General features: G+C 62.9%; 51 protein-coding genes, 1 tRNA gene and 1 pseudogene (2 of these 53 only partly in view). 27 read left to right on the top strand and 26 right to left on the bottom strand.

Going from position 1 to position 57207, the window contains the following annotated elements:
• Together queC and POS17_RS23310 are read left to right on the top strand one after the other, a co-directional pair.
• On the top strand, positions 1-77 hold the 3' end of the coding sequence (queC, locus tag POS17_RS23315; protein ID WP_060840719.1) for a 7-cyano-7-deazaguanine synthase QueC. The gene continues 625 nt to the left of window position 1, outside the view; 77 of the gene's 702 nt are visible here — the last part of the coding sequence; its start codon lies beyond the left edge, outside the window; its stop codon occupies positions 75-77.
• Positions 78-140: 63 nt separating this feature from the next.
• Positions 141-216: transfer RNA gene (locus tag POS17_RS23310), tRNA-Lys, on the top strand.
• A 90-nt stretch (positions 217-306) separates the two neighbouring features.
• Here the strand turns inward: POS17_RS23310 and POS17_RS23305 are convergent.
• Positions 307-1179: a response regulator transcription factor gene (locus POS17_RS23305; protein WP_060840718.1), complete on the bottom strand. Its 873-nt coding sequence runs from the start codon at positions 1177-1179 to the stop codon at positions 307-309.
• Positions 1180-1510: 331 nt separating this feature from the next.
• Here POS17_RS23305 and POS17_RS23300 point away from each other — a divergent pair, with 331 nt between their 5' ends.
• From POS17_RS23300 to POS17_RS23245, 12 genes are all read left to right on the top strand, one after another.
• Positions 1511-1702, top strand: a complete 192-nt coding sequence (locus tag POS17_RS23300) for a Flp family type IVb pilin (protein WP_060840717.1) — start codon at positions 1511-1513, stop codon at positions 1700-1702.
• A gap of 626 nt (positions 1703-2328) precedes the next feature.
• The gene (locus POS17_RS23295; protein ID WP_016967360.1) at positions 2329-2520 is read left to right on the top strand and encodes a Flp family type IVb pilin; all 192 of its coding nucleotides are present in this window, start codon (positions 2329-2331) and stop codon (positions 2518-2520) included.
• A gap of 29 nt (positions 2521-2549) precedes the next feature.
• Positions 2550-3068: an A24 family peptidase gene (locus POS17_RS23290; protein ID WP_060840716.1), complete on the top strand. Its 519-nt coding sequence runs from the start codon at positions 2550-2552 to the stop codon at positions 3066-3068.
• A gap of 14 nt (positions 3069-3082) precedes the next feature.
• Positions 3083-4405: an AAA family ATPase gene (locus POS17_RS23285; protein ID WP_060840715.1), complete on the top strand. Its 1323-nt coding sequence runs from the start codon at positions 3083-3085 to the stop codon at positions 4403-4405.
• A 12-nt stretch (positions 4406-4417) separates the two neighbouring features.
• The gene (cpaB, locus tag POS17_RS23280; protein WP_060840714.1) at positions 4418-5224 is read left to right on the top strand and encodes a Flp pilus assembly protein CpaB; all 807 of its coding nucleotides are present in this window, start codon (positions 4418-4420) and stop codon (positions 5222-5224) included.
• Between the two features lie 47 nt (positions 5225-5271).
• A complete protein-coding gene (locus tag POS17_RS23275) occupies positions 5272-6603 on the top strand; it encodes a TadE/TadG family type IV pilus assembly protein (RefSeq protein ID WP_060840713.1) in 1332 nt (443 codons plus the stop codon).
• 9 nt (positions 6604-6612) lie between these two features.
• Entirely contained in the window at positions 6613-7083 is a 471-nt protein-coding gene (locus POS17_RS23270; RefSeq protein ID WP_016967354.1) for a TadE/TadG family type IV pilus assembly protein, read from the top strand.
• Positions 7083-7586 (top strand): TadE/TadG family type IV pilus assembly protein, encoded by a 504-nt coding sequence (locus tag POS17_RS23265; RefSeq protein WP_060840712.1) that lies wholly within the window; start codon positions 7083-7085, stop codon positions 7584-7586. Before POS17_RS23270 ends, POS17_RS23265 begins: the two co-directional genes overlap by 1 nt.
• Positions 7580-8797, top strand: coding sequence for an AAA family ATPase (locus POS17_RS23260; protein WP_060840711.1), 1218 nt, complete (start codon positions 7580-7582; stop codon positions 8795-8797). The genes POS17_RS23265 and POS17_RS23260 overlap by 7 nt, the downstream gene beginning before the upstream one ends.
• Positions 8798-8800: 3 nt before the next feature.
• Positions 8801-10240 carry a CpaF family protein gene (locus POS17_RS23255; RefSeq protein WP_060840710.1) on the top strand — a complete coding sequence of 480 codons (1440 nt, stop codon included), beginning with the start codon at positions 8801-8803 and terminating at the stop codon, positions 10238-10240.
• Complete coding sequence (locus tag POS17_RS23250; protein ID WP_060840709.1) at positions 10237-11223, top strand: type II secretion system F family protein; 987 nt, start codon at positions 10237-10239, stop codon at positions 11221-11223. Before POS17_RS23255 ends, POS17_RS23250 begins: the two co-directional genes overlap by 4 nt.
• A 27-nt stretch (positions 11224-11250) precedes the next feature.
• Complete coding sequence (locus POS17_RS23245; protein WP_060840708.1) at positions 11251-12213, top strand: type II secretion system F family protein; 963 nt, start codon at positions 11251-11253, stop codon at positions 12211-12213.
• 117 nt (positions 12214-12330) lie between these two features.
• On the opposite strand, the gene POS17_RS23240 is transcribed toward POS17_RS23245, so the two are convergent.
• The 3 genes from POS17_RS23240 to POS17_RS23230 all read right to left on the bottom strand — a co-directional run bounded on the left by POS17_RS23240 (position 12331) and on the right by POS17_RS23230 (position 14665).
• Positions 12331-12588, bottom strand: a complete 258-nt coding sequence (locus tag POS17_RS23240) for a DUF3613 domain-containing protein (protein WP_060840707.1) — start codon at positions 12586-12588, stop codon at positions 12331-12333.
• A 2-nt stretch (positions 12589-12590) separates the two neighbouring features.
• Positions 12591-13316 (bottom strand): tetratricopeptide repeat protein, encoded by a 726-nt coding sequence (locus tag POS17_RS23235; RefSeq protein ID WP_060840706.1) that lies wholly within the window; start codon positions 13314-13316, stop codon positions 12591-12593.
• Between the two features lie 107 nt (positions 13317-13423).
• Positions 13424-14665: a type II and III secretion system protein family protein gene (locus POS17_RS23230; RefSeq protein ID WP_060840705.1), complete on the bottom strand. Its 1242-nt coding sequence runs from the start codon at positions 14663-14665 to the stop codon at positions 13424-13426.
• Positions 14666-15454: 789 nt separating this feature from the next.
• Here POS17_RS23230 and nadA point away from each other — a divergent pair.
• A complete protein-coding gene (gene nadA / locus POS17_RS23225; RefSeq protein WP_060840704.1) occupies positions 15455-16513 on the top strand; it encodes a quinolinate synthase NadA in 1059 nt (352 codons plus the stop codon).
• 63 nt (positions 16514-16576) lie between these two features.
• On the opposite strand, the gene POS17_RS23220 is transcribed toward nadA, so the two are convergent.
• From POS17_RS23220 to arcD (POS17_RS23165), 12 genes are all read right to left on the bottom strand, one after another.
• A complete protein-coding gene (locus tag POS17_RS23220; RefSeq protein WP_060840703.1) occupies positions 16577-17065 on the bottom strand; it encodes an RDD family protein in 489 nt (162 codons plus the stop codon).
• 96 nt (positions 17066-17161) lie between these two features.
• Positions 17162-17374: a cold-shock protein gene (locus POS17_RS23215; RefSeq protein ID WP_007977299.1), complete on the bottom strand. Its 213-nt coding sequence runs from the start codon at positions 17372-17374 to the stop codon at positions 17162-17164.
• A 392-nt stretch (positions 17375-17766) separates the two neighbouring features.
• A complete protein-coding gene (gcvT, locus tag POS17_RS23210; protein ID WP_060840702.1) occupies positions 17767-18891 on the bottom strand; it encodes a glycine cleavage system aminomethyltransferase GcvT in 1125 nt (374 codons plus the stop codon).
• A gap of 39 nt (positions 18892-18930) precedes the next feature.
• Positions 18931-20307, bottom strand: coding sequence for an L-serine ammonia-lyase (locus POS17_RS23205; RefSeq protein WP_060840701.1), 1377 nt, complete (start codon positions 20305-20307; stop codon positions 18931-18933).
• A 107-nt stretch (positions 20308-20414) separates the two neighbouring features.
• Entirely contained in the window at positions 20415-23264 is a 2850-nt protein-coding gene (gene gcvP, locus POS17_RS23200) for an aminomethyl-transferring glycine dehydrogenase (RefSeq protein WP_060840700.1), read from the bottom strand.
• Between the two features lie 10 nt (positions 23265-23274).
• Positions 23275-23658, bottom strand: coding sequence for a glycine cleavage system protein GcvH (gene gcvH / locus POS17_RS23195; RefSeq protein ID WP_060840699.1), 384 nt, complete (start codon positions 23656-23658; stop codon positions 23275-23277).
• A gap of 411 nt (positions 23659-24069) precedes the next feature.
• Positions 24070-25578: a sigma-54-dependent transcriptional regulator gene (locus POS17_RS23190; RefSeq protein WP_060840698.1), complete on the bottom strand. Its 1509-nt coding sequence runs from the start codon at positions 25576-25578 to the stop codon at positions 24070-24072.
• Between the two features lie 171 nt (positions 25579-25749).
• Positions 25750-26109: a DUF5064 family protein gene (locus POS17_RS23185; RefSeq protein ID WP_016967335.1), complete on the bottom strand. Its 360-nt coding sequence runs from the start codon at positions 26107-26109 to the stop codon at positions 25750-25752.
• Between the two features lie 72 nt (positions 26110-26181).
• A complete protein-coding gene (gene arcC, locus POS17_RS23180) occupies positions 26182-27111 on the bottom strand; it encodes a carbamate kinase (protein WP_060840697.1) in 930 nt (309 codons plus the stop codon).
• Positions 27112-27199: 88 nt separating this feature from the next.
• Positions 27200-28210 carry an ornithine carbamoyltransferase gene (locus tag POS17_RS23175; protein WP_015636749.1) on the bottom strand — a complete coding sequence of 337 codons (1011 nt, stop codon included), beginning with the start codon at positions 28208-28210 and terminating at the stop codon, positions 27200-27202.
• 84 nt (positions 28211-28294) lie between these two features.
• The gene (gene arcA / locus POS17_RS23170) at positions 28295-29551 is read right to left on the bottom strand and encodes an arginine deiminase (protein WP_060840696.1); all 1257 of its coding nucleotides are present in this window, start codon (positions 29549-29551) and stop codon (positions 28295-28297) included.
• A 52-nt stretch (positions 29552-29603) separates the two neighbouring features.
• Positions 29604-31031 (bottom strand): arginine-ornithine antiporter, encoded by a 1428-nt coding sequence (gene arcD, locus POS17_RS23165; protein WP_060840695.1) that lies wholly within the window; start codon positions 31029-31031, stop codon positions 29604-29606.
• Between the two features lie 450 nt (positions 31032-31481).
• On the opposite strand from arcD (POS17_RS23165), the gene arcD (POS17_RS23160) reads away from it, so the two are divergent.
• Entirely contained in the window at positions 31482-32909 is a 1428-nt protein-coding gene (gene arcD / locus POS17_RS23160) for an arginine-ornithine antiporter (RefSeq protein ID WP_060840694.1), read from the top strand.
• 166 nt (positions 32910-33075) lie between these two features.
• On the opposite strand, the gene POS17_RS23155 is transcribed toward arcD (POS17_RS23160), so the two are convergent.
• The 10 genes and pseudogenes from POS17_RS23155 to gap form a co-directional block, all read right to left on the bottom strand.
• The gene (locus POS17_RS23155; RefSeq protein WP_060840693.1) at positions 33076-34431 is read right to left on the bottom strand and encodes a CoA transferase; all 1356 of its coding nucleotides are present in this window, start codon (positions 34429-34431) and stop codon (positions 33076-33078) included.
• A gap of 104 nt (positions 34432-34535) precedes the next feature.
• Positions 34536-35291 carry a methyl-accepting chemotaxis protein gene (locus POS17_RS32820; RefSeq protein ID WP_375136263.1) on the bottom strand — a complete coding sequence of 252 codons (756 nt, stop codon included), beginning with the start codon at positions 35289-35291 and terminating at the stop codon, positions 34536-34538.
• 102 nt (positions 35292-35393) lie between these two features.
• Positions 35394-36407 (bottom strand): annotated as a pseudogene (locus POS17_RS32815) (PDC sensor domain-containing protein); the annotation flags it as partial.
• 499 nt (positions 36408-36906) lie between these two features.
• Positions 36907-37320, bottom strand: coding sequence for a YbaN family protein (locus POS17_RS23145; RefSeq protein ID WP_060842004.1), 414 nt, complete (start codon positions 37318-37320; stop codon positions 36907-36909).
• 116 nt (positions 37321-37436) lie between these two features.
• Positions 37437-38045 carry a biliverdin-producing heme oxygenase gene (locus tag POS17_RS23140; protein WP_060840691.1) on the bottom strand — a complete coding sequence of 203 codons (609 nt, stop codon included), beginning with the start codon at positions 38043-38045 and terminating at the stop codon, positions 37437-37439.
• A gap of 112 nt (positions 38046-38157) precedes the next feature.
• Entirely contained in the window at positions 38158-40776 is a 2619-nt protein-coding gene (locus tag POS17_RS23135) for a TonB-dependent receptor (protein ID WP_060840690.1), read from the bottom strand.
• A 122-nt stretch (positions 40777-40898) separates the two neighbouring features.
• Complete coding sequence (locus POS17_RS23130) at positions 40899-41867, bottom strand: FecR family protein (protein ID WP_060840689.1); 969 nt, start codon at positions 41865-41867, stop codon at positions 40899-40901.
• A 113-nt stretch (positions 41868-41980) separates the two neighbouring features.
• Positions 41981-42499 (bottom strand): RNA polymerase sigma factor, encoded by a 519-nt coding sequence (locus POS17_RS23125; protein ID WP_060840688.1) that lies wholly within the window; start codon positions 42497-42499, stop codon positions 41981-41983.
• A 73-nt stretch (positions 42500-42572) separates the two neighbouring features.
• Positions 42573-43037, bottom strand: a complete 465-nt coding sequence (locus tag POS17_RS23120) for a methylglyoxal synthase (RefSeq protein ID WP_060840687.1) — start codon at positions 43035-43037, stop codon at positions 42573-42575.
• A gap of 15 nt (positions 43038-43052) precedes the next feature.
• Positions 43053-44057, bottom strand: coding sequence for a type I glyceraldehyde-3-phosphate dehydrogenase (gene gap / locus POS17_RS23115; protein ID WP_060840686.1), 1005 nt, complete (start codon positions 44055-44057; stop codon positions 43053-43055).
• Between the two features lie 223 nt (positions 44058-44280).
• Between gap and edd the strand changes: the two genes are divergently transcribed.
• From edd to POS17_RS23060, 11 genes are all read left to right on the top strand, one after another.
• Positions 44281-46107 (top strand): phosphogluconate dehydratase, encoded by a 1827-nt coding sequence (gene edd / locus POS17_RS23110; RefSeq protein WP_060840685.1) that lies wholly within the window; start codon positions 44281-44283, stop codon positions 46105-46107.
• Complete coding sequence (locus tag POS17_RS23105; RefSeq protein WP_060840684.1) at positions 46104-47060, top strand: glucokinase; 957 nt, start codon at positions 46104-46106, stop codon at positions 47058-47060. The genes edd and POS17_RS23105 overlap by 4 nt, the downstream gene beginning before the upstream one ends.
• Positions 47061-47168: 108 nt before the next feature.
• Entirely contained in the window at positions 47169-47900 is a 732-nt protein-coding gene (locus POS17_RS23100; RefSeq protein ID WP_060840683.1) for a response regulator, read from the top strand.
• Complete coding sequence (locus POS17_RS23095) at positions 47890-49359, top strand: ATP-binding protein (RefSeq protein WP_060840682.1); 1470 nt, start codon at positions 47890-47892, stop codon at positions 49357-49359. Before POS17_RS23100 ends, POS17_RS23095 begins: the two co-directional genes overlap by 11 nt.
• A gap of 226 nt (positions 49360-49585) precedes the next feature.
• The gene (locus POS17_RS23090) at positions 49586-50845 is read left to right on the top strand and encodes a D-mannose isomerase (RefSeq protein ID WP_060840681.1); all 1260 of its coding nucleotides are present in this window, start codon (positions 49586-49588) and stop codon (positions 50843-50845) included.
• Between the two features lie 116 nt (positions 50846-50961).
• Complete coding sequence (locus POS17_RS23085) at positions 50962-52254, top strand: ABC transporter substrate-binding protein (protein ID WP_060840680.1); 1293 nt, start codon at positions 50962-50964, stop codon at positions 52252-52254.
• Between the two features lie 187 nt (positions 52255-52441).
• Positions 52442-53350, top strand: a complete 909-nt coding sequence (locus POS17_RS23080) for a carbohydrate ABC transporter permease (protein WP_060840679.1) — start codon at positions 52442-52444, stop codon at positions 53348-53350.
• Positions 53343-54188, top strand: coding sequence for a carbohydrate ABC transporter permease (locus POS17_RS23075; protein WP_019094567.1), 846 nt, complete (start codon positions 53343-53345; stop codon positions 54186-54188). The genes POS17_RS23080 and POS17_RS23075 overlap by 8 nt, the downstream gene beginning before the upstream one ends.
• A 3-nt stretch (positions 54189-54191) precedes the next feature.
• The gene (locus POS17_RS23070; RefSeq protein ID WP_060840678.1) at positions 54192-55352 is read left to right on the top strand and encodes an ABC transporter ATP-binding protein; all 1161 of its coding nucleotides are present in this window, start codon (positions 54192-54194) and stop codon (positions 55350-55352) included.
• Positions 55353-55440: 88 nt separating this feature from the next.
• A complete protein-coding gene (locus POS17_RS23065) occupies positions 55441-56790 on the top strand; it encodes a carbohydrate porin (RefSeq protein ID WP_060840677.1) in 1350 nt (449 codons plus the stop codon).
• A 130-nt stretch (positions 56791-56920) separates the two neighbouring features.
• A protein-coding gene (locus POS17_RS23060) for a D-hexose-6-phosphate mutarotase (protein WP_060840676.1) crosses the window boundary here: on the top strand, positions 56921-57207 show its 5' portion. Its footprint extends 568 nt past the window's final position; the window shows 287 of its 855 coding nt (coding positions 1-287); the start codon lies at positions 56921-56923; the stop codon falls past the right edge of the window.

Genomic DNA, 57207 nt, shown 5'->3' with positions numbered 1-57207 from the left:
GCAAATGCGACAGCTGCCGTCTGCGTGCAGAAGGTTTCGACGCGGCCGGTGTCAGCGATCCAACGGTTTATTTTTGATTTTTTTCATTTAGGGTGTTGAATTCCCGTTAGAAATCAGTATTATACGCGCCACCACACAGCGGGTCGTTAGCTCAGTTGGTAGAGCAGTTGGCTTTTAACCAATTGGTCGTAGGTTCGAATCCCACACGACCCACCATATTTTGGCGGTTTAGAAAATCCGGAAGGCCCACGAAAGTGAGGATTTCCGGGTTTTTTTTTGCCTGCAATAAACCCGGGCGTTGGGGCATCAAAGCTCGATGCGCTCTGGAAGGCTATCAATGACCTGCGACAGCTGCTCGTCTTGCGGCTCGTCCTGCGGGGGTGTTGTACGGTGTGCCTGGCGGTATTCGCTGGGGGTGCAACCGGTGAACTGCTTGAAGGCCCGGGCGAAATAGGAAGGATCCTTGAAACCGACCTCATAGCCGATGCTGGTGACGGGCATCTGGCTGTTGTCCAGGAGTTCCTTGGCGCAATCCATACGCTTGCTCAGGATGTAGTCCATGAAGCCCAGGCCATTCACTTCCTTGAACAGGCGGCTGAAGCGGAATGTCGTCATGCCGCAGCGCTTGGCCAGTTCCTTTTGATCGATGCTGTCGCGAAAGTGTTGGTCGATATACAGCAGCACGTTGTTCAGGGCCTGATGTTTCTGGTGTTCTGCGGTCAAGCGGATGCTATCCGGCAAGGACGGGCCATGCTCGACCAGCAACGTCTTGTTGCTAGCGCCAGAGTGGCGACGCAGCTCGCAGAGCTGCCTCAGGGCATGCATGAAGCGTTCGGTTTCCGGGCCGGTCAGGGGCAGCACCATGTACTCCCAGACCCGCGAGCGCATCGCCCAGATGGCAAGCTCTTCTGAGTGCTGCACGGTGAACATGGCGATGGGAACGGAGGGGACCTTGCGTTTGATCTCCAGCAGCAGGTTGAGGCCCGGCATGTCGGGGCGGTCATAGTGCATGCAGATCATGTCCGGCGTCGGCAGCGCATCCATCGCGGAAACGTTGGCCCCCTTGGCCAGGCGACAGTCACAGGCTGAACGAAAATGCCCGATCAGCTCTTCAGCGGATCGGTTGCGAGTGAGATCAAACCATAGCAGGCATGGTTTCTTGATCGCCTCAGGTTTCATTGCCTTGTTCCTTTCAGCGGTCACGCCGCCTCTATCTGAGGTCGGGCATCGCGCGCGTCGATGCATGTCGGGAATAGTGCTTCGTCACCACATGACGATGACGGAGACAAGTCTCCGTGTATTGAAGATCAGGTGTGTTCATAGTTGCTCCTTAGCCTTTCGATTCTGTGCCGGGTGTGTGCGTGGGAATATTTTTTCTAATTAATCACCGCAAAAAAGTCCTAGTTATCGACAATAAACTCCTAACCCTCACTGTTGCCCCTGACTAGCATTCCTTCAGGCGGTGGACCAACTAACCGCTTGAAGTACAGTCCTTAAATGAGGTGGCAAGATGAATCTGAAATCAATCAAAACCTCGGTTACGGCGTTCATCAGGGATGAAGATGGCTTGACCATAGTGGAATATGCAGTGGCTGGCGGGTTGATAACCCTTGGAGCCGTTGCTGCGTTTGTAACCCTGGGCGGCAACGTCAGTACCGCCATTACCAGTCTGGGATGCGCAGTACAGGGCAAGACCTGTTGATCCAAGTGGTTGCGCTGGGGGCTCAGTCCTGTACTGGAGCGGTTCATTGGCTCTGTGTCGCCAGCGTAGCTGGGCCAGACGCCGGGGAGCGATCTTCGTCAGGCTGAGGTCCAGCATGTAGTAGGGATCGGTATGCATATGCAGTGTGCCTGGTTCCTGGCTGTAATCCTGATCGATCCCGAGTAACCGTACGGCGCTGGGCAAGCGCTGTTCGAGTCAGACCCGGCCCGCAGTTTTTCTTCCCTGTCCAGCAGTATCGCTGCTGTGCCGCCTGTCCGAAGATCTAATCCTGATATACAAAAGCCAGCTTAGTTCGTTCTGCACCATGCGCCATTCGGTGACCGTGATGCCGAGCGCTGTTTTCGTTCGGCAGGGCCGTACCAGGATCGATTTTTCAACGACTGAGAATGCGTGGTCGTGTTGTTTGTGAATTGTTCCCTACTCAAACTTTTACTGGCTGATCAGGTCGTTGGCCCTGTGCTTAGTTGTTTTTGTTTTAGTTGCAATAAAGTCCTAGCGATCAGCAAAAAACTCCTAACCCCCTCAATCTCCTAATGACTAAGGTTTGCCCAGGTAGTGCGAAAAGTGCTGCTCTTGAAGTCAATCACTTGAGTGAGGCAAACAAAATGAAACTGCAATCGATCAAGACCTCGGTGCTGAAGTTCATCAAAGACGAAGACGGCCTGACCATCGTGGAATATGCGGTGGCGGGCGGGTTGATCACGCTGGGGGCTGTCGCCGCGTTCATCACCCTGGGCACCAACGTGAAAACAGCCATCACCAGCCTGGGCTGCGCCGTCCAAGGCAAGACCTGCTAGTAGCGCCAACTCCACAGAGGATTGCGGTCATGGACAAGGAGCCGTTTGTTGCTGTGGCGCTGCTGCTGGGGCTGTTGAGTGTGGCGGTGGTGGGCGATCTGCGCCGCCACCGCATTCCCAACGTGCTGATCTTGCTCGGAGTCTGCCTGGGGCTGGTTGGACAGGCTTACTCCGAAGGTTTAACCGGGTTGGGACACGGATTGCTAGGCCTGCTGATCGGTTTTGCGGTGTTTCTCCCGATGTATGTCTTTGGGGGGATGGCCGCCGGAGACGTCAAGCTGATGGCCATGGTCGGAACTTTTCTGACTCCGCAGGGGGCCTTGTGGGCTGCGTTCTTCAGCCTGATTGCCGGTGGCTTGTGTGGCGTATTGATCGTGCTGGTACGTGGCCAGGCCCAGCAGACCGTGGGGCGTTACTGGCTGATGCTCCGAGCCAGGGCTTACTTCGCGCCTGCAGCCGATGAAGTGGCAGGCAAGCCATTTCCTTACTCGATTGCAGTACTGCTCGGCACGTTGATCAGCATTTTCTGGTTGCCATTCAGTCACTAGTTCAGGAGAGCACCATGTACGCCATGAGTAATAGCCGTGTGTCCTCCTCTGAACGGGAAGCGGTGCAGCGGCTGGCCCCACAGCCATGCACGATTCTTGAAACCGGGCTGGCGGACAACTTTCTCGGCGATCTGGTGTGCAAACATCTTTACGACGCTGGTGTACTGGACATGTCGCGACTGGTGGAACGCCTGGCGCTGACCGGAGCCGTACTGGAAGAGGTGCTCACCTTCCTGCGCAAGGACCGCCGTGTCGAGATACTCGGCCAGGCGCCTGGCCAGACATTGCGCTACGGGCTGACGGAGCGTGGCCGTGCTGCCGCGCGTGATGCCCTGGCGCGCAGCGGCTACATCGGCGCCGCACCTTTTCCGGTGAGTGCCTATCGCTCCCTGATCAAGATCCAGACCATTCACCATGGCCGCATCAGCGCGCACGACATGCATCGCTCCTTTGGTGCGATGGTGCTCGCTCAGGACATGCTCGACCAACTGGGCGTCGCCTTGAACTCCGGGCGCGCCATCATGATTTACGGGCCGGCGGGCACCGGCAAGACTTATGTCAGCAGCCGACTGATCCGTCTGTTTTCCGAATCCATCTGGGTACCGCACGCCATTGCGATCAATGAGGCGGTGATCGAGATCTTCGATCCCCAGGTGCATCGGCGCCTGGATGACGATGAGCAGCAGAACAGTCTGTTGCTCAATGAAGGGATCGACCGCCGGCTGCTGCACTGCGAGCGCCCGCTGATCATCACGGGCGGCGAGTTGACCATGGAGCAACTGGACGTCCACTACGACCCCTTCACCCGCCTGTACCAGGCGCCCCTGCAGCTCAAGGCCAGCAACGGCTTGTTCATCATCGACGACATGGGGCGCCAGCGCATGGCCCCGGCGGAATTGTTGAACCGCTGGATTGTGCCGATGGAAGAGAAACGTGACTTCCTCAACCTTGGCGGTGGGCGGCACTGTGAATTGCCCTTCGACCTGATCCTGGTGTTTTCCACCAACATCAATCCCCTGGAGCTGGCGGACGAAGCGTTTCTGCGGCGCATCGGCTACAAGCTGCAGTTCGGTTATCTGAAACCCGAGGAATACCGGCGCATCTGGATCCAGGAGACCGAGCGGCTGGGCGTTCCTTACGATCCTCAGGTGCTTGGCTATGTGCTCAAGGAACTCTATGGCGCAGAAAACATGCCCTTGGTGCCTTGCCACCCCCGCGACCTGTTGAACATGGCACTCGACCGCCAGCGCTATCTGGGCGGCTCCGGTCCGCTGTCGACCCGGGAGCTGGAGTGGGCGTGGCGCAACTACTTCGTCCAGCTCGACTTTCTTGGATAAGGAGACACTCCCATGAGCTCTCGCACATTCACCCTCATTGCCTTGTCCCTGATCCTGGGGTTGGGCGCGGCATGGATGGCCAACAACTGGCTCAATGCACGGCTCAATGTCGGTCCCGACGACAACCAGCGCAACGTGGTGGTGGCCACTGTCGAGATCGCCTTCGGGCAGATGGTCGAGGCCCAGCAGGTGGGAGTGGTACGCATGCCCAAGGATGCGGTTCCGGACGATGCCTTTGACTCCACCGACAAGGTGGTGGGCAAGATCGCCACCTTCTCCATGCTGCGTGGCGACATCCTGCGCGCTGCGCGCCTGGCCGAGCACCTGGGGGGCAGCACCCTGGCCTCGCTGATCGAGCCGGACAAACGTGCCATATCGGTCCGGGTGGACGATGTGGTCGGCGTCGGCGGGTTCCTGCTCCCGGGCAATCGGGTCGATGTCCTGGCCACTCGCCAGACCGGCAACGATGGCAATGCCGAATCCAAGACCATTCTGGAGGACCTGCGGGTACTGGCCGTGGACCAGACAGCCAGTACCGACAAGACCCAGCCGGTGGTGGTGCGTGCAGTGACCCTGGAGATGACACCGCTTCAGGCGGAAGTGCTGGTCAAGGGCATGACGGCGGGCAAGCTGCAACTGGCCCTGCGCAATCCACTGGATAACAACAAGCGGCCTTTGCCTGTCGAGCCGGTAGCCATGGCTCAGGAAGCGCCGGCGCCCGTAGTGAGCAAGCCGCTCGTGCATCGGCACGCGAGCCCTGAGGCCGCGGGTATCACGGTAATTCGCGGTGTCGAGGTCAATGTCATCAAGGCTCTGTAGGCGGTTCGGGCTGGACTGGGGCAGAGCGAGAAGGGGAGGGCTTGAAGATGAAATCGTGTATCCGGCAGCCGCTCACCGCGTTTCCGTCCAGTCAGCGCGGGGCAATGATCATCCTGGTGGTGATCGCCATGGCCTCGCTCCTGTTGATGGGCGCCCTGGCACTGGACGGCAGCCATATGCTGCTGAACAAGACGCGGCTGCAAAATGCGGTGGACGCGGCGGCGCTGAGTGGCGCCAAGACCCTGAGCATGGTGCCGGGCGTGACCGGTGCCGCAAGTCTGACCCAGACAGCGGCGTTGGCCACCTTGACCCTCAATGCCAACGCATCCGGCAACCAGGAGCTGGCTAAGGCCATCGGCGGCAACGCCTCGGGGTTCGCCAAGGTCGAACTGGCCTCCAGCGTGTATGGACCTTTCTCTTTCCCCGGGCCGGCCAATGCCAGCTATGTCCGGGTCACGGTAACCAACTATCCCTTGAGCAGTTTTTTCTGGGGCGTGTTCCAGGCCTTGGGCAATGGCGGCAGCAAGTCGGTGGCGGCCGTGGCCACCGCGGGCCCGAGCCCGACCAGCCCGTGCGACCTGACGCCGTTGATGGTGTGCGGCGACCCCAGCAAGAACAACCCGGCCACCGGCATGTTCTGGGGGTTCAAGTTCGGTGATCTGCAGGTGCTGAAAACCGCGGCCAACAACAACTCGGCAATCGGCCCCGGGAATTTTCAACTGCTGGACTTCGGCTCCGGGGGCAATACGGTCAGGCAGGGCTTGGCGGGCGGGATCAATCAGTGCAACAGCGTGGGTTCCACCGTCCTGACCAAGCCGGGCAACACCGTGGGGCCATCCGCCCAGGGGCTCAACACCCGCTTCAACCAATACAGCGGCGGCCTCAGTGCGTCGGACTATCCACCGGACCTGGTGATTGCCGTCAACGCCAAGTCGCTGACCTACACCGGCTCTCCGGCGCAGATCCAGTACAACGGGCAAGCGGTCACTTCGAGCAACGGCAATCTGTCCACGCCCAGTGGCGCTTTGTATGGCTACAACAATTGGGTTCAGGCCTCGGCCGGCTGTGTCGCCGGCACCGGCGGCGGTTGCCAGAGCAACGGCGTGTTCGAGCGGCGGATCCTGAAGGTCGTGATTGGCAACTGTTCGGGCAAGAACGACGGCGCCTCGTCCATCCCGGTGCTCGGTTTCGGTTGCTACTTCGTGCTGCAGCCCGAGGCGCAACAGGGCAATTCGGCGCAGATCTTCGGTCAGTTCGTCAGTCAATGCGAAGGCGATAACGTGCCGGGCCCCAATCCCGCGAACACTTCCGGGCCGCAGATCATCCAGTTGTACAAGACCTACATCGACAACAACCAGACACCGAGTACCGACTCGTAGGAGGTCGTGATGGGACGCAGTGGATACAGACTACCGACTGCCCAGCGCGGCATGGCGATGGTGGAACTGGCGATTACCCTGCCGCTGCTGGCGTTGCTGATGCTGACCTTCGGTGAATTTGGGCGCATGTTGTTCCAGTACAACAGCCTGATGCAGGCCAGCCGTGACGCCGGGCGCTTTGCTGCCGCCCAGGCCTGGAACGCCACCCTTGGCACGGTCAGCCTGAGTTCTTCGCTGATCTCCCAGACCCAGAATGTTGCCGTTTACGGTGTCCCTGCCAATCCCAATGGCTACCCCCCCGTGGTTTCCGGCCTGACCACCGGCAATGTGCAGGTCAGCACGGTCGGGACCGACCATGTCCAGGTCAGCATCAGCTACACCTTCGTGCCGGTGATCGGCAGCGCGCTGCCTGCTCTGTACGGCAGCAGCGTGCCGCTGGGCCTGGCGTTGACCTCGACTATCGTGATGAGGGCCTTGTGATGAACGTCCGGCACATGCGTGGGGTGTATATCGTCGAATTTGCCATTGCCAGCCTGGTGCTGTTCACCCTGCTGTTCGGTGCCCTGGAAGTCGGCCGGCTGTACTTCACCGTCAACACCCTGAATGAAACGGTACGCCGCGGCGCGCGCCTGGCGGCGGTGTGCGACATCAAGGACCCGGTCATTCTGCGGCGGGCGATGTTCAACTCGGCGACCAATAGCGGAGCCAGCAGCCTGATCGCCAGCCTCACCAGTGCCAATCTGAACCTGGTCTACCTGGATGCAAACGGCGCGGTGGTCGCCAACCCCAACGACCTCACCAGCAGCAATGGATTTATCGCCATCCGCTACGTCCGGCTGGAGGTGTCGAATTTCAGTTTCAACTTGCTGATCCCCGGGTTTGGCGGGGCGTTCATTTTGCCGATGTTCAAGTCCACCGTGCCGCGCGAAAGCCTGGGTCGACAGCCTGATGCGACGGTCAACCCGGAGATCACACCATGCTAAGTACCCGAGCAGCCCCCGCCACCCCTGCGGCTGACAGATCCGGCATGCGCCTGCTGATCAGTGGGCGGGATGCGCCGGCCCTGAGTCATCTGAAAGCCCTGTGCTCGAAACTGCCCGGCCTGCAGGTCAGCACGCGCCTGGTGAGCAACGGTCATACCGATCCGTTGTACGGGTTGGAACAGATGCCGGACTTCCTGTTGTTGAGGGTCAGCCACCTGTGGCGCGAGGAACTGGCGGCGCTGTTGCTGCATCCGGTGAAGGAGCGTCCGCCTCTTCTGGTCTGTGGTCCGTTGGACGAGCGTGAAGGCATGCGACTGGCGATGCAGGCTGGAGCCCGTGACTTTCTGCCGGAGCCGGTCGCCGCCGAAGAGTTGCAGGCGGCCCTGGGCCGTATGGTGATGGAGGCCCATGCGGAGCAGGGGGCAGGGGGCAAGTTGATTGCGGTGATGAATGCCAAGGGCGGGTCGGGCGCTTCCATGCTGGCCTGCAATCTGGCTCATCAGCTCAGCGTGCGGGGGGGGCGAACCCTGCTGCTGGACCTGGACCTGCAGTTTGGCAGCGTGACCCACTGTTTCGATGTCATGCCGACACACAGTCATGTGGAGGTGCTGCAGCAGGTCGAGACCCTGGACGGCATTGCCTTGCGCGGCTATTGCAGCCATTTCAGCCCCACCCTGCATGTGCTGGGGGGGCGTACCGGGGAGCTGTTCCTGGCGCAGGACATCCGCATTGAACAGCTCGAAGGTTTGTTGCGCCTGGCGCGCAGCACCTATGACTGGGTGGTGGTGGATCTGCCGCGGCAGATCGACCATCTCACCGGCATCACCCTGGAGCATGCCGATCACGTCTTCATCGTGCTGCAGCAGAGCCTCAGCCACCTGAAGGACGGCACCCACCTGTTGCGCATTCTGCGCGACGACCTGGGGGTGCAGAACAACCGACTGCAGGTGGTGGTGAATCGCTACGACAAGTCCTCGGCCGTCAGCCTCAAGGACATTGCCGAGGCATTGCGCTGCACCGATCTGCACAAACTGCCCAACGACTATGCGGTGGTTGGCGAGAGCCAGAACACCGGCGTGCCACTGGAGCTGCACGCGCCGCGTGCCGGCATCACCACGGCCCTGCGCGAGTTGAGTCAGCGCCTGATCGGTATCCAGGCCGAGGAGCAGGGCCTGCTCAAACGTACTTTCAGCCGTCTGTTCGGAGGGTAAGCCATGCTCAGCGACTTTCGAAATCGCTTGCGTCAGCAATCCAGCAAGCCAGCCCCGGCAGATGGGCCAGCTGCAGCCATCAGCAGCGAGGACTGCGTCAGCGTGCTCATGGCCTGGGAAGCCAGCGTGCCCGATGTGCTCTACGAGACCCGGACCAAACTCAGTTCGATGGAGACCGAGTGGCGGGAGAAGATCTACCAGCAGTTGCTCAAGGTCATGGACCTGTCCCTGCTGGATACGCTGGAGCCGGCCGACGCCGGGCGGCAGATCCGCGAGCTCAGCCTGCGGTTGCTCGATGAACACTCGGCGCCGGTCAGTGCCAGCAGTCGCCAGTTGATCATCAAGCAGATCACCGATGAGGTGCTGGGGCTTGGGCCATTGGAGCCGCTGCTGGCCGACCATACGGTGTCCGACATCCTGGTCAACGGCCATGCCTCGGTATACGTGGAGCGCTTCGGCAAGTTGCAGAGGACCGATGTGCACTTTCGTGACGATCATCATCTGCTGAACATCATCGACCGCATCGTTTCCAGCCTGGGGCGGCGCATTGATGAGTCTTCGCCACTGGTGGACGCGCGCCTGAAGGACGGTTCGCGGGTCAACGCGATCATTCCGCCGCTGGCCATCGACGGGCCGAGCATGTCGATCCGCCGCTTTGCCGTGGACCTGCTCAATACCGAGAGCCTGGTGCAGATGGGCACCCTGACGCCGGCCATCGCCCTGATGCTCAAGGCCATCGTCCGTGGACGGCTCAATGTGCTGATTTCCGGCGGGACCGGCAGTGGCAAGACCACCATGCTCAATGTGCTGTCCAGCTTCATCCCGCATAACGAGCGGATCGTCACCATCGAGGACTCGGCCGAGCTGCAGTTGCAGCAGCCCCATGTGGTGCGCCTGGAGACCCGCCCTTCGAATATCGAAGGCCGTGGCGAGGTGAGCCAGCGGGAGCTGGTGCGCAACAGCCTGCGGATGCGCCCGGACCGCATCGTGATCGGTGAGGTGCGGGGTGCCGAGGCGCTGGACATGTTGACCGCGATGAACACCGGGCACGATGGGTCGCTGACCACCATTCACGCCAACACCGCGCGTGATGCCCTGGGGCGGATCGAGAACATGGTTTCGATGACGGGGGCGACCTTTCCGATCAAGGCCATGCGCCAGCAGATTGCCTCGGCCATTGGCGTGGTGATCCAGCTGGAGCGTCAGGAGGACGGTACGCGGCGCCTGGTCAGCGTGCAGGAGATCAACGGCATGGAGGGTGAAATCATCACCATGACCGAGATCTTCAGCTTTGTGCGCAGTGGCATTGGTGAGAAAGGTGAGGTTGTCGGCGAGTTCCGTCCCACCGGAATGGTGCCGGCGTTTCGCAACGTACTGGCCAAGCGTGGCATTGAATTGCCGTTGAGCCTGTTCCGGCCGGAATGGATGGAGGACCAGCCATGAGCCAGATCCCCAGCGAATTTATCCTGGCATTCCTCGGCATGGTGTTTACCGCCATGTTTCTTCTCAGCCAGGGCTTGGTCATACCGGTGTTCGGTGAGGCCAGCAAGGTGCGCAAGCGTATTCGCGGCCGGCTCAATCTGCTGGAGCGCGCGAGCAACCTGCCGAACATGCAGTCGATACTGCGGCAGAAATACTTACGTCGCCTGTCACCGCTGGAGGCTCGCCTGGAGCAACTGCCCGCAATGGAAAGCCTGGCTCAGATGATCGAGCAGTCCGGTCATGAGTACCGTGCCTATCGGGTGCTGTTGCTGGGGGTGGTGCTGGGGAGTGCCGTGGGTTTGCTGTTGTGGGTGCTTCTGCAAATCTGGTGGGTGGCGCTGCCGGCGGCGATGGCGGTGTTCTGGTTGCCGGTGCTGAAGATCTCCCGCGACCGCGGCAAGCGTTTTGCCGAATTCGAAGAGGGCTTGCCGGATGCGCTGGATGCCGTGTGCCGGGCACTGCGGGCCGGACACCCGTTCAATGAAACCCTGCAACTGGTCGCCGATGAGCACAAGGGCCCGGTCGCTCATGAGTTCGGCCTGACGTTTTCCGACATCAACTACGGCAACGACGTGCGCCGGGCGATGCTTGGCCTGCTGGAGCGCATGCCGAGCATGACGGTGATGATGCTGGTGACCACTGTGCTGATCCACCGTGAAACAGGGGGCAACCTGACGGAAGTGCTGGAGCGCCTGAGCAGCCTGATCCGTGGGCGCTTTCGCTTTCAGCGCAAGGTCCGGACGCTCTCGGCCGAGGGGCGCATGTCGGGCTGGATACTGGTTTCCATGCCCTTCGTACTGGCGGCGGCGATCGTTTTCTCGAGCCCGACTTATCTGCCCTTGCTGTTCCAGGAACCACTGGGCCAGAAGCTGGTCATCGGGGCGTTTGTCGCGATGCTGATCGGCATTTTCTGGATACGCAAAATCATTCGGATTCAGGTTTGAACACCGGCGTTCGCAGGGGGTGAGGTCATGGATTATCTATTGAGTCTGATCAATCGCGTGGTGGGCAACGAAGCGCTCGCGCGCCTGCTGTTCTCCGCGGCCATCGGCCTGAGCGTGGTGTTCGCGGCGGCGACCCTGGTGCTGCTGGTGATGGGGCTGCAAGACCCGGTGCAGCGTCGCCTGTTGCTGATCAAGCGTGGCCATGGCGCGGTGACTCGGGAGGCACCGAGCAACCTGCAGTTGATGCTTGAACAGGTCGGCCAGCGTTTTGTTGCGCAAGAGCAGGACCAGGTCTCAGCGACCCGGACCCTGCTGATACACGCGGGGTATCGCTCGCCTGCGGCGGTGCAGATGTACTGGGCCCTGCGCTTGCTGTCGCCGTTGCTCATGCTGGGCCTGGTGGTCCTGGTGTTGCCGCTGATTCCGAAGCTGTCGCTGCTCCTGGGGATCTTCCTGCTGATTCTGGCGGCCGGTATCGGCTGGCTGGCTCCGGCGATCTATGTCAGTGCGCGGCGGCAGGCGCGCACGACCCGCTTGCTGGTGGCCTTTCCGGATGCGCTTGATCTGATGGTGGTCTGTGTCGAGTCCGGCCTGGCCTTGCCCCAGGCCATCGAGCGGGTGTCCGAGGAAATGGCCGTCAGCCAACCGGACCTGGCTCTGGAGCTGGCGCTGGTCAACTCTGAAATCCGTGCCGGTATTCCCAGTACCGAAGCGCTCAAGCGTTTGGCGGATCGGACCGGGCTGGAGGACATTCGGGGCCTGGTGAGCCTGCTGGCGCAGAGCATCCGCTTTGGTACGAGCGTGGGGACGACCTTGCGGATTTATGCCGAGGAGTTTCGCGACCGGCGTACTCAGCTGGCGGAGGAAAAGGCCGCAAAAGTGGGGACCAAGTTGATCTTTCCATTGATTTTCTGCCTGTGGCCGAGCTTTTTCCTGGTGGCCATAGGTCCGGCAATCATTGGTGTATTCAAGGTCTTCGGGAAGTTATGAAAGACGTGAGCCGCGGCAGATGCCTGCCAGCCTGCTCCATCAGCGGATGGGGCAGGTGCAGGAGGGCGGGTCGAACGATGGCCGCCGGGCTTGAGGCGCGCCGCTGACAGCAACGGCTTATTTCCCCTTGCCCGAGTATTCCTTGTAGTACTCGGGGATCGCGTGTTTGTAGCTCTCCATCCAGCGCTGCAGGCTCAACTCCCGTTCACCGGGAGTCGCCGGCTGCGGCGTGCGCGACGCGACCTGATTGCGGTTTTGCAGTTGCAACCAGGTTTCGGTGACCTGCTGCTGTGGGGAGGACGGACCGGGTTCGATGGCCTGAGCCGCAAGGGGAAGCAGCAAGAGGCCCAGGCAACTGAGCATGTTGTGTTTCATCACTACCTCTGCGTTGTCGAGGGGATGGCGTCGGGTTGCGCCGGATCGCCGGCGGTCGCTACCCGATCATTGGGCGCCGTGGTCCTGAGTTTTTCTGCGCGGGCCTTGGCTTCGGTGACTTGCCCCGGACTCAGGCCGACACGGCTGACCACTTCCGAGGCTTGCTTCCAGTTCCCTTGATAGATCAGCAAGGTCACCAGATTGAGGGCCGCCAATTGATCCGACTGTTTGAGCTCCATGGCGGTGATGAACTCGAATCGGGCTTCTTTCAGGCGTCGTTGATTGAGGTAGACCACGCCCAGATCGTTGCGGATTTTCTCGTCGGTGGGAGAAAGCCGGGCTGCACGTTGCAGGTGCACCAGGGCCTGTTCGTTATCGCCGCGCCCCGCGGCCAGTTGTCCCAGGCCATGTTCGCCTTCCGCGGCCAGGCAACCGCCGAGCAGACTGCGGTATAGCGGGTCGGCTTCGCGTTGTCCCAGCAGGCGGTAGATCTTGGCCTTGCGCAGGCGCACTGCCGGAAGGTCGTCCGGCAGGCGTTGCAGGTTGGCCAGGCCAGCATGCAGTTTGCCGCCGTTGATCATTTCGTCTGCCAGGCTGAGTGACAATTCCTGGTCGGAGTTGATCTTGGCGCAGTTTTCCGGAGCGCTCAGCGACGACCAGGATGCGCCTCCAGGTGAGGCGCAGCCACCGAGTATCGCCAACCCTATCGCCACTATCATGGCTTTCATTTTCCGCTCCCGAAACGCGCTCGATGCTCGGGTCATGACCTCCAGGCGCGGCCTGTCGAGGCCCGGATTACTCAATTTCATCACCAGGGAGGAGCTTAGGTGCTGGTTCATTGCGATAGTCCACTGCGCCGATCAAAGTCGCCGTCTTCCAGGAAGTACATGCGGAACCAGTTCGGATCGTAATTGCGCATCTGCTCACCTGGTAGTGAAGGCAACTGAGCATTGGCGGCCAGTGGTTGCACCAGATGGGGGGTGACCACCATCAGCAGCTCCTTCTCTTCACGATTGATCGTGGAGTCGCGAAAGAACGCACCGATGATGGGAATGTTGCCCAGGCCCGGCAGCTTGCTCACGCTGGAGCTGTTGTTGGTGCTGATCAGGCCACTGATCACGAAGCTCTCGCCGTCAGCCAGGGAAATGCTGGTGTCGGTACGCCGGACAATCAGCGCCGGAACTCGGGTGCTGGAGATTACCACTCCGTTGTTGTAATCGAGTTCGCTGACTTCCGGCGCCACTTTCAGGGCGATGCGGTTGTTGCCGATGACGGTAGGGGTCAGGGTCAGGCGGATACCGAACTCCTTGTACTCGATGGAAATGTTGTCGCTGCCAGAGCTCGGCACCGGGATCGGCACCTCGCCACCGGCCAGGAAACTCGCACTCTGCCCGCTCAGGGCCACCAGGCTGGGACGCGCCAGGGTATAGGCGAAGCCGCTGCCTTCAAGTGCGTTGATAATCCCCAGCACATTGCCGCCGCCAAAGCCGATATTGAAGCTGCCATTATTCAGCGGGATACGGGGTGCCAGGTTGCCGACCTGCCCGGGCGTCACCGTGACGCCGGGAACGGAATTGGGCGAGCCAAACAGAAAGTTGCCGCTCTTGCCGAAGATCGAGGTACTGGCTTCCTTCAGCTTGGTACGGCTGACTTCGACAAAGCGGATGTCGGTCTGCACCTGGCTGGGCAGCAGGGGACTTTCAGAAGGGGGTAGTTGCGAGCCCACCAGCGATTGGGCTGCTTTGCCCTGGACGAAGACCATGCTTTGCCGTGGCGAACTGGAACAGGCGCTCCAGACCATCAGGCTGGTGGCGCCGGGCGCAATGCCAGTCAGCAGGTAGGAGTCATTGCCATTGAGGTGTACGTCGACGATTTTCGGATCACCCACCGCCAGCCGGGTGATGGCCACGGGAGAGCGTATGGCTGTCTGCATGCCCTCGCTGACTTCAAGCACTGCCGGTAGTGGTTCCAGCCCCGCACAATTGTTCGCTGCCGCCAGGGTCACTCCTGTAGGTAAAGCCGCGAAAATGAGTGTCCATGTCACTCGCCTGAGTACCTGCAAGCAATCACTGTTCATTTACTGCTTCCTTGATTGGCTGGGAGGGTCAGCCGGGACAGTCGGGCGCCACGAATCATTCGTCAGAGCACTCTGAAATAGGCTTTTCCTTGCTGATCCCAGATAACTGTTTCGTTATCTGACGTTAGCGTAGAAAGTTCAAAATGCTATTAATTGTAAAAAAAAACTCTCTATGCTCTGAGCGCCCACCGAACCGTGCAAGCATGGGCCTTGCTACAGCCTGCGAAGCGCGTGGGAATGCCGCTGGACGGGCATTTCACGAGGCATGGCTGACGCGTCAAAGCCCGCTCGGTTTCAGCTAAGTTTTCCCTTGTAACCTCTGCCTCGCGCCAATTCAGGCGCAGTCAGGCGTTTGCGCTGCTGTTGGCGATCAACCTGGCTGTCTGGTACGGCGTTGAACGCAGTCTTTCGATCCGACAGGTCGTTACTCTTCGGCACGAATGGTTCTACTAGGCGACAGTGCTGTGCGCCTTGTGATCTGGCGAGCGAGAGGCTGGGGCTGGGGCTTTCCATCGTGAGCGCCACGACGCCGAGATCTATTTCGCTTACTCCGAGGATCAGGCCAGGAGCGGGTTGTGCGTGCGGGTGGTGTTGGCGCGGGGCGACCCGGGTCGCAAGGAGCAGGCGCCGGACAGAATTGGCTTTTGAATGCCCCGGATATTCTGTAGCCTTGCGCGGCTCAAATGCTGTCCGTACCTGATGAACTCACTCTCCCGGCGGGGCCCTAAGCGGTCCGGAGCCGGTGGTATACTCGACTTTCGCGCCCAAGCGCCTGCAGGTCTTGCGAACATGACGCAAATTTCCGAACGCCTTCTGGTTCAAGCCCACCTCGACGCCAAACAGCCCAAACCCTTGAGTGCTGAGCAAGAGGCCCATTTTCGTGCCGCCATCGCTGCAGAGCTCAAGGCTCAGGACGCGGTGCTGGTTGCGCATTTCTATTGTGATCCGGTGATTCAGGCCCTGGCCGAAGAAACCGGCGGCTGTGTTTCCGACTCTCTGGAAATGGCCCGTTTCGGCAACGCTCATCCGGCCAAGACCGTGGTGGTGGCCGGGGTGCGCTTCATGGGGGAGACGGCGAAGATTCTCAACCCTGAAAAACGCGTGCTGATGCCGACGCTGGAGGCCACTTGCTCGCTCGACCTGGGTTGCCCGGTGGACGAGTTCTCGGCCTTCTGCGATCAGCACCCCGAACGCACCGTGGTGGTTTATGCCAACACCTCGGCGGCGGTCAAAGCCCGTGCCGACTGGGTGGTGACTTCCAGCTGTGCGCTGGAGATCGTTGAAAGCCTGATGGATAACGGCGAGAAGATCATCTGGGGCCCGGACAAGCACCTGGGCACCTACATCCAGCGCCAGACCGGGGCCGACATGCTGCTCTGGGACGGTGCCTGCATCGTTCACGAAGAGTTCAAGTCCAAGCAATTGGAAGACATGAAGGCGCTGTACCCGGAGGCTGCCATCCTGGTGCACCCCGAGTCCCCCAGCTCGGTGATCGAACTGGCGGACGCGGTCGGTTCCACCAGCCAGCTGATCGCCGCCGCACAGCGTCTGCCGAACAAGACCTTCATCGTCGCCACCGACCGCGGCATCTTCTACAAGATGCAGCAGCTGTGCCCGGACAAGGTGTTCATCGAGGCGCCTACGGCCGGTAACGGCGCAGCGTGCCGCAGTTGCGCCCATTGCCCGTGGATGGCCATGAACACCCTGGAGCGCACCCTGCAGTGCCTGCAACAGGGCAGCAACGAGATTCAAGTGGACCCGGCGCTGATCCCCAATGCCGTTCGACCGCTCAAGCGCATGCTGGACTTCACCCAGGCGGCACGAATGAAACTGGCGGGCAACGCCTGAGCGGTTTTATTGCGTAGTCATGCAAACGCCCCGACTTGTCGGGGCGTTTTTGTTGGTAGCGGGTTATTTCTTCTGTTTAGGGATGCGTACCAGCTGGGTGTTGGAGTAGATGTCATGCCAGCTGCGTTTCTGCTTGTCCACCAGCACCCAGAAGAAGCCCAGGCCGGCACACAGCCAGGACGCGATCGATACCATGAAGCGCAGCAATGCCTGCCACAGGCTGATGCGGCTGCCATCGGCGTTCTGTACGCGGATGCCCCAGACCTGCATGCCCAGGGTCTGCCCTGAATGGGTCCAGAATTTGGCGAAGAAGCCGAACAGCACAAACAGCAGGACGGTGGAGTACAGCGGGTCGCCATCCAGAGCGCCGGATTCGGTCAAGGCACGCATCCGCGCTTCGCCGATGATCTGCATCTGGATAAATTTGTAGATGCCGCCGGTGACGATCAGCAGGGCGACGCACAGTAGAAAATCATAGAACATCGCTGCCAGGCGACGCCCCAGGCCGACAGTAGGGAAATCGCCTTGGGGGCTTAGCAGATGCTTCGACATGACAGGCTCTCGACTGAAAAAAGAAGCCATTTTACGGAATTGCGCGCACAAAAAAGCCCCTGATGTCAGCATCAGGGGCTTTTTCGTTACAGACGATTAAGCTTCTGCTTGTACTTCGTCAGCTTGCATGCCTTTCTGGCCTTGCACAGCGATGAAGGTCACTTTTTGGCCTTCTTTCAGGCTCTTGAAGCCGTTGCCCTGAATAGCGCGGAAGTGTACGAACAGATCCGGACCGCTTTCTGGAGTGATAAAACCAAAACCTTTCTCGTCGTTAAACCACTTGACGGTACCGCTCTGACGTTGGGACATTTCTTATTTCCTTTGACGCTAAAAAATTAATGACAGTCTCTTCCTCGTGGAAGAGTACTGGGCTGGGTTGCAGGAAAGTAAGAGACGTCGAACGGGTTGTAGCAAACTTGTTGGCTACTGCCCAGGTCACGATTCCAAGCGACCCATGCAAACACAGTGGGGAAACTCTACGCCAACTACGGGAGAAAAAACAAGCCCCGCGAAGCCCCGGTTTTACTCAGCTTTCCGAGGTTTGGCGGAACTAGCGTGCAGGCCTTATTCGATAGAGTTGTTCAATTGTTTTCGGGCGTTATAAGTAGTGTTCAGTAGCGAAAATATGCACTGTTTTATGGCGGTTGCGTTACAGATTAGTGCACTTTTAACGCAACCGCGTTACTTATAGAAACAGTCCCTCAGCCTCGGTAGTAGCGTTGGGGTACGAATGGCATTTTGCTTACAAGCATTGGCACCTTTTTCCCACGTACTATCGCTGCAACTGGCGTATCAAGTGCACAGTGCTGGATATCGAGGTAACCCATCGCCAATGGAGCGCCGAGGGTCGGACCGAAGCCACCGCTGCATACGCTGCCGATGATGTTCCCTTCGGCGTCGACGATTTCCGCACCTTCGCGCACTGGCGTGCGTTCCTGAGGCAGCAGGCCGACACGTTTGCGATCGACGCCGCCCTGTTGTTGGGCAAAGATCACCTCGGCACCAGGGAACCCGCCGGCACGTGCGCCGTCCGCGCGGCGAGCCTTGGAGATGGCCCACAGCAGGCTGGCCTGAATCGGTGTGGTGTCACTGTTCATGTCATGGCCGTACAGGCACAGGCCGGCTTCCAGGCGCAGGGAGTCGCGGGCGCCCAGGCCGATGGCCGCCACTTCCGGTTCGGCAAGCAGGGCACGGGCCAGTTTTTCCGCCTGCTCGGCAGGTACCGAGATTTCGAAACCGTCTTCCCCGGTATAGCCCGAACGGCTGACAAAGCAGTCCACACCCAGCACGGTCACCGGCTTGAACTGCATGAAGGTCATGCTGGCCACTTCTGGCGCCAGGCGCGCCAGTACCTTGACTGCCGCCGGGCCTTGCAGGGCCAGCAGGGCGCGTTCCTCGAACAGCGGCTGAATGTCGCACTGCTCGCCGAGATGGCGGCGCAGGTGGGCCAGGTCCTGTTCCTTGCAGGCGGCGTTGACCACCAGGAACAGCTGGTCGTCGCCGAGATTGGCGACCATCAGGTCGTCGAGGATGCCGCCCTGTTCATTGGTGAACATGGCATAGCGCTGCATACCCACCGGCAGGTCGATGATGTCCACCGGCACCAGGGTTTCCAGGGCCTGGGCGGCATTGGCGCCACGCAGGAGAATCTGCCCCATGTGGGACACATCGAACAGCCCGGCCTGCTCACGGGTGTGCTGGTGTTCCTTCATGACCCCCAGCGGGTACTGCACCGGCATGTCGTAACCGGCGAATGGCACCATGCGGGCGCCGAGCTCCAGGTGCAGGCTGTGCAGTGGGGTTTTCAACAGTGTTTCGGTGGACATGGGCAACTCCTGAAAAAACGTGCGGATACGGGCGGCGTATCAGCACTCGATAATGTTCACGGCCAGACCGCCACGGGCGGTCTCCTTGTATTTGCTTTTCATGTCGGCGCCGGTCTGGCGCATGGTGCGGATGACCTTGTCGAGGGAGACGAAATGTTGCCCGTCGCCGCGCAGGGCCATGCGCACCGCATTGATGGCCTTCACCGAACCCATGGCGTTGCGCTCGATGCAGGGCACCTGCACCAGGCCGCCGATCGGGTCGCAGGTCAGCCCGAGGTTGTGTTCCATGCCGATTTCCGCGGCGTTCTCCACCTGCTGCACACTGCCGCCGAGGACTTCGCACAAGGCCCCGGCGGCCATCGAACAGGCCACGCCCACTTCGCCCTGGCAGCCGACTTCGGCGCCGGAGATCGAGGCGTTTTCCTTGTACAGGATGCCGATGGCCGCGGCCGTGAGGAGAAAACGCACCACCCCGTCTTCGTTGGCCCCGGGAGTGAAGCGCATGTAGTAGTGCAACACCGCCGGGATGATCCCGGCCGCACCATTGGTGGGCGCCGTGACCACGCGTCCGCCGTTGGCGTTTTCCTCGTTGACCGCCAGGGCGTAGAGATTGACCCAGTCCAGCACCGACAGCGCATCACGCAGCGCGGCCTCCGGGTGCAGGCACAACTGGCGGTGCAGGGCGGCGGCGCGCCGCTTGACCTTGAGCCCGCCCGGCAGGATGCCTTCATTGCGGCAACCGGCAGCCACGCAGTCCTGCATCACCTGCCAGATCTTCAGCAGGCCGGCGCGGGTTTCCGCTTCCGGGCGCCAGGCGCTTTCGTTGGTCAGCATCACCTGGCTGATGGACAGGCCATAGGTGCTGCAATGTTGCAGCAGCTCCTTGGCGGTCTTGAAGGGGAAGGTCAGGCGAGTGGTGTCTTCGACGATACGGTCGGCGCCGGCGGCGTCTTCGTCGACCACGAAACCACCGCCCACGGAGTAGTACTCGCGGCTGCGGATCTGCAGGCCGGCGCTATCGAAGGCACGAAAAATCATGCCATTGGGGTGATAGGCCAGGGGTTTGCGGATCATTGCCAGGTGTTCTTTCTCGTTGAACGCAATGCTGTGTTCACCGAGCAGGTTGATTCGCCCGCTGCTGCGTATCGCCTGCAGCCGAGTGGCGATGTTCTCGGTATTCACGGTGTCCGGCTGTTCGCCTTCCAGGCCCAGCAATACCGCCTTGTCGCTGCCGTGGCCCTTGCCGGTGGCGCCCAGTGAGCCGTACAGCTCGACCTTGACGCAGGCGGTAGCCGCCAGCAGGTCATCGCGACGCAGGCCTTCGACAAAACGCGCAGCCGCGCGCATCGGGCCAACGGTGTGGGAGCTGGAGGGGCCGATGCCAATCTTGAACAGGTCGAACACGCTCAGGGACATGTTGGTTCTCCGGTTTCTTGTTATAGAGGCAGCGGCAAGCGACAAGCTGCAAGTCAGACGCCGATCGGCTCTTTCTTGCAGCTTGAGGCTACTAGCTTGTGGCTGCCTTAGGCGTAGCTTTCGATCGACGGGCAGGCACACACCAGGTTGCGGTCGCCGAACACGTTGTCGACCCGGCCAACCGGAGGCCAGTACTTGCCTTCGATCAGCGAGGCCACTGGGTATACGGCCTGCTCACGGCTGTACGGGTGGGACCATTCACCCACCAGTTCTGCTGCCGTGTGCGGAGCGTTCTTCAGTGGGTTGTCGTCCTTGTCCAGGGTGCCGTTTTCCACCGCGCGGATTTCCTCGCGGATGCGGATCATGGCGTCGCAGAAGCGGTCCAGTTCTTCCTTGGATTCGCTTTCGGTCGGCTCGATCATCAGGGTGCCGGCCACCGGGAACGACATGGTCGGGGCGTGGAAGCCGAAATCGATCAGGCGCTTGGCCACGTCATCGACGCTGATGCCGCTGCTGTCTTTCAGCGGACGCAGGTCGAGGATGCATTCGTGGGCCACCAGGCCGTTGCTGCCGGTGTAGAGCACGGGGTAGTGCTCTTCCAGGCGCCGCGAAATGTAGTTGGCGTTGAGGATCGCCAGCTGCGATGCGCGCTTGAGGCCGGCGCCGCCCATCATGCGGATGTACATCCAGGTGATCGGCAGGATGCTGGCGCTGCCGAACGGTGCGGCACACACCGCGCCTTTCTTGTTCTCCAGCGCGGCGTGACCGGGGAGGAAGGGCGCCAGGTGGGACTTGACGCCGATCGGGCCCACGCCCGGGCCGCCACCGCCGTGGGGAATGCAGAAGGTCTTGTGCAGGTTCAGGTGGGACACGTCGCCACCGAATTTGCCCGGCGCGCAGAGGCCGACCATGGCATTCATGTTGGCGCCGTCGATGTACACCTGGCCGCCGTTGTCATTAATGATGCCGCAGATTTCGCGGATGCCTTCCTCGAACACGCCGTGGGTCGACGGGTAGGTGATCATCAGCGCGGCGAGGTGTTCGCGGTGCTCGATGGCCTTGGCCCGCAGGTCTTCGATATCGACGTTGCCGCGGGCGTCGCAGGCCGTGACCACCACGCGCATGCCGGCCATGTTGGCGGTGGCCGGGTTGGTGCCGTGGGCCGATGACGGAATCAGGCAGATGTCGCGACGGTCATCGCCACGGCTCTGGTGATAGGCACGGATGGCCAGCAGGCCGGCGTACTCACCCTGGGACCCGGCGTTGGGTTGCAGGGAGACGGCGTCGTAGCCGGTCGCGGCGCAGAGCATCGCCTCCAGCTCGGTGGTCAGTTGCTGGTAGCCAGCACTCTGCTCGGCCGGGGCGAAGGGGTGCAGCGCACCGAATTCGGCCCAGGTGATCGGAATCATCTCGCTGGCGGCGTTGAGCTTCATGGTGCAGGAGCCCAGGGGGATCATGGTGCGATCCAGGGCCAGGTCCTTGTCCGCCAGCTTGCGCAGGTAGCGCATCAGCTCGGTTTCCGAGTGATAGCGGTTGAACACCGGGTGGCTGAGGATCGCCGACTGACGGACCAGGGCCGCGGGGATGCTGCTGCTCACCGTGGCCGCCAGCGCGGCGAAGTCCGGCGCGGCCTGGCCGTCGCCCAGCAGGCTCCACAGGCCTTCGACGTCGGCCTGGGTGGTGGTTTCGTCCAGGGACAGGCCAAGGCGCTCAGCGTCGATTACCCGCAGGTTGATGCCCTGGGCGCGTGCCTTGTCGTGCAGCGCGGCGGTGCCGGTACCGGTGTGCAGGCTCAGGGTGTCGAAGAAGTTGTCCTGCTCCACGACCAGCCCCAGCGCCTTCAGGCCCTTGGCCAAGATCGCGGTCAACTGGTGGATGCGCTGGGCAATCTGAATCAGGCCCTTGGGACCGTGATAGACGGCATACATGCTGGCAATGTTGGCCAGCAGGACCTGGGCGGTGCAGATGTTGCTGGTGGCCTTTTCGCGACGGATATGCTGCTCGCGGGTCTGCATGGCCAGGCGCAGGGCCGGCTTGCCGAAACGGTCTACGGAGACGCCCACCAGACGGCCCGGCATGTCGCGCTTGAAGGCATCGCGGGTGGAGAAATAGGCCGCATGCGGGCCACCGAAGCCCAGCGGTACACCGAAGCGCTGGGCGCTGCCGATGGCCACGTCGGCGCCGAATTCGCCCGGCGGAGTCAGCAGGGTCAGGGCCAGCAAGTCGGCGGCCACGGCCACCAGGGCGTTGGCGGCGTGGAAGCGCTCGGTCAGTTCGCGGTAGTCGAACAGGTCGCCGTTGCTCGCCGGGTATTGCAGCAGGGCACCGAAGAACGGGCTGACGTCGGTCAGCTTGCGCTCATCGCCCACCACCACGTTGATTCCCAGGGGCTCGGCACGGGTGCGCAGTACGTCCAGGGTTTGCGGGTGGCAATGCACCGAGGCGAAGAAGGCATGGCTGCCCTTGTTCTTGCTCAGGCGCTTGCAGAAGGTCATGGCTTCGGCGGCGGCGGTGCCTTCGTCCAGCAGCGAGGCATTGGCGATCGGCAGGCCGGTCAGGTCGCTGATCAGGGTCTGGAAGTTCAGCAGGGCTTCCAGGCGACCTTGGGAGATTTCCGGCTGGTAGGGGGTGTAGGCGGTGTACCAGGCCGGGTTTTCCAGCAGGTTGCGCAGGATCGGCGAGGGGGTATGGCAGCTGTAGTAACCCTGGCCGATGTAGGTCTTGAACAGCTGGTTCTTGGCGGCGATGGCCTTGATCGAGGCCAGGGCCTCGGCTTCGCTCTGGCCCTGGCCCAGGTCCAGCACGCTGGTGCCCTTGATGCTGTCGGGAATCACGCTGGCGCTCAGAGCTTCCAGGGAGTCGAAGCCCAGGCTGTTGAGCATGGCTTGCTCATCGGCCTGGCGCGGGCCGATGTGGCGCGCGATGAATTCGTTGGCGGTAGTCAGGTTGACGGTCATGACGGGCTCCTCAGGCTTCGGCGCTGGCTTTGATCAGGCGGTCGTAGGCGTCCTGATCCAGCAGTTGGCCGACAGCGGCGGCATCGGCGGGAATGAAGCGGAAGAACCAGCCTTCGCCCAGCGGGTCTTCGTTGACCAGCTCAGGGCTGTCTTCCAGGGCCGGGTTGGTGGCGACCACTTCACCGTCGAGCGGCATGTACACGCCGCTGGCGGCCTTTACCGACTCCACGGTGGCGGCTTCGGCGCCCTTTGCGTAGCTCTGCAGCTCCGGCAGTTGCACAAACACCACATCACCCAGGGCGTTCTGGGCGAAAGCCGTGATGCCGACGGTGACACTGCCATCCGCTTCGCTACGCAGCCATTCGTGATCTTCAGTAAAACGCAACTCGCTCATGGAAACTCCTCAGGGGCCAGACTCGTCTGGTGGACGCGATTGAATGCTCGTGCGGGGCCGAGCCGGATAACAATACCCATAGCAAGAATGCGGCCAATAAATAGTTAGGCCTTTAAAATCAATGAGTTAAGTATTGTGGCTGGGTGCCCGCCGCGTTTTCGTGTAGCGAAATCGCTACAGCTGACGGCGTGGAGAAAAGGCTTTGAGGATCAAAGCCTTGCACGGCAGCGATTACAAGGCCGTGTAGCGAAATCGTTCCGCTGTAGCGCTTTCAGTACAGTTGCAGGTCGCTTCCAGAACGCAAGACGCGGCGCGGGGTTCAGGCTCGGGTCTTGCCAGTGAAGGTGCCCGCAAGGGCCGCGCCAGGCCCAGGCAGCCCTGGCCAGCCGGCTCCTGCCCCAGGGGAGCCGGTCAGGCCTTGTTGGGAATGCCGTACTTGCGCAGGCGATGGGCGATGGCGGTGTGGGAGGTCTGCAGGCGGTTGGCCAGTTGCCGGGTCGAGGGGTAATGCACGTAGAGGTTTTCCAGCAGCTCTTTCTCGAAGCTTTCCACGGCCTGTTCCAGGCTTTCGATTTCGGTGTCGTTCTGCCTAGCCACCGAGGTGCCGGCGATGTCCAGGTCGCCGATGTCCACCAGGTTGCTTTCGCAGATGGCCGCCGCGCGAAAGATCACGTTCTGCAACTGGCGCACGTTGCCCGGCCAGCGGTTGCTCAGCAGCGCCGGATAGGTGCCCGGGGTCAGGCGACACACCGGGCGCTGGATCTGCGCGCAGGCTTGCTGCATGAAGTAGCGGGCCAGCAGCAGGATGTCCTGGCCGCGCTCGCGCAGCGGCGGCACTTCCACGTTGAGGACGTTGAGGCGGTAGAACAGGTCCTCGCGGAAGCTGCCTTCGCCGACCATTTTCTCCAGGTCGCGGTGGGTGGCGCTGAGGATGCGCACATTGACCTTGATCTCGCGATCGCCGCCCACCCGGCGAAAGCTGCCGTCATTGAGAAAGCGCAGCAGCTTGGCTTGCAGATAGGGCGACATCTCGCCGATTTCATCGAGAAACACTGTGCCCTGGTTGGCCAGCTCCATCAGCCCCGGCTTGCCGCCGCGCTGGGCACCGGTAAAGGCGCCGGGGGCATAGCCGAACAGTTCGCTCTCGGCCAGGTTTTCCGGTAGCGCGGCGCAGTTCAGGGCCAGGAACGGCGCGCTGTGCCGGGCGCTGATGGCGTGGCAGGCACGGGCCACCAGCTCCTTGCCGGTGCCGGTTTCGCCCTGGATCAGCAGCGGTGCATCCAGGGCAGCGACCCGTTGTGCCCGGGCCTTGAGGGTGCGAATCGCCGGTGATTCGCCGAGCAGGGCATCGAAGCCCTCGGCGTGATCGTGGTGCAGGGCCGACAGACGCTCGCCGATGCGGTTGGGCTGGTACAGGGTCAGCAGCGCGCCGGCGTCGGTGATGGGCGTGGCGTCCAGCAGCAGGGTCTGGCCATTGACGATGATTTCCCGTAGCGGCAGGCGAAAGCCGTTTTCCAGCAGCGCCTCCAGCAGCGCCGGATCGGCAAACAGTTCGGCGACGCTTTCCCCGGCCGGCTCGCGGCCATACAGGGCGATCAGCGCCGGGTTGGCCAGCAGCACTTTACCGGCGCTGTCCAGGGCCAGCACCGGATCGGTCATGGCCGCCAGCAAGGCGTCCAATTGCAGGTGCCGGCGTTGCCCGGGAAGGATGTCGACCACGGTCACTGCCTGCACGCCGCGCACGTTGAACAGCGCGTCGCGCAATTCCTCCAGGACCTGGGGGCTCAGGGTCGGGGCATCGATATAGACGTTGGGTGGCACCATTTCCACCGCATCCAGGTTGAGATTGCGCCCGCCCAGCAGGGCCAGGACTTCCTGGGTGATGCCGACGCGGTCGATGAAGCTGACGTGGATACGCATGAGGCGACAGAGGCTTCTGGAACACTGAAGGGCGCCAGTATGCCTTGGGCGAGAGCCTTAGTCGAAATCGCTGGAGCTGTCGTAGGAGCCGGCTTGCCGGCGAAGGCGGACCAGGCACCCAGGTATGGCGGTGGTCATTTCGCCGGCAGGCCGGCTCCTACAGAAGAGGGGTTATGCCAGGTGTTCGGGGTTGATCGGGTCGCCGGGCTTGACGTTCAGCTGCTTGCGCACGTCTTCGAACATCTCGTCGTAGTACTTGTGCATGGAGGCAATGCTGGCGCTCTTGGGCAAACCGTACTGCTGGGCGATGCGGGTGGCGTGACGGGCAAAGTCGAAGGCCAGGTCCTTGGCCAGGAAGAACTGCTCTTTCAAGGATTTGCCTTCGATGGTGCCGTGCAGGGTGAACAGCATGCCGTGACCCTCCTTGGGGTCCTGGGCCAGTTCATAGTCGATGCACAGGTTGTAGCTGAAGTCGTCCTTGCTCAGCGCATGGCGCTCGATATGCAGGTGACCGGGCTCAAACATGGCCATAGGCGTCTCTCCTCCAGGGCTTTGACAGGAGGGCAGGCACCGGGCCTGCCCCGAGTTCTTACAGCAAGCGTCTTACAGGTAGCGGATGCCGGGTTGCGCCGTGCTGATGCGGGTACCGGCCTTGCCCTGGACGATCGCTTCGATGTCCGAGAGTGAACCGATCACCGCGACTTTGCCAGTGTGCCGGGCAAATTCGCAGGCGGCCTGGACCTTGGGTCCCATGGAGCCGGCGGCAAAGCCCAGCTTGTCCATTTCATCCGGATGGGCCTGGGCGATGGCCTTCTGGGTCGGCTTGCCGAAGTCGATGAAGGCTGCGTTGACGTCGGTGGCGATCACCAGCAGATCAGCCTCCAGTTGCTCGGCCAGCAGCGCCGAACACAGGTCCTTGTCGATCACCGCCTCGATGCCCCGGAGCTTGCCGTCCTCGCCGTACATGGTCGGAATGCCGCCACCGCCGGCGCAGATCACGATGCTGCTCTTTTCCAGCAGCCACTTGATCGGGCGGATCTCGAAGATGCGCTTGGGTTTCGGGCTGGCCACCACCCGGCGGTACTTGTCGCCGTCCGGGGCGATGGCCCAGCCTTTCTCCTTGGCCAGCTTCTCGGCTTCTTCCTGGCTGTAGACCGGGCCGATGGGCTTGGTCGGGTTCTTGAAGGCCGGGTCCTTGGCGTCCACTTCCACCTGGGTCAGCAAGGTGGCGAAGGGCACCTCGAAGTCCAGCAGGTTGCCCAGTTCCTGTTCGATGATGTAGCCGATCATGCCTTCGGTCTCGGCACCGAGCACGTCCAGCGGGTAGGGCGAAACCTGGGTATAGGCCGCCGCCTGCAGCGACAGCAGGCCCACCTGCGGACCATTGCCGTGAGCGATCACCAGCTGGTTGCCGGGATGGATCTTGGCGATCTGTTCGGTGGCGATGCGGATGTTGGCGCGTTGGTTGTCCGCGGTCATGGGTTCACCACGGCGGAGCAGGGCGTTACCGCCCAGTGCAACGACGATACGCATAATGCAGTCCTTCTAGGGGCTCTGCAGGCGCCGGCTTGCCAACGAACAGCGGTTGGCTGGCAAGCCGGCCCCGGCAGGGGGAGGCGGGTTAGAGGTCGGCCAGGGTCGAAACCAGGATCGCCTTGATGGTGTGCATGCGGTTTTCCGCTTGCTCGAAGGCGATGCAGGCTGGCGATTCGAACACGTCGTCGGTCACTTCAATGCCGTTGGCCAGGTGCGGATACTGTTCGGCGATCTGCTTGCCGACCTTGGTATCGCTGTTGTGGAAGGCCGGCAGGCAGTGCATGAACTTGGTCCGTGGGTTGCCGGTGGCTTTCATCAGCTGGGCATTGACCTGATACGGCAGCAGTTGCTCGATGCGCTCGGCCCAGGCTTCCACCGGCTCGCCCATGGACACCCAGACGTCGGTGTGGATGAAGTCCACGCCCTTGACCGCGGCTTTCGGGTCTTCGGTGAGGGTGATGCGGGCACCGCTTTCCTCGGCGTATTGCTTGCAGCGTTGCACCAGGTCGTCATGGGGCCACAGGGCCTTGGGCGCGCAGATGCGCACGTCCATGCCGAGCTTGGCGCCCACCAGCAGCAGCGAATTGCCCATGTTGTTACGCGCGTCACCCAGGTAGGCGTAGCTGATTTCATGGATCGGCTTGTCGGCGTGTTCACGCATGGTCAGTACGTCGGCGATCATCTGGGTCGGGTGGTATTCGTCGGTCAGGCCGTTGAACACCGGCACCCCGGCGAACTTCGCCAGTTCTTCGACGATTTCCTGCTTGAAGCCGCGGTACTCGATGGCGTCGTACATCCGCCCCAGCACCCGGGCGGTGTCCTTCATGCTTTCCTTGTGGCCGATCTGCGACGAGTTGGGGTCGATGTAGGTGACGTTGGCACCCTGGTCATAGGCCGCCACTTCGAAGGCGCAACGGGTGCGGGTCGAAGTTTTTTCGAAGATCAGGGCGATGTTGTTGCCCTTGAGGTGCTGCTGCTCGGTGCCGGTGTACTTGGCGCGTTTGAGGTCGCGGGACAGGTCCAGCAGGTAGCGCAGCTCGCGTGGAGTGTGGTGTTCCAGGCTCAGCAGGTTACGGTTGTGAATATTGAAAGCCATGATGGATCTCCTTTGATTTCGGTCGTCCACTTGCCGAGGCCCTTTGTGGGGGCAACGGCAAGCTGCTATGTCGGATAGGGGCGCTTAGTAGTCGATCGGGTCGCGGATGATCGGGCAGGTCATGCAGTGGCCGCCGCCACGGCCCCGGCCCAGTTCGCCGGCGCTGATGGTGATGACCTCGACCCCGGCCTTGCGCAGCAGGGTGTTGGTGTAGGTGTTGCGGTCGTAGCCGATGACCACGCCCGGTTCCACGGCCACCACGTTGTTGCCGTCGTCCCATTGCTCGCGTTCGGCGGCGAAGCTGTTGCCACCGGTTTCCACCACGCGCAGGGCCTTGAGGTTGAGGGCCTTGGCCACGGTGTCGAGGAAGCTGGTTTCCTCGCGGCGCACGTCGATGCCGCCCGGCTTGCTTTCGTCAGGGCGCAGGCTGAAGGCGACGATCTGGCTCACCACTTCCGGGAAGACCGTGACCAGGTCGCGGTCGCAGAAGCTGAACACGGTGTCCAGGTGCATCGCTGCGCGGGATTTCGGCAGGCCGGCGACGATCACCCGCTCCACGGCCTTGTGCTTGAACAGGTTCAGCGCCAGTTGGCCGATCGCCTGGCGCGAGGAGCGCTCGCCCATGCCGATCAGGACCACGCCATTGCCGATGGGCATCACGTCGCCGCCTTCCAGGGTGGCGTTGCCGTGTTCCTGGTCCGGGTCGCCGTACCAGATCTGGAAATCGGCGTGGGTGAACTCGGGGTGGAACTTGTAGATGGCGGTGGTCAGCAGGGTTTCCTGGCGTCGCGCCGGCCAGTACATCGGGTTCAGGGTCACGCCGCCGTAGATCCAGCAGGTGGTGTCGCGGGTGAACTGGGTGTTGGGCAGCGGCGGCAGGATGAAGCTGGAGTGGCCGAGGAAGTCGCGGAACATCTCGATGGTCTTGCCACCGAAGCTGGTGGGCAGGTCATCGGCGGACACGCCGCCGATCAGGAACTCGGCGACCTTGCGCGGCTCCAGGCTGCGCAGCCACGAACCGACCTCATTGACCAGGCCCAGGCCGACCTGGTTGGCGGTGATCTTGCGCTCCAGAATCCAGTCCAGGGCTTCGGGCATGGCGACGATGTCGGTCAGCAGATTGTGCATTTCCAGCACATCAATGTCCCGCTCGCGCATCTTGGTGACGAAGTCGAAGTGGTCGCGTTTGGCCTGGGCCACCCACAGCACATCATCGAACAGCAGTTCATCGCAGTTGTTCGGGGTCAGCCGCTGATGGGCCAGGCCTGGGGAGCAAACCATGACTTTGCGCAGTTTGCCGGCTTCGGAATGGACGCCGTACTTAACTTTTTCCGTGGTCATTACTGTGATCCTCCAGAGACAAAACAATCGGGGTGTGGCTTCAAAGGCCGTGCTACAGGGTCAGGAAGCCGTCGTAGAGTCCGTAGGCCGCCACCAGGGCGCCTATGACCACCGCGGCAAAAATCAGCTTCTCGACGTTGGTGAAAATCGGTTTGTGCAGTTCCATCTTGGCCTTGGCGAACAGCACCACGCCGGGGGCGTAGAGCAGGGCCGAGAGCAGCAGGTACTTGACCCCGCCGGCGTACAGCAGCCAGATCGCGTAGAGCAGGGCGATGCCGCCGATGACCAGGTCCTTCTTGCGTTCGGCCAGGGCCTGTTCGTAGCTTTCGCCGCGCACCGCCAGCAGCACCGCGTAGGCCGCCGACCACAGGTAGGGCACCAGGATCATCGAGGTGGCGAGGTAGATCAGCGACAGGTAGGTGCTGGCCGAGAACAGGGTGATGATCAGGAAGATCTGCACCATGGCGTTGGTCAGCCACAGGGCGTTGGCCGGTACGTGGTTGGCGTTCTCGCGGCGCAGGAACTCCGGCATGGTGTGGTCCTTGGCCGCGGCGAACATGATCTCCGCGCACAGCAGCACCCAGGACAGCAGCGCTCCCAGCAGCGAGATGATCAGGCCGACGCTGATCAGCACTGCGCCCCAGTGGCCCACCACATGTTCCAGTACCGCGGCCATGGACGGGTTCTGCAGCTTGGCCAGTTCCGGCTGGGTCATGATCCCCAGGGACAGCACGTTCACCAGCACCAGGAACAGCAGCACGGTGATGAAGCCGATGACGGTGGCCTTGCCCACGTCCGAGCGTTTTTCCGCCCGGGACGAGAAGATGCTCGCGCCCTCGATGCCGATGAACACCCACACGGTGACCAGCATCATGTTGCGCACCTGGTTCATCACGCTGCCCAGGTCGGGGTTCTTCCGGCCCCAGATGTCGGCGGTGAAGATGTCCAGCTTGAAGGCGAACAGGGCGATCAGCACGAACAGCAGCAGTGGTACGACCTTGGCGACCGTGGTCACCAGGTTGATGAAGGCGGCTTCCTTGATGCCGCGCAGCACCAGAAAATGCACGGCCCAGAGCAGCACCGAGGCACCGATCACCGCCGCCGGGGTGTTGCCCTCACCGAAGATCGGGAAGAAATAGCCCAGGGTGCTGAACAGCAGGACGAAGTAGCCGACGTTACCCAGCCAGGCACTGATCCAGTACCCCCAGGCGGAAGAGAAACCCATGTAGTCGCCAAAACCGGCCTTGGCGTAGGCATAGACACCGCCGTCCAGATCAGGTTTGCGGTTGGCCAGGGTTTGAAAGACGAATGCCAAGGTCAACATGCCGACAGCGGTAATCGCCCAACCAATAAGAACTGCACCGACATCGGCGCTGGCTGCCATGTTTTGCGGTAAGGAAAAGATCCCTCCGCCAATCATGGAACCCACTACCAGGGCGACTAAGGCGCCCAGTCTTAGTTTTCCGGGAGATTCAGACATTGCATGACTCCAATGCAGGAGAAGAGAGACGTCAGAGTAAATCTGCTTGCAATCAGAACAGCTGACTTAGATCAGTTCATTGCGGCATTCCGTTGTGAATGAATGACTTAAGATTTATTGCAGGAGGTAGAATGCTGCCCTGAGAGGGCCATTCCAGAGGCTTTAAACTACTTTTTAGTGGGCACTCGGATTGTTGTTGTCGTTTGAAACTAGACCCTTTTTGCGAATGTGCAAATCCTCTAGGGTGGTCAACTAATAACCAATGCGTGATAGCACTTAGTACATGTGTTTAACAAAATACTCGGTTATTCAGTGCCTTCTGAAGGCCATTCTGAAGTCCGCCCATAAAGGCTGTTTAATTGACTGTTACTGTTAGATGCACATTTCTGGAATGTTCATTAATGGCCTATCGTCTTATTGCCCGATCGACTCACTGAAGCAGAGGTAGGAATGTCACAACCGGCGCAGAAGCTTCAACTCGGTGCACTGATCGCTCTGGTCGTGGGCTCGATGATTGGTGGCGGGATTTTCTCGCTGCCGCAGAACATGGCGGCCCGGGCCGATGTCGGCGCCGTGCTGATTGGCTGGGGGATCACGGCGGTGGGCATGCTGACCCTGGCATTCGTCTTCCAGACCCTGGCCAACCGCAAGCCGGAGCTGGACTCCGGGGTCTACGCCTACGCCAAGGCCGGTTTCGGCGACTACATGGGGTTTTCCTCGGCCTGGGGCTACTGGATCAGTGCCTGGCTGGGCAACGTCGGCTACTTCGTCCTGCTGTTCAGCACCCTGGGCTATTTCTTTCCGGTGTTCGGCCAGGGCAACACCCCGGTGGCCATCGGCTGCGCCTCCTTGCTGCTGTGGGCCGTGCATTTTCTGGTGCTGCGGGGGATCAAGGAGGCGACGTTCATCAACCAGCTGACCACGGTGGCGAAGATCGTGCCGCTGATGATGTTCATCGTCATCGCCGCCGTGGCGTTCAAGGCGGAGATCTTTACCCGGGATATCTGGGGGCGCAGCAACCCGAACTTCGGCGGGGTGATGGATCAGGTGCGCAACATGATGCTGGTCACGGTGTTCGTGTTCATCGGCATCGAGGGCGCCAGCGTCTATTCGGCCCGGGCGCAGAAGCGCGCGGATGTCGGTCGGGCCACGGTGATCGGCTTTCTCGGGGTGCTGGCGCTGCTGGTGCTGGTCAACGTGCTGTCCCTGGGGATCATGAGCCAGCCGGAACTGGCCAAGCTGCAGAACCCGTCCCTGGCGGCGGTGCTGGAGCATATCGTCGGCCCCTGGGGCGCCTTGCTGATCAGCATTGGCCTGGCGGTTTCGCTGTTGGGCGCCTTGTTGTCCTGGGCCCTGCTGTGCGCGGAAATCCTCTACGCCACCGCCCGGGACCGGACCATGCCGGCCTTCCTGAAGAAGGAAAACGCCAACCATGTGCCGGTCAATGCCCTGTGGCTGACCAACGTCATGATCCAGATCTTCCTGCTGATCACCCTGTTCTCCGCCGGCACCTACACCAACCTGATCTACCTCGCCTCGTCGATGATCCTGGTGCCCTACCTGTGGTCGGCAGCCTATGCGGTGCTGCTCAGCGGCCGAGGGGAAACCTACGAGCAGGCGTCCCGGGAGCGGCTGAAGGACCTGTGCATCGCAGTCGTGGCCCTGAGCTACGCCATCTGGCTGTTGTACGCCGGCGGCTTGAAGTACCTGCTGCTCTCGGCGCTGCTCTACGCGCCCGGGGTGATTCTGTTTGCCAAGGCCAAGCGCGAGCAGGGCGAGCCGCTGTTCACCCCGCTGGAAAAACTGATCTTCGGTGCGGTGATCATCGGCGCCTCGCTGGCAGCTTATGGCCTGTACAGCGGCCTGCTGGCGCTGTGACCGAGCGTGTGCCTGATCGGGCCGCGGCCTGGCGACCGTGGCGCGGTTATGCGGCGCGGCAGGGTTGGTCGGCTTTGGCGGCGGTCGTCGCTGCGGGTGGTTCGCTGGCAAGCCAGCGCCCAGGGCGCCGGTAATCCTCCAGGTGGCGGCTTGCCGGCGAAGGCGCTCACCACCATTTGGGGCGATGGGCGCCCAGGGCGGTCGCCGGGCAATCCCACTGCACAGGCGTTGCGCTGATGTGCAACGGCACCTGCAGGCGCCGGGCCGGTCCCCAGGGAGTCTGCTCCTGAAGCAGCCCCTGATCTTCAGGGGTTTCGGCGCGCAGTGGCGTTTGGTTTCCCGTTGACCGGCAATGCTCAACCAGCAGCTTGGCGGTGCGGGCCAGGGACAGGCGCGCCGAGGTGCCCTGGCCGCCGCTCAAGGACAGGTTCAGCGCCCGCAGGGCACTGGCCGCCATCAGGTAGCCGGTGGCGTGATCCAGGGCCTGGACCGGCAGCGGCAGTGGTTGCTCCGCGGCTTTCCAGTCCATGCCGGCTGCGGCGATGCCGGCGCTCATCTGTACCAGGCTGTCGAAGCCCCGGCGGTCGCGCCAGGGGCCGCTCCAGCCATAGGCATTGAGGCTGACCTCGATCAGCCCCGGGGCGATTCGCTGGCGTGTCTCGGCGTCGTAACCCAGGTGGTCCAGGGCATCGGCGCGATAGCCGTGCAGCAGCAGGTCGGCTTCGGCCAGCAGGCCTTCGAATACCGCGCGCTGTTCCAGGTCGTGCAGGTCCAGGCGCGCGCAGCGCTTGCCCAGCGTCACCTCCGGCTCCAGGGCCGGTTCGTTCCAGCCCGGCGGGTCGATCCGCAGTACCTCGGCGCCCAGCCCCGCCAGCAGGCGGCTGGCCACGGGGCCGGCCAGGACCCGGGTCAGGTCCAGCACCTTCAGTCCGGCCAGGGGCCGGGCGCTGGAACCGCTCCAGGTGTTCGGCCGCGAGCCGCGGTGCGGCAGCCAGTGCACCAGGGGTTCGGCGTTGACCGCCTGCCCCTGCGGGTGCGCCTGCCACTGTGCCCAACTGCGCATCTGCGCGGCGCAACCGCCCTGATCGACGATGGCCTGCTCCAGCTCCAGGGCATCCCAGCTGGCCACGCGGGCGGCCATGGCGTCGCGCCCGCTCACCGCGCCCAGCACTCGTTCGGCGGCGGCGCGGTGGTGGGGCGCATTGGTGTGCAGACGAATCCATCCGTCGCGGCTGGGGTAATCCCCGGCAATCGGGTCCCAGGGGGATGGCAGGCTCCAGCCTTGCGGGCGGATCGAACCGGCGAACCAGAATGAGGCCAGGCGCCGGTCGACGCTGACCTGTGGCCGGTGCCCGGTCTGGCTGTACAGGAGTTCGGCCAGGGCTTGCCCGGCGACGGCGATGCTGGCGCAGGCCAGGTCGGTTACGGCGAAGGCCGAGGGCAGGGCGCCCTGGCCGGTCTGTCGGACGCTTGCAGGCGCCAGGCCCAGCGCGGCCTGGAGGGTTGCCAGTAGTTCGGTCATGACGCACTCCCCGGTTCAGAGGAGGGCATTGCACCCTGAAACCGCCGCCACTGTCGATCACCTTAGGTCATCGGTCGCGGCGGGCGGCGGGGCGAGAATCGCGCTTACACCCGGAACTGATCCATCAGTTTCATCTGTTGGGTGGCCAGGGCGTTGAGCTGGCTGCTGACCTGGGCCGACTCGCTGGCTTGCTCGGTGAGGGTTTCGGTCACGCTGCGGATCGCCGAGACGTTGCGATTGACCTCTTCGGCCACGGCGCTCTGCTGTTCGGCGGCGCTGGCGATCTGCAGGTTCATGTCGCTGATCACGGTGACCGCGTCGCTGATCCTGCCCAGCGCCTGGACGGCCTGATGAATCTGTCCGGCGTTGTTCTGCGCCTGGCTCTGGCTGGCGTGCATGGTGTTGACCACATCGCGGGTGCCGCTCTGGATGCGCTCGATGACCACGCGGATCTCTTCCACCGAGTCCTGGGTACGTTTGGCCAGGTTGCGCACTTCATCGGCCACCACCGCAAAGCCGCGGCCGCTTTCGCCGGCGCGGGCCGCCTCGATGGCGGCGTTGAGGGCCAGCAGGTTGGTCTGTTCGGCGATGCTGCGGATCACTTCCAGCACCGAGCCGATCTGTTCGCTGCTCACCGCCAGGGCCTCGACTTCACCCACGGCCTTGCTCACTTCCTCGGCCAGCAGGCTGATATCCCGGGTGCTGCGCTCGATGATGGTCATGCCGTCCTTGGCCGACTGGTCGGCGCCACGGGCGGCCTGGGCGGCATTGGAGGCGCTGTTGGCGACGTCGTGGGCCGTGGCGCTCATTTCATTGGACGCGGTGGCCACCTGGTCGATCTCGCGGAACTGCACCTGCATGCCTTCGCTGGTCTGGCGGGCGATCTCCGAAGACTGGTCGGCGGTGCCGCGGGCCTCGATGATGCTCTGCTTGATCTGGGCGATGGTGGGCTGCAGCTTGTCGAGGAACCGGTTGAACCAGCTCACCAGCTCGCCCAGTTCATCCTTCTTGCTGTAGTTCAGGCGCTGGGTCAGGTCGCCGTCGCCACTGGCGATGGCCTTGAGCATCTGCGCCACGCTGTTGATCGGCCGGGTCACGCCGGAGGCACTGAGCCAGATCAGTAGCAACCCCAGCAGGCCGGCGCCGATGGCCACCAGCAGGGTTTTCAGGGTGCCGCTGGTCTGGGCCTGATCCAGCAGGGTCTGCAGTTTTACCGAGTCCGCCAGCAGGACCTGCCGGGGCAAGTCGATGGTCACACCCCAGGCCTTGGCATCGGCAATCGGACTGAAGGGATAGACCGCGCGGATCAGGTCGCCCTGCTGCAGCACCTTGGGTTGGCCACCGGCAAGTGTCGCCAGGATGTCCTGGCCCTGGGCACCGGCGGTGTCCTTGATGTTCTTGCCGACCTGGGCGGCATCGGCGCCGACCGCTGCCAGCAGGCCGCTGCCGCCCATGATCAGCATGTGCCCGGCACCGCCGAACAGGTTCCGTTGCGCCTCGACGGCGGCCGCTTGCAGGGAGTCCAGGGCGATGTCGACGCCAATCACCCCGATGACCTTGCCGTCGGTCTGCAGCGGCAGGGAGATGGTGGTCATCAGCACCTGTTTCTTGTCCTCGCCGATGGTGTCGGCATAGGGATCGAGCAGGCAGGTGCGGCGGGTGTCACGGGGGCAGGTGTACCAGATGTTGTAAGGCGTGCCGCTGAGGTTGAGGGTGGTCTTGTTCATGTCCTCCTCGACCATCACCGTGTTCAGGGACTTGCCTGCGGGACGGCTCCAGTAGCTGGCGAAGCGCCCCTGTTCATTGGACGCGCGGCTGGCGTCGTTGGCGAATGCACTGTCCTGGCCATCCAGCGCGTTGCGCTCGTAGGCCAGCCAGATCCCCAGCACCTTGGGGTTGCGCTCGAAGGCGGTTTTCAGGCTGTGGTTGAGTTCTTCGCGCAGGGCTGCGGCATCCAGGCCACGCTTTGCGGCCATTGCCCGCAGATCCTGGACCTGGTCCGCCAGGGCGGTGATCACCAGTTGGCTTTCACCGAAGGTCTTCTGGACGCGCGCGGCCTGTTCGGCCGCCTTGGCCTGCAACAGGTCCTCGACCCCGGCCGTCAGCATCTGTGTGCTGGAGGTGTTGACCAACTGATTGTTCTGCTGGCTCTGGTACAGATTCATGCCGACGATCAGCGCCACCACGCCCAACAGGCACAGCCCGGACAGCAGCACGATTTTCAGGCGGATGGAGAGAGAGTCGAACATGGGGCGATCTCGCAATAGGTCGGATGGAAAGCACAAAGCCGGCTGGGTCGGATCGCCAAGTCCATTCAGCGCCATGCCCGAAACATCGGCTTGGCGGGCGTTTGCGTGAGTTTTTGCCGACGAACGGTAGGGTCGTTGCGGCGCCCCGCAGTCGCGGGCTTGCCGGCGAGGCGAGTGGCGAAGGGGAATGCCGGTGCGCAGGGCACCTTTGTCGGCCAGCAGGCTTCTACAGGGGCGGGGGGCAGGGTTGCGGCAGGGCTTCGGGGCGCGACCAGATCCACAGGTTGCCCAGGGCCATGCCGGCAATGGCGGCGTACATCGTCCAGTGATGGTTGAGCAGGGTCAGCATCAGGACGGCGCACAGCAGCATGCTGAGGGTGGCGCTGATCTTGGCTTTGCGGCTGACGATCCGGCCGTTGCGCCAGTTGCAGAGGATCGGGCCGAACAGGCGATGGTTCTCCATCCAGGCGCTGAGGCGGGGCGAGCTCTTGGTGGCGGCCCAGGCGGCCAGGAGGATGAACTCGGTGGTCGGCAAGCCCGGTACGACGATGGCGATCAGGCCGATGGCCAGGCTGACATAGGCCAGCGCGCCGAACAGCAGGCGGGAAATCTTCGACGAGGAGGGGCGAGTGGGGGTCATGGCTTCGATGATGAGGTAACGCGCCTTGCGGCTCAATCCGGAGAGCACGCCGGCCGACAAAATACCGTTGCGGGGCCGCGGTACGGACGCTTGCCGCGGGCCCGCAACGACGGGGGTCAGGCGGGTTGTGCGGCGCTGGAGTAAGCCTGTTCCAGCAACACGGTGAAGCGGTTGAAGGCATCCAGCGCGCCTTTTTCCGCCGCCGCTTCTTCTTCGGCGGTGAATTCCAGGCCGTCGAGGATGCGGGTGAAGGTCTTCCAGCCTTCGGCGCGGCCACCGGCCGGCTCGCCCAGGTGCCGGGCGCCGAAGGTTTCGCTCAGGCCCAGGCCCACGGCGCGCTTGATCAGGAACGCGGCGCCGAGCTTGGAACCCTCGGAAACGAAGATCCAGCCCAGGGCTTCGGCCTTACTCGGGTTGCGCACAGCGCCGGCTACCGGTGCTGGCACTTCAGTGTCCAGGTCCGCCAGGTCGGCCTTGGCCGCTTCGGCGCGGCAGCGCTCGGCCAGGTCAGGCACGATCCGGTTCAGTTCGGCATCGTTGTACAACTCCACCAGTTCCGACTGGAACAGGTATTGGGCGACCACGAAGCGGGCGAAGGCGCCCTGGGTCTCGAACGGTGCGTGCGCCTTGACCAGGGCGTCGAGCTTGGCATGGGGTTCGTGGGTGATCTGGTTCAGACGCTGGGAACGCAGGTGATGACGCTGGGAGGAATCCTGGGGGCTCATGCAGATGTCCTTGAGAATGAGAGGCACTTAGTAACTAGACGAACAAGAAGACGCGACACCGTAAAAAATCCTCACTGCCCCGATTGAAAAAGGACAGTGAGGCGCTTTGGCGTCAGATATCCCAGACCAGGTTGACCGAGAAGTTGCGGCCCGGCTGGGTCAGGCGGTCGAGGTTGGCGGGAGCGGTTTGCCCGGCCTCGCCGACGCTGTCGTAGCCGCGCACGTCGTCCCAGTTCCAGTATTTCTTGTCGGTCAGGTTGTACAGGCCGGCATTCAGGGTCAGGTCGTCGGTGACCTTGTAGAAGCCGCTGAGGTCGAGGATGCCGTAGCCCGGGGTCTTGAACTGGCCGCTGGTGGTGCGGCCATCCGGAGCCTTGAAGGTGCTGTTGTCGACCCGGTCCTTGCGCTTGACCAGGGTCCAGCTCAGCAGCGCGCCATAGTTGTCCTGGTCGTAGCCGAGGCCAAACACGCCCTTGAGCGGGTTGACGCTGTTGATCGGCTCGCCGTTGTCATTGTTGCGACCGTAGGCGTAGGCCACCGAGCCGAGGCTGTACAGGCCCTGTGGTGCACCGAAGGCGTCGAGGTTGAGACGGCCCCTGGCTTCGGCGCCCTTGATGGTGGCGTGCTTGATGTTGTTGCTCTGGATCACCGACTGCAGGGCGCCGGCGGTGATGGCGTCTTCGTTGATGAAGTCGCGGTACTGGTTGTAGAACACCGAGACATCGAAGGAGCCCGCGTCGAAATTGCCCCGCAGGCCGGTCTCATAACCTTTGCTGGTTTCCGGCTTGAGGTTGGAGTTGGGCTCGACGACATAGCCGGTGGCGAGGTTTTCAAAGCGGCCGTAGAGCGCCTTGGCCGACGGCGTGCGGAAGCCCTCGGAGTATTGGCCATAGGCGGTGTAGTGCTCGTCGAAGGCGTAGGTCAGGCCGAACTTGGGCGAAACCCGATGCCAGGTCTTCTTCTCACTGCTGACCGGATAGTTGCCGGTGGGGTTGGCGACATTGAGGAATTCCTGCGTCAGTTTCGGCTTGAGCTGGGTGTAGTCGTAGCGCAGGCCAGGGGTGAAGGTCCAGGCGTTCCAGCTGATCTGGTCCTGGGCGAACAGGCTGTAGGTGCTGACGGTGGGATCCGGGAAGTCGCTGGATTTTTTCACGCTGTCGCTGGCGCTCGGGCTTGGCGCGCCGATGGCGGTGCAACCTGCTCCGACTTTCAGGCAGGTGGCGGTGCCATAGCGTGAGCCGGTGACTTTCTGTTGCTTGAGGGTGGTGCCGTAGGTCAGTTGATGCTCGGTTTCACCGAGGGTGAAAGCCTTGTCCAGTTGCGCGTCCAGTACCCACTGTTTTTCCTGGTACAGGGTTTGCCGCTCCCGCAGCACGTCACGGGCGTTGGGGGAGAACGCCGAGACCGGGTTGTAGCGCTCGGAAGTGCTCTGGTCGGTCTTGGCGATCTGGTAGTTCAGGCTCCACTTGATCTGGTCGGCGATCGGCGATTGCACGGCGAAGCTGTTTTCCAGGCCGAAGCGCTCACGGGTGATGGTGTCGTTGCCGACGCGGGAGCGATACCAGTTCTGGCCGACGCCGTTGAGAAACAGGCCGCCTACCGCGCTTTTCTGGTTGGTGTCGCGGTCATCCTTGTACTTTTCGTAGGTCAGGCCCAGGCGAGCATCCGGGGCATAGTTCCAGCCGAGCTTGGCCAGGACGTTGGTGGTGCGGGCGTCTTCCGGGTTGGCGGCGGTGCGGTCGAGGCCGGTGCCGTTGTTGCTGCCGTAGGACTCGGTTTCGTGGCCGTCACGCCGGCTCAGGTGCAACAGGGCATCGAAGTCGCTGGCCCGTCCGGCCACGGTGGCGGACTTCAGCCAGCTTTCGTCAGCCGAGCTGTAGCCGGTCTTCAGGCGCGCGCCGACGTCCTGGCCGGGCTTGATGATGTCGTCGGCGTCCAGGGTGTAGTAGCTGACGGCACCACCGATGGCGCTGCTGCCGTAGAGCACCGAGGCCGGGCCGCGGAGGATTTCCACGCGCTTAACGATTTCCGGGTCGACGTAGTTGCGGTTGGTCTTGGCATAGGGACCGCTGAAGAAGTGATCCGGTACTTCCACGCCATCGACCTGGGTGAGAATCCGGTCGCTGTCGATGCCGCGAATGTTGTAGCCGCTGATGCCCGCGCGCTGGCCCGCACCGCCGACGGAAACCCCGGGCTCGTAGCGCACCAGCTCCTTGATGGTGTTGACGTTCTGGCGGTCCAGTTCTTCCCGGGTTTGCACGCTCACGGTGCTGGGCACCGAATGGATGTCCTGTTCCTGGCGGGTGGCGCTGACGGTCACTTGCTGCAGGTTCACCGCATTGGCGGCGCTGCGCCGTTCCAGGACGATGTTGTGGTTGCCCAGCTTGCGGTAGCTCAGTTGGGTGCCGCCCAGCAGGCGCTCCAGGGCCTTTTCCGGGGGCAGCGAGCCGCGCACGCCCGGCGATGAAACCCCGCTGCCCAGCTCGGCCGGCAGCCCGACTTGCCAGCCGGTGACCGCGGTAAAGGCGTTGAGCGCCGATACCAGCGGTTGCTGGGCAATGGCGAAGTTGTAGTTGCCCATGCGCTGGCTGGAGGAGGCCGGGGCATCGGCGGCCATCACTGGCGTGGCTTGGGCGCCGGCCAGCAGGATCGCCGCGGTCAGCAGCGACAGGGTGCAGTGTTGCAGGCGGGCACAGGGAACAGAGGATCGGCTGTTGAGGCGAGGGGACATCGAGAGCGCTCCGGGTCGCACGAATCTTTTATAGGTGCAGATGCGCATTCAAAAATGCGAATCAGTTGCATTGGCTATAACGAGACGTACAACCCGGGGTGATCGCGTAAAAATAATTATTCTCAGTTGAGAATGACCAGTGCCGGGTATTCCGAGAGGCGTGCCGAGGTGATGTGGGCCAGGGAGCGCAGCACGTCCAGGGGCTGATCCAGGCGGTAGTTGCCGGTGACCGCGATGTTCGCCAACCGCTCGTTGTTGTTGACGATCCAGCCCGGGTAATAGCGCCGCAGTTCCGCCAGCACCTGGCTCAGGGGGCAGTTCTCGAACACCAGGCGGCCGTCGATCCAGGCCAGGTCCTTGCCGGCATCGAGCCTGGCCGGTGGGTCGAAGCCTTCGGGGCCGACGCGAACGCTCTCGCCGGCGCTCAGGCGCATGCGCTGATCGGCGTGGGTGGCGCGCAGGTCGATGTCACCGCGCTGCACCTGGACCTGGGCGATGCCGTCCAGGTAGCGCACGGCGAAGGCGGTGTCGGCCACGCTGGCCTTGACCGGGCCGGCATCCAGCTCCAGGGGCAGGCCCGGGGTGCCGGGGACCTCGAAGAAGGCTTCGCCCTGGTACAGCCGCGCCACGCGCTGGTGATCGTTGATCTGGCTGGAGAATGCCGAGTTGGTGTTGAGCAGCACCCTGGAGCCGTCTTCCAGTTGCAGGCGCTGGCGTTCGCCCACCAGAGTCAGGTGGTCGGCCTGCAGGCGCAGTGGCAGGTTGCTGAAGCTGAACAGCCCGAGCACCAGCACCGCGGCGACGGCCAAGGGTTTGTAGTGCGGGCGCAGGCGTGCCAGGCGCGAGACTTTCGGCGGTGTTGCCAGGGTCAGTGCGCATTGCGCCACTGGCGCTCCGTCCCAGATCGCCCGGGCCTTTTCAAAGGCCTGGGCATTGAGCGGTGAAGCCGCCAGCCACTGATGAAACTGGCGCATTTGTTCCTCGTTCGGATGGTCCAGCTCGATCAGCCAATCCAGCGCCTGATCCATGGCAAGGGTGCTTGAGTGCGGGCCGGCGGGAGTGGGCGGCTCGGCGCTGTGAGAATCCGTCACGGGTGTTCCTCGGCTGCGTCTGTGCGCGGCTGTTTTTTCAAGAGAGAGCGAAAGCCGGCCAAGGTTAGCAAAGGCCTGGGGCTGACGCAGTCATTGTGCTTGGCGGTTGAGACTCACTGGCCGTCGAGACGTTCGGCGACGCCGATGCAGATGGCCATGATCAATTTCAATTCCTTTTGTACCGTGCTCGGCGAAACCCCGAGTTGGTCGGCGATCTGCTGATAGCTGTGGCCGTGCAAGCGGCTGAGGATGAAGATCTGCTGCTGGCGCGGGCTGAGCTGGCCGAGGCTGAGGTTCAGGCGTTCGAGCAGTTGCTCGGCGTGGGCGGCGTCTTCGGCGCTGCTGACCGGGGCGGCGACGTTCTCCAGCACCTCGGCAGGCACGTCTTCGAGCAGGGTGCGGCCCTGGATGCGCCGGGCCCGCAGATGGTCGAGGGCGAGGTTGCGCGCGGTCTGGAACACGAAGGGTTCCAGGTGAGTGATCGGCCGCTCGCTGAGGGCCCGGGTCACCCGCAGGTAGGTTTCCTGCAGCAGGTCTTCGGCGGTGCTGTGGTTGTTGACCATCCGCTCCAGGGTTCGCAGCAGGGAAATGCGTTGAGTGAGGAAGACGTGGTTGAAGTGCGATTGACTCACGGCAAGGCCTGATCCATTTTTTCAGCGGATGATAATGATTGTCATCTGCGTCAATGGTCAAGCCTTGCGTGAATTATCCCCGGCCGGCCAGGTAGGCCTGGTAGTCGGGAATCCGGTGCTCGTGGGCCTGGTTCATCAACGGACTGCTGAGCAGGTAGTCGGCGCTGCATTCGTTGCAGGCCACCGCAATGTTCCACACCGCCGCCACGCGCAGCAGGGCCTTGATGTCTGGATCGTGAGGCTGTGGCTCGAAGGGGTCCCAGAAGAACACCAGCAGGTCGACCCGTTGTTCGGCGATCTGCGCGCCCAGTTGCTGATCGCCGCCCAGGGGGCCGCTGATCATGCTGTGCACCGGCAGCCCCAGGCGTTTGCTCAGCAGCAGCCCGGTGGTGCCGGTGGCCAGCAGCTCATGTTCGGCCAGGCGTGATTTCTGCCGCTCGGCCCAGTCCAGCAGAAAGGCCTTGCAATGGTCATGGGCGACCAGGGCGATGCGCTTGCGCGCCGCCATGGTCTTTTGGGTAAAACTGATACCGATCATCGACGAATATCCGTTTTATTCCGCGTTGCACAGGGCCAGGCAGTTATCCAGCATGCGGTTGGAGAAGCCCCACTCGTTGTCGTACCAGGCCAGCACCTTGAGCAAGCGACCGCCGCTGACCTTGGTGTGGTTGGCGTCGAAGATCGACGACAGCGGGTTGTGGTTGAAGTCGCTGGAGACCAGCGGCAGGGTGTTGTAGCCGAGGATCTTCGAATGCTGGCTGGCACTCTTGAGCAGGGCGTTGACCTCTTCGGCGGTGGTGTCGCGCTTGAGGGTCACGGTCAGGTCCACCAGCGATACGTTGATCACCGGCACGCGCACCGCCATGCCGGTCAGCTTGCCCGCCAGATCCGGCAGCACCAGGCCCACGGCTTCGGCGGCGCCGGTCTTGCTCGGGATCATGTTCTGGGTGGCCGAACGGGCGCGGTACGGGTCGCTGTGGTAGACGTCGGTGAGGTTCTGGTCGTTGGTGTAGGCGTGGATGGTGGTCATCAGGCCGTTGTCGATGCCCAGCTCGCGGTGCAGCACCTGGGCCACCGGGGCCAGGCAGTTGGTGGTGCACGAGGCGTTGGAAATGATCTGGTGCGACTGGCGCAGGATGTCGTGGTTGACCCCGTAGACCACGGTGGCGTCGGCGCCCTTGGCCGGGGCCGAGATGATCACTTTGCGGGCGCCGGCAGTAAGATGGGCGGCGGCCTTGGCGCGGTCGGTGAACAGGCCGGTGCATTCGAAGACTACGTCGATCTTTTCCGCGGCCCAGGGCAGTTCGGCCGGGTTGCGGATGGCGCTGACGGCAATCCGGTCGCCATTGACGGTCAGGCTTTCCTGATCGTGCTGGACCTCGGCGTCGAAGGTGCCGTGGACGGTGTCGTACTTGAGCAGGTGGGCATTGATCGCGCTGTCCCCCAGATCGTTGATGGCGACGATCTGCAGATCCTGACGATAGCCTTGGGTATAGAGTGCGCGCAGGACGTTACGGCCAATACGGCCAAAACCGTTGATTGCGATTCGAAGAGTCATGTGCAAACGCCTGTCGTTGAATTTGTTGTTGGAATTACAAGATTATTCGCATAGAAATAGAAAACAAGCCTTTTTAGTGGCAATATTTTGTTTTATCTACAACGAGTGACCTGAATCAACTGGTCCAAATGGTCAGGAATGTCCTCCACTGTCCCTCGGTGGCGGGGCTTCTGATCAGCATAGACAAACAGGTCGCCACATCCGTTAGCCTGGAGTTCTACATATGCATCCCCGCGTTCTTGAGGTCACCGAACGGCTTATCGCTCGCAGTCGCGCCACTCGCCAGGCCTATCTGGCGTTGATTCGCGGTGCCGCCAGCGATGGTCCGCAGCGCGGCAAGCTGCAGTGCGCGAACTTCGCCCACGGCGTGGCCGGTTGCGGCGCCGAAGACAAGCACAGCCTGCGGATGATGAACGCGGCCAACGTGGCAATTGTTTCGTCATATAACGACATGTTGTCGGCCCACCAGCCTTACGAGCACTTTCCCGAGCAGATCAAGAAAGCCCTGCGCGAGATCGGTTCGGTAGGGCAGTTCGCCGGCGGCACCCCGGCCATGTGCGATGGCGTGACCCAGGGCGAGGCCGGCATGGAACTGAGCCTGCCGAGCCGCGAGGTGATCGCGTTGTCCACGGCCGTGGCCCTGTCCCACAACATGTTCGATGCCGCGCTGATGCTGGGGATCTGCGACAAGATCGTGCCGGGCCTGATGATGGGCGCCCTGCGCTTTGGTCATCTGCCGATGGTCTTCGTCCCGGGCGGGCCGATGGTGTCGGGGATCTCCAACAAGCAGAAGGCCGATGTGCGCCAGCGCTATGCCGAAGGCAAGGCCAGCCGCGAGGAACTGCTGGAGTCGGAAATGAAGTCCTACCACAGCCCCGGCACCTGCACCTTCTATGGCACCGCCAACACCAACCAGTTGCTGATGGAAGTCATGGGCCTGCACCTGCCCGGCGCCTCCTTCGTCAACCCCAACACGCCGCTGCGCGACGCCCTGACCCATGAGGCGGCGCAGCAGGTCACGCGCCTGACCAAGCAGAGCGGCAACTTCATGCCCATCGGCGAGATCGTCGACGAGCGTTGCCTGGTCAATTCCATCGTCGCCCTGCACGCCACCGGCGGTTCCACCAACCACACCCTGCACATGCCGGCCATCGCCCAGGCGGCGGGCATCCAGCTGACCTGGCAGGACATGGCCGACCTGTCCGAGGTGGTGCCGACCCTGTCCCACGTCTATCCCAACGGCAAGGCCGACATCAACCACTTCCAGGCCGCGGGGGGCATGTCGTTCCTGATCCGCGAACTGCTGGAAGCCGGCCTGCTGCATGAAGACGTCAACACCGTGGCCGGCCCCGGCCTGAGCCGCTACACCCAGGAACCCTTCCTCGACAACGGCAAGCTGGTGTGGCGCGACGGTCCGATCGAGAGCCTCGACGAAAATATCCTGCGGCCGGTGGCCCGGGCGTTCTCCCCGGAAGGCGGCTTGCGGGTCATGGAAGGCAATCTGGGCCGCGGAGTGATGAAAGTGTCCGCCGTGGCGCCCGAACATCAGATCGTCGAAGCCCCGGCGGTGGTGTTCCAGGACCAGCAGGACCTGGCCGATGCGTTCAAGGCCGGCCTGCTGGAGAAGGACTTTGTCGCAGTGATGCGGTTCCAGGGCCCGCGCTCCAACGGCATGCCCGAGCTGCACAAGATGACCCCGTTCCTCGGGGTGCTGCAGGACCGTGGCTTCAAGGTGGCGCTGGTCACCGATGGACGTATGTCCGGTGCCTCGGGCAAGATTCCGGCGGCGATTCATGTCAGCCCCGAAGCCCAGGTCGGCGGTGCGCTGGCCCGGGTGCTGGACGGCGACATCATTCGCGTGGACGGGGTCAAGGGCACCCTGGAGCTCAAGGTCGACGCCGCCGAATTCGCCGCCCGGGAACCGGCCAAGGGGCTGCTGGGCAACAACGTCGGCGCCGGCCGCGAACTCTTCGCTTTCATGCGCATGGCCTTCAGCTCGGCAGAGCAGGGCGCCAGCGCCTTTACCTCTGCACTGGAGACGCTTAATTGAAACTGGCCCTGGTCGGTGACATCGGTGGGACCAACGCGCGCTTCGCGTTGTGGAAGGATCAGCAGCTGGACGCGATCCAGGTGCTGGCAACGGCGGACTATCGCTGCCCGGAAGACGCCATCCAGGCCTATCTGCACGCCCAGGGCCTGGCCCTGGGCGCCATCGGCTCGGTGTGCCTGTCGGTGGCCGGTCCGGTCAGTGGCGATGAGTTTCGATTCACCAACAACCACTGGCGCCTGAGCCGCCAGGCGTTCTGCCAGACCCTGCAAGTGGAGCGGCTGTTGCTGGTCAACGACTTCTCGGCCATGGCCCTGGGCATGACCCGTCTGCAGCCCGATGAGTTTCGCGTGGTCTGCGAAGGCGTTGCCGAGCCCTTGCGTCCGGCGGTGGTGATCGGCCCGGGCACCGGCCTCGGCGTCGGCACCTTGTTGAACTTCGGCGACGGCCGCTACATGGCCTTGCCGGGGGAGGGCGGCCATGTCGACCTGCCCCTGGGCAGTGCGCGGGAAACCCAGCTCTGGCAACACATCCACGCCGAGATCGGCCATGTCAGCGCCGAGACTGCCTTGAGCGGCGGTGGATTGCCCCGGGTGTACCGGGCGATCTGCGCGGTGGACGGTCATGAACCGCGTTTGCACACCCCGGAAGCCATCACGGCGGCCGGTCTGGCCGGTGATCCGATTGCCCGGGAAGTGCTGGAGCAGTTCTGCTGCTGGCTGGGGCGGGTGGCGGGTAACAACGTCCTGACCACGGGCGCGCGGGGTGGGGTGTATATCGTCGGCGGGGTGATTCCGCGTTTCGCCGATTTCTTCATCCACAGCGGTTTTGCCAGAAGCTTTGCCGACAAGGGCTGCATGAGCGATTACTTCAAGGGCATCCCGGTGTGGCTGGTGACTGCGCCGTACTCCGGGCTGACCGGTGCCGGCGTGGCCCTGGAGCAGGCCCAGGGCTGACACCGAGCAGCATGGGCGCAGGATCCGGCTTGCCGGCGAAGAGGCGATAACAGGCCTCCCGCCATCAGGCATAATCGCGCTCCCTGCCCAACAATGAGGACGGCCCCGGTGAGTTCAGTCAGTAAGTCGATCTTGTTGGTTGACGACGATCAGGAAATTCGCGAGCTGCTGGAAACCTACCTCAGCCGTTGCGGTTTCCAGGTGCGCACGACCGCCGATGGCGCCGGTTTTCGTCAGGCCCTGAACGAGGCGCCCAGCGACCTGGTGATCCTCGACGTGATGCTGCCCGACGAAGACGGCTTCAGCCTGTGCCGCTGGATTCGCCAGCACCCGCGGCGCAGCCAGGTGCCGATCATCATGCTCACCGCCAGCTCCGACGAAGCCGACCGGGTCATCGGCCTGGAGCTGGGGGCCGACGACTACCTGGGCAAGCCCTTCAGCCCCCGGGAGTTGCAGGCGCGGATCAAGGCGCTGCTGCGCCGCGTGCAGTTCGCCCAGGAGCGGGTCGCCGGTGAAGTATTGTGCTTCGACGAATGGCGCCTGGATGTGATCAGTCACCGGCTGTTCCACAACGACGGCGAGGAGGTGATTCTCTCCGGTGCCGACTTCGCCCTGCTCAAGCTGTTCCTCGACCATCCCCAGGAAATCCTCGACCGCGACACCATCGGCAATGCCACCCGCGGGCGCGACCTAATGCCCCTGGACCGCATCGTCGACATGGCGGTCAGCCGCCTGCGCCAGCGCCTGCGGGACACCGAAAAGCCGCCGCGGCTGATCCGCACGGTGCGTGGCAGCGGCTATCAGTTGGCAGCCAATGTGGTTGCCGGCAATGCTCTCTGAGGCATTGCGCGGCCTGCTGCGGCGGGTGCCGGTGCCCCGTTCCCTGCTGGGGCGCATGCTGCTGTTGACCTTGCTCGCGGTGTTGTTCGCCCAGGCGCTGTCCAGCGTGATCTGGGTTTCGCAGTTGCGCGCCACCCAGCTCGAAGGCCTGGTGACCAGCGCCCGCAGCCTGGCCCATTCGATGACCGCCAGCGTCAGCTACCTGCGTTCGTTGCCGGTGGCGTACCGGCCCCTGGTGCTGGACCAGTTGCGCAGCATGGGCGGCACCCGATTTGTCGTGACCCTCAATGACAAGCCCCTGGGCATGCAGGTGCTGCCCGCCACCCCACGCAAGGAAGCGGTGCTGCAGGCGGTGGAACAGGTGCTGCGCCAGTCCCTGGGCAATGACGCGGATATCTCGGTGACCTTTGTCAGCCCCGATGACCTGCGGATCTTCAATGGCGGCCTCAAGCTCGACGAGTTGCCCCGCTCCTGGGCCCATTACGCCCTGACCCTGGAGCCGGTGAATCCGCCGGTGCTGGTGACCCAGATCCAGATGGCCCCGGGGGAATGGCTGTACATCGCCTCGCTCTTGCCCGAGCCCTACACCAGCCTCGAAGAGCAGGGCCTGCCGGCGCAGCAGGTGTGGTTCATCCTGCTCACCAGCGGGTTTCTGCTGCTGTTCATCGGCCTCTTGGTGCACTGGCAGAGCCGGCCCCTCAAGCGCCTGGCCCGGGCCGCGCGGGACATGTCCCTGGGCGCCGACGTCGAGCCGGTGGCGGAGGGTGGCGGCAGTGAAGTGGTGGAAGTGGGGCGGGCCTTCAACAGCATGCGCGAACGCATCAGCCGCTACCTGACCGAGCGCAGCCAGCTGTTCAGTGCCATCTCCCACGACCTGCGCACCCCCATCACCCGCCTGCGCCTGCGGGTCGAGCTGCTGGAGGACGAGCAACTGCAAGCCAAGTTCGGCCGCGACCTGGACGAACTGGAACTGCTGGTCAAGGGCGCGTTGCAATGCGTCAAGGACACCGACATCCACGAGAACATCGAGCCAGTGGATCTCAACCAGGTGCTCGATTGCCTGGTGGAGCCTTACCTGGCGCCCCACGGCAATGGCCGGGTAACCCAGCAGGGGCGGGCGCTGGCCAGCTACCCGGGCAAGCCCCTGGCGCTCAAGCGCTGCATGGGCAACCTGATCGACAACGCCCTGAAGTACGGGCAGAACGCCCACCTGTACATCGAAGACGACGACAACGGCTTTGTCCTGCATGTCGACGACGAAGGCCCGGGTGTGCCGGAGCAGCGCCTGGAGCAGGTGTTCGAGCCGCATTTTCGTCTGGCCGGCCAGCAGCAGGGCTACGGCCTGGGCCTGGGCATCGCGCGCAACATCGCCCACAGCCATGGCGGCGAAGTCAGCCTGCAGAACCTGCGTGAAGGCGGCCTGCGGGTGACCCTGTACCTGCCCCGGACCTTCGACTGAGTGGCTGGCCTGTGCAGACGCTGACTTGTGCAGGAGCTGGCTTGCCAGCGAAGGCGTTCCCAAGGGCACTGCAGGACTCAAGGGCCTCTTCGCCGGCAAGCCGGCTCCTACGGGTGGAGCCGCGCAATGTCACGGTTTGGTGACATTGTGCTGGCCCTTCGTTACCTGCGGTTGCGAGCGGCTTGATTAGACTCAAGCCTTCGATAAAAACAACAACAGGCCACTCATGGACTCTCTCCCCCTGCCGCTGCGCAGTTGGCTGAACGCGCCCGCTCACCATTCCTGGCTCGCCGCCGAAGGCCTGCGCCTGCTGGATTTCGCCAAGGCTTCACGGCTCGCCGAAGGCTTCGGCAACCTCGATGCCCAGGGCCGCCTGCCCGAAGGCGCCCAAGCCGAAACCATGAACACCGCGCGCATGACCCACAGCTTTGCCATGGCGCATGTCCAGGGCTTGCCGGGTTATGCCGGGCTGGTGGATCACGGTATCGCCGCGCTCATGGGGCCGTTGCGCGATGCCGAGCACGGCGGCTGGTTCGCCGTTGCCGGGCAGGCGGACGGCAACAGCACCAAGGCCGCCTACCTGCACGCCTTTGTCGCCCTGGCCGCCAGCTCCGCGGTGGTGGCGCAGCGGCCGGGTGCCCAGGCCCTGCTTGAGGAGGCGATCCGGATCATCGACGGGCATTTCTGGAGCGAGGAGGAGGGCGCCATGCTTGAGTCCTTCAATCGCGACTGGAGCGAGCAGGAAGCCTATCGCGGCGCCAACAGCAACATGCACGCCACCGAGGCCTTTCTGGCCCTGGCCGATGTCACCCAGGACCCGCGCTGGCTCAACCGCGCCCTGCGCATCGTCGAGCGGGTGATCCATCAGCACGCCGCCGCCAACGACTTCATGGTGATCGAGCATTTCGACTGTGACTGGCTGCCCCTGCGCGACTACAACCGGGCCTTTCCCGCCGATGGTTTCCGTCCCTTCGGCACCACGCCGGGCCACGGTTTCGAATGGGCGCGCCTGCTCTTGCACCTGGAGGCGTCGCGCGGCCTGGCCGGGATGCTGACCCCGGGCTGGCTGGCGCTGGATGCGCAGCACCTGTTCGCGAGCAACTGCCGCCACGGCTGGGACGTGGACGGTGCCCCGGGCATTGTCTACACCCTGGATTGGGACAACCGGCCGGTGGTGCACCAGCGCCTGCACTGGACCCATGCCGAGGCCAGCGCCGCCGCAAGCGCTTTGCTCAAGCGCACTGGCGAGCAGCAGTACGAGGTCTGGTACCGGCGTTTCTGGGAGTTCTGCGAAGGGTATTTCATCGATCGCCAACAGGGCAGCTGGCATCACGAACTGGGCCGCGACAACCGCCCGGCCGCCGAGATCTGGGGCGGCAAGCCGGACCTCTATCACGCCTGGCAAGCCGTGCTGATTCCGCGCCTGCCGCTGGCGCCGAGCATGGCTTCGGCCTTGGCCCAGGCGTCTGTTCCGGGCCTTGTGTAACCATGTCGTGACATTTCACCGTCGCTTCGTTACCCGAACGTTCGACTAGGCTGTTTAGACTCGTGTGCAGCGCAAGCACCAGACTTGCATGCATAACAACAAGAAAGGTACTTCAAATGAATGCGATTTCTCGCCTCGCCACTGTCATTTCCCTTGCCTCTCTGTTTCCCCTGAGTGCCCTCGCCGCCGACTCCAAAGGTTCCGTGGAAGTTGTCCACTGGTGGACTTCGGGTGGCGAAAAAGCCGCCGTCGATGTGCTCAAGGCCCAAGTGGAAAAAGACGGTTTCACCTGGAAGGACGGCGCCGTGGCCGGTGGTGGCGGCTCCACCGCAATGACCGTGCTGAAAAGCCGCGCCGTGGCCGGTAATCCGCCGGGCGTCGCCCAGATCAAGGGCCCTGACATCCAGGAATGGGGGAGCACCGGCCTGCTCAGCACCGACACCCTCAAGGACGTGGCCAAGGCGGAAAACTGGGACGGCCTGCTGTCGTCCAAGGTGGCCAACACCGTCAAGTACGAAGGTGACTACGTCGCCGTGCCGGTGAACATCCACCGGGTCAACTGGCTGTGGATCAACCCGCAAGTGTTCAAGAAGGCCGGGATCGACAAGGCCCCGACCACCCTCGAAGAGTTCTATGCCGCCGGCGACAAGCTCAAGGCCGCGGGCTTCATCGCCCTGGCCCACGGTGGCCAGCCGTGGCAGGACAGCACCGTGTTCGAAGACGTGGTGCTCTCGGTCATGGGCCCTGAAGGCTACAAGAAAGCCCTGGTGGACCTGGACCAGAAGACCCTCGCCGGCCCGGAAATGGTCAAGGCCTTCGCCGAGCTGAAGAAGATCACCGGCTACATGGACCCCAACCGCGCCGGGCGTGACTGGAACATCGCCGCCGCCGACGTGATCGGCGGCAAGGCCGGCATGCAGATGATGGGCGACTGGGCCAAGAGCGAGTGGACCGCGGCGAAGAAGATCGCCGGCAAGGACTACCAGTGCGTGCCGTTCCCGGGCACCGACAAGGCCTTCACCTACAACATCGACTCCCTGGCGGTGTTCAAGCTCAAGGCCGATCGCAAGGGTGACATCGCCGCTCAGCAGGACCTGGCCAAGGTGGCGCTGGGCAAGGACTTCCAGAAGGTCTTCAGCATCAACAAGGGCTCGATCCCGGTGCGTACCGACATGCTCAATGACATGAGCGCCGAGGGCTTCGACTCCTGTGCCCAGGCCTCGGCCAAGGACTTCCTGGCGGACGAGAAGACCGGCGGCCTGCAGCCAAGCATGGCGCACAACATGGCCACTTCCCTGGCGGTGCAGGGCGCGATCTTCGACGTGGTCACCAACTTCATGAACGACAAGGATGCGGACCCGGCCAAGGCCAGTGCGCAACTGGCCTCGGCGGTCAAGGCCGCGCAGTAACTGCGCACGCCGCAGCCCTGTCTGCGGCGATTTATCTGACGATGCTTCCCCCCTTCTGTAGGAGCGAGCTTGCTCGCGATGACGGCCTGACATTCACCCTGGGTGTCGACGGCTGGATCGCTATCGCGAGCAAGCTCGCTCCTACAGAGGGCGCGTCGGACTTCATTCCTTCAACCGGGTTATTGCGATGAGCTCTGTGGCGGTTTTCAGCAAGGCCTCACCCCTGGACGCATTGCAGCGCTGGCTGCCCAAGCTGGTGCTGGCGCCAAGCATGGTGATCGTGCTGGTGGGGTTCTACGGTTACATCATCTGGACGTTCATTCTGTCCTTTACCAATTCCAGCTTCATGCCGAGCTACAAGTGGGTCGGCCTGCAGCAGTACCTGCGGCTGATGGACAACGACCGCTGGTGGGTGGCGAGCAAGAACCTCGCGCTGTTCGGCGGCATGTTCATCGCCATCAGCCTGGTGCTGGGGGTGTTCCTGGCGGTGCTGCTGGACCAGCGCATCCGCAAGGAAGGCTTCATCCGCACCGTGTACCTCTATCCCATGGCGCTGTCGATGATCGTCACCGGCACTGCCTGGAAGTGGCTGCTCAACCCCGGCCTGGGCCTGGACAAGATGCTCCGCGACTGGGGCTGGGAGGGCTTTCGCCTGGACTGGCTGGTGGATCAGGACCGGGTGGTCTACTGCCTGGTGATCGCCGCCGTGTGGCAGGCCTCGGGCTTTGTCATGGCGATGTTCCTCGCCGGTCTGCGCGGTGTCGACCAGTCGATCATCCGCGCCGCCCAGGTCGACGGCGCGAGCCTGCCGACCATCTACCTGAAGATCGTTCTGCCGAGCCTGCGCCCGGTGTTCTTCAGCGCCTTCATGATCCTCGCCCACATTGCCATCAAGAGCTTCGACCTGGTGGCGGCAATGACTGCGGGCGGCCCGGGCTACTCCTCCGACCTGCCGGCGATGTTCATGTATTCCTTCACCTTCAGCCGGGGCCAGATGGGCATCGGTTCGGCCAGCGCCATGCTGATGCTCGGTGCCGTGCTGACCATCCTGGTGCCGTACCTGTACTCCGAACTGCGAGGCAAGCGTCATGACTAACTCCCTCGCCAAGCCGACCCTGAACTTCAGCCGGATCGCCATCTACGCCACCTTGCTGCTGGCGGCGGCGGTGTACCTGATTCCCCTGGTGGTGATGCTGCTGACCAGCTTCAAGACCCCGGAAGACATCCGCACCGGCAACCTGCTGAGCTGGCCCCAGGTGGTGGACGGCATTGGCTGGATCAAGGCCTGGGACACCGTGGGCGGCTACTTCTGGAACTCGGTGAAGATCACCGTGCCGGCGGTGCTGATCTCCACCTTCATCGGTGCAATGAACGGCTACGTGCTGTCGATGTGGCGCTTTCGCGGCTCCCAGCTGTTCTTCGGTCTGCTGCTGTTCGGCTGCTTCCTGCCGTTCCAGACCGTGCTGCTGCCGGCCTCGTTCACCCTCGGAAAGTTCGGCCTGGCCAATACCACCACCGGCCTGGTGCTGGTGCACGTGGTCTACGGCCTGGCCTTCACCACGCTGTTTTTCCGCAACTACTACGTGAGTGTGCCGGATGCCCTGGTCAAGGCGGCGCGCCTGGACGGCGCGGGGTTCTTCACCATCTTCGGCAAGATCCTGCTGCCGATGTCGGTGCCGATCATCATGGTCTGCCTGATCTGGCAGTTCACCCAGATCTGGAACGACTTCCTGTTCGGCGTGGTGTTTGCCAGCGGCGACGCACAACCGATCACCGTGGCCCTGAACAACCTGGTCAACACCAGCACCGGGGCCAAGGAATACAACGTTGATATGGCGGCGGCGATGATCGCCGGGCTGCCGACACTGCTGGTCTACATCTTCGCCGGCAAGTATTTCCTGCGCGGGCTGACGTCCGGCGCAGTCAAGGGGTAAAGCATGGCCACTCTCGAATTACGCAACGTCAACAAGACCTACGGTGCCGGCCTGCCGGACACCCTGAAGAACATCGAGCTGAAGATCGACGACGGTGAGTTCCTGATCCTCGTCGGCCCGTCCGGCTGCGGCAAATCCACCCTGATGAACTGCATCGCCGGGCTGGAGCACATCAGCGGCGGGGCGATCCTGGTGGACGACGCCGACATCAGTGGCATGAGCCCCAAGGACCGAGACATCGCCATGGTGTTCCAGTCCTACGCGCTGTACCCGACCATGAGCGTGCGCGACAACATCGCCTTCGGCCTGAAGATCCGCAAGATGCCCAGCGCCGAGATCGACGCGGAAGTGGCGCGGGTGGCCAAGCTGCTGCAGATCGAGCACCTGCTGACCCGCAAGCCGGGCCAGCTTTCCGGTGGCCAGCAACAGCGGGTGGCCATGGGCCGGGCCCTGGCGCGGCGGCCGAAGATCTACCTGTTCGACGAACCGCTGTCCAACCTCGACGCCAAGCTGCGGGTCGAGATGCGCACCGAAATGAAACTGATGCACCAGCGCCTGAAGACCACCACGGTCTACGTCACCCACGACCAGATCGAAGCCATGACCCTGGGCGACAAGGTGGCGGTGATGAAGGACGGGATCATCCAGCAGTTCGGTACGCCGAAGCAGATCTACAACGACCCGGCCAACCTGTTCGTGGCGAGCTTCATCGGTTCGCCGCCGATGAACTTCATTCCCCTGCGCCTGCAACGCAAGGACGGCCGCCTGCTGGCCCTGCTGGACAGTGGCCAGGCCCGTTGCGAGCTGCCCCTGGGGCCGCAGGACGCCGGGCTGGAAGACCGCGAGGTGATCCTCGGCATTCGTCCGGAGCAGATCTCCCTGGCTCCCGCCGAAGCCAATGGCTTGCCGACCCTGCGCGCCGAGGTCCAGGTGGTCGAGCCCACCGGCCCCGACACCCTGGTGTTCGTCACCCTCAATGGCACCAAGGTCTGCTGCCGTCTGGCTCCGGATCAGGCGCCCGATGCCGGGGAAACCCTGACCCTGCAGTTCGATCCGGCCCGGGTGCTGCTGTTCGATGCCCAGAGCGGCGAGCGCCTGGGGACGGCTGCGGCGTCGATGAGCGAAACCCGTGGCGGTAACGTTGCGCAGTTCAAGGGCCGTTGAATCCATGGCGGATGGCCTGTCATCCGTCGCACCCGCTGTAAACCACGTTGGATAGATCGTTAATAACAATAAAGACGAGGATGTAGGGATGAAAAAGCGACACAGCAACACCCGGCTGCTCTGCCAGTTGTCGGCGCTGGCGGCACTGGTCCTGTCCGCCAATGCCATGGCCGACGAGGCGTTCAGCGCCGACTCCAAGTGGATGACCGGCGACTGGGGCGGTGAGCGCACCAAGCTGATCGAGCAGGGGATCGACATCAAGGCCGACTACGTCGGGGAAATGGGCGCCAACCTGCGTGGTGGCTACAACGACGACAAGACCGGGCGCTACAGCGATCAGTTCGGCCTTGGCGTGGCCTTCGATCTGCAGAAACTGCTGGGCTGGGACAACACCCAGGCCAAGATCCAGCTGACCAACCGCAACGGCCAGAACATCTCCAATGACCGCATCGGCGACCCCCGTGCCGGCACCCTGAGTTCCTCCCAGGAAGTCTACGGCCGTGGCCACATGGTCCGTCTGACCCAGTTGTGGGTTCAGCACCAGTTCCTCGACGGCAAGCTGGACGTCAAGGCCGGTTATTTCGGCGAGGGCGAAGACTTCAACACCTTCCCCTGCGAGTTCCAGAACCTGGCCTTCTGCGGCTCCCAGGTGGGCAACTGGGCCACCGGCATCTGGTACAACTGGCCGGTCAGCCAGGCGGCGTTGCGCATCAAGTACCACATCACCCCCGAGCTGTATGCGCAGATCGGCGCCTACAACCAGAACCCGTCGCAGCTGGAACACGGCAACGGCTTCAAGCTCAGCGGCAGCGGCACCAAGGGCACGGTATTGCCGGTGGAACTGGTCTGGTCGCCCAAGCTCAATAATCTGCCGGGCGAATACCGCGTCGGTTACTACAAGAGCACGGCCGACGCCAATGATGTGCGCAAGGACGTCAACGGTCAGGACGCCGCGGACACAGGCGACGCCTATCGCGTGCACAACAGCAAGCACGGCTACTGGTTCGTCGGGCAGCAGCAACTCACCACCCATAACGGTGACGCTTCCCGTGGCCTGAACATCGCCGCCAACGCCACCTTCCACGACAAGGACACCAACGTCGTCGATAACTACCAGTCGTTGATGTTCGTCTACAAGGGCCCGTTCGACGCCCGTCCGAAAGATGACGTGGGCATCGGTTTCGCGCGTATCCACGTCAACGACGATGTGCGCAAGAACGCTCAGTTGATCAACGAGGACAACGGCATCAGCAACTACGACAACCCGCTGTACATGCCACTGCGCGACACGGAATACAACTACGAGATCAACTACGGTTTCCACGTGACCAACTGGCTGACCGTGCGCCCCAACCTGCAATACATCACCCACCCGGGCGGCGTGGATGAGGTGGATAACGCGTTGGTGGCCGGTCTGAAAATTCAGTCGGTGTTCTAGAGCTGTTGCGATAAGCTCCTCCTCCATGTGCGCATTTTGCGGATGGCCCAGGCCGTCCGCTTTTTTTTGTGGGGCAGGCGCATTCCCCTCATGAATATCGAGACAGCAGTGATTTTCAGGACCGCGGCCCATGCATGAGCATCCGCTACAACGTTTTTTCAAATCCTTGCGCGAACGCCCGGTGTTCGCCTGGGAGCGCTATCAGATGCGCGATGTGCTGGTGATCGATCACCCGCTGTGCCAGGCGGTGTTCAGTCGCCAGGGCGCCCAGTTGCTGCACTTCCAGCCGGCCGGGCAGAAGCCCTGGCTGTGGTGCGCCTCGAAGTGGCCGCAAGTGGGGGCGATCCGTGGCGGGGTGCCGGTGTGCTGGCCCTGGTATGGCCGTCACCCTAGCGAGAATGCCTGGCCGTCCCACGG

It is taken from the genome of Pseudomonas sp. Os17, assembly GCF_001547895.1.
GTDB lineage: Bacteria > Pseudomonadota > Gammaproteobacteria > Pseudomonadales > Pseudomonadaceae > Aquipseudomonas.
The sequence above is the reverse complement of the archived record's forward strand: the minus strand, read 5'-3'. Positions and strand labels throughout refer to the sequence as shown.

What these genes read in the sequence shown, in the direction of transcription:
- POS17_RS23305 (WP_060840718.1), bottom strand. Translation starts at nt 1,179, where the DNA reads ATGAAACCTGAGGCGATCAAGAAACCATGCCTGCTATGGTTTGATCTC.
- POS17_RS23300 (WP_060840717.1), top strand. Translation starts at nt 1,511, where the DNA reads ATGAATCTGAAATCAATCAAAACCTCGGTTACGGCGTTCATCAGGGAT.
- POS17_RS23295 (WP_016967360.1), top strand. Translation starts at nt 2,329, where the DNA reads ATGAAACTGCAATCGATCAAGACCTCGGTGCTGAAGTTCATCAAAGAC.
- POS17_RS23290 (WP_060840716.1), top strand. Translation starts at nt 2,550, where the DNA reads ATGGACAAGGAGCCGTTTGTTGCTGTGGCGCTGCTGCTGGGGCTGTTG.
- POS17_RS23285 (WP_060840715.1), top strand. Translation starts at nt 3,083, where the DNA reads ATGTACGCCATGAGTAATAGCCGTGTGTCCTCCTCTGAACGGGAAGCG.
- cpaB (WP_060840714.1), top strand. Translation starts at nt 4,418, where the DNA reads ATGAGCTCTCGCACATTCACCCTCATTGCCTTGTCCCTGATCCTGGGG.
- POS17_RS23275 (WP_060840713.1), top strand. Translation starts at nt 5,272, where the DNA reads ATGAAATCGTGTATCCGGCAGCCGCTCACCGCGTTTCCGTCCAGTCAG.
- POS17_RS23270 (WP_016967354.1), top strand. Translation starts at nt 6,613, where the DNA reads ATGGGACGCAGTGGATACAGACTACCGACTGCCCAGCGCGGCATGGCG.
- POS17_RS23265 (WP_060840712.1), top strand. Translation starts at nt 7,083, where the DNA reads ATGAACGTCCGGCACATGCGTGGGGTGTATATCGTCGAATTTGCCATT.
- POS17_RS23260 (WP_060840711.1), top strand. Translation starts at nt 7,580, where the DNA reads ATGCTAAGTACCCGAGCAGCCCCCGCCACCCCTGCGGCTGACAGATCC.
- POS17_RS23255 (WP_060840710.1), top strand. Translation starts at nt 8,801, where the DNA reads ATGCTCAGCGACTTTCGAAATCGCTTGCGTCAGCAATCCAGCAAGCCA.
- POS17_RS23250 (WP_060840709.1), top strand. Translation starts at nt 10,237, where the DNA reads ATGAGCCAGATCCCCAGCGAATTTATCCTGGCATTCCTCGGCATGGTG.
- POS17_RS23245 (WP_060840708.1), top strand. Translation starts at nt 11,251, where the DNA reads ATGGATTATCTATTGAGTCTGATCAATCGCGTGGTGGGCAACGAAGCG.
- POS17_RS23240 (WP_060840707.1), bottom strand. Translation starts at nt 12,588, where the DNA reads ATGAAACACAACATGCTCAGTTGCCTGGGCCTCTTGCTGCTTCCCCTT.
- POS17_RS23235 (WP_060840706.1), bottom strand. Translation starts at nt 13,316, where the DNA reads ATGAAAGCCATGATAGTGGCGATAGGGTTGGCGATACTCGGTGGCTGC.
- POS17_RS23230 (WP_060840705.1), bottom strand. Translation starts at nt 14,665, where the DNA reads ATGAACAGTGATTGCTTGCAGGTACTCAGGCGAGTGACATGGACACTC.
- nadA (WP_060840704.1), top strand. Translation starts at nt 15,455, where the DNA reads ATGACGCAAATTTCCGAACGCCTTCTGGTTCAAGCCCACCTCGACGCC.
- POS17_RS23220 (WP_060840703.1), bottom strand. Translation starts at nt 17,065, where the DNA reads ATGTCGAAGCATCTGCTAAGCCCCCAAGGCGATTTCCCTACTGTCGGC.
- POS17_RS23215 (WP_007977299.1), bottom strand. Translation starts at nt 17,374, where the DNA reads ATGTCCCAACGTCAGAGCGGTACCGTCAAGTGGTTTAACGACGAGAAA.
- gcvT (WP_060840702.1), bottom strand. Translation starts at nt 18,891, where the DNA reads ATGTCCACCGAAACACTGTTGAAAACCCCACTGCACAGCCTGCACCTG.
- POS17_RS23205 (WP_060840701.1), bottom strand. Translation starts at nt 20,307, where the DNA reads ATGTCCCTGAGCGTGTTCGACCTGTTCAAGATTGGCATCGGCCCCTCC.
- gcvP (WP_060840700.1), bottom strand. Translation starts at nt 23,264, where the DNA reads ATGACCGTCAACCTGACTACCGCCAACGAATTCATCGCGCGCCACATC.
- gcvH (WP_060840699.1), bottom strand. Translation starts at nt 23,658, where the DNA reads ATGAGCGAGTTGCGTTTTACTGAAGATCACGAATGGCTGCGTAGCGAA.
- POS17_RS23190 (WP_060840698.1), bottom strand. Translation starts at nt 25,578, where the DNA reads ATGCGTATCCACGTCAGCTTCATCGACCGCGTCGGCATCACCCAGGAA.
- POS17_RS23185 (WP_016967335.1), bottom strand. Translation starts at nt 26,109, where the DNA reads ATGGCCATGTTTGAGCCCGGTCACCTGCATATCGAGCGCCATGCGCTG.
- arcC (WP_060840697.1), bottom strand. Translation starts at nt 27,111, where the DNA reads ATGCGTATCGTCGTTGCACTGGGCGGTAACGCCCTGCTCCGCCGTGGT.
- POS17_RS23175 (WP_015636749.1), bottom strand. Translation starts at nt 28,210, where the DNA reads ATGGCTTTCAATATTCACAACCGTAACCTGCTGAGCCTGGAACACCAC.
- arcA (WP_060840696.1), bottom strand. Translation starts at nt 29,551, where the DNA reads ATGACCACGGAAAAAGTTAAGTACGGCGTCCATTCCGAAGCCGGCAAA.
- arcD (WP_060840695.1), bottom strand. Translation starts at nt 31,031, where the DNA reads ATGTCTGAATCTCCCGGAAAACTAAGACTGGGCGCCTTAGTCGCCCTG.
- arcD (WP_060840694.1), top strand. Translation starts at nt 31,482, where the DNA reads ATGTCACAACCGGCGCAGAAGCTTCAACTCGGTGCACTGATCGCTCTG.
- POS17_RS23155 (WP_060840693.1), bottom strand. Translation starts at nt 34,431, where the DNA reads ATGACCGAACTACTGGCAACCCTCCAGGCCGCGCTGGGCCTGGCGCCT.
- POS17_RS32820 (WP_375136263.1), bottom strand. Translation starts at nt 35,291, where the DNA reads ATGCAGGTGCAGTTCCGCGAGATCGACCAGGTGGCCACCGCGTCCAAT.
- POS17_RS23145 (WP_060842004.1), bottom strand. Translation starts at nt 37,320, where the DNA reads ATGACCCCCACTCGCCCCTCCTCGTCGAAGATTTCCCGCCTGCTGTTC.
- POS17_RS23140 (WP_060840691.1), bottom strand. Translation starts at nt 38,045, where the DNA reads ATGAGCCCCCAGGATTCCTCCCAGCGTCATCACCTGCGTTCCCAGCGT.
- POS17_RS23135 (WP_060840690.1), bottom strand. Translation starts at nt 40,776, where the DNA reads ATGTCCCCTCGCCTCAACAGCCGATCCTCTGTTCCCTGTGCCCGCCTG.
- POS17_RS23120 (WP_060840687.1), bottom strand. Translation starts at nt 43,037, where the DNA reads ATGATCGGTATCAGTTTTACCCAAAAGACCATGGCGGCGCGCAAGCGC.
- gap (WP_060840686.1), bottom strand. Translation starts at nt 44,057, where the DNA reads ATGACTCTTCGAATCGCAATCAACGGTTTTGGCCGTATTGGCCGTAAC.
- edd (WP_060840685.1), top strand. Translation starts at nt 44,281, where the DNA reads ATGCATCCCCGCGTTCTTGAGGTCACCGAACGGCTTATCGCTCGCAGT.
- POS17_RS23095 (WP_060840682.1), top strand. Translation starts at nt 47,890, where the DNA reads ATGCTCTCTGAGGCATTGCGCGGCCTGCTGCGGCGGGTGCCGGTGCCC.
- POS17_RS23090 (WP_060840681.1), top strand. Translation starts at nt 49,586, where the DNA reads ATGGACTCTCTCCCCCTGCCGCTGCGCAGTTGGCTGAACGCGCCCGCT.
- POS17_RS23085 (WP_060840680.1), top strand. Translation starts at nt 50,962, where the DNA reads ATGAATGCGATTTCTCGCCTCGCCACTGTCATTTCCCTTGCCTCTCTG.
- POS17_RS23080 (WP_060840679.1), top strand. Translation starts at nt 52,442, where the DNA reads ATGAGCTCTGTGGCGGTTTTCAGCAAGGCCTCACCCCTGGACGCATTG.
- POS17_RS23075 (WP_019094567.1), top strand. Translation starts at nt 53,343, where the DNA reads ATGACTAACTCCCTCGCCAAGCCGACCCTGAACTTCAGCCGGATCGCC.
- POS17_RS23070 (WP_060840678.1), top strand. Translation starts at nt 54,192, where the DNA reads ATGGCCACTCTCGAATTACGCAACGTCAACAAGACCTACGGTGCCGGC.
- POS17_RS23065 (WP_060840677.1), top strand. Translation starts at nt 55,441, where the DNA reads ATGAAAAAGCGACACAGCAACACCCGGCTGCTCTGCCAGTTGTCGGCG.